Origin of the sequence: Herbaspirillum rubrisubalbicans, from assembly GCF_003719195.1 — a bacterium.
GTDB classification, from domain to species: domain Bacteria; phylum Pseudomonadota; class Gammaproteobacteria; order Burkholderiales; family Burkholderiaceae_D; genus Herbaspirillum; species Herbaspirillum rubrisubalbicans.
In genome coordinates this window covers 5514684-5571673 of the sequence record NZ_CP024996.1, presented here as the reverse complement: position 1 = coordinate 5571673, position 56990 = coordinate 5514684, and the positions used below count along the sequence as shown (strand labels likewise).

Genomic DNA, 56990 nt, shown 5'->3' with positions numbered 1-56990 from the left:
ACCATGATCACCATGACCACGCCCATGACGTCAACCGCCACGACGACCACATCCGCGCCTTCTGCTTTACCTTCGACGAACCCATCGACCCGGTGCTCTTCGATGAATGGCTGAGCCTGCTGGTGGGCTTCAAGGGCCCCAACATCCTGCGCATCAAGGGCATTCTCAACCTCAAGGGAGACGACAAGCCCACCGTCATCCACGGCGTGCAGCACATCTTCCACCCCACCGCCACCCTGCCTGAGTGGCCCTCGGAAGACCGTCGCAGTCGCATCGTCTTCATCACCCGCGACATCGAGCGTGCCACCATCGAGCGCTCCTTCGATGCCTTCATGCAGGCTCAGGCCATCGAACGCGAGGCGCGTGAGCGCCAGCAGGCGGCATATTGAGTCGTACCGGCCTGAGTACAGGCCGGGTATTCCCTCTGGGCAATACGCGCGAGCCGGTTGGCAGGGCCTTGGCGCCGATGGATTAAAAATAAATCCATCCAGGCCGATAACAAGGCTTAGTCCAGATTATGATCGGGCTCACCTAGAGTTCTAGAGACAGATAAATAACGATTCGTTTATGCAGCGTGTGATCAACAAGCTGGGGGCAACGTTGTCGGCATCGCTCACGCTGATGCTGGGCCTGTGCGCCACCGTGACGGTATTCGTCGCCACCAGCCATCTGGAAGAAGATGCCGTGAACCTGGACTTCGAGCGCCGGGCCGGCCTGCGCGCCTTCACCATCCAGCGCGGGCTGGAAGAGGCGGTCCAGGTGCAGTCGGTGGTGAACCATTTCTATGCCACCGTGGGCGATCCCTCGCGCGAACAGTTCGACAACTTCACCCGTCCGCTGCTGGAGCGCTACCCCTACGTGCGCGCCTTCAGCGTGCAGCGCTTCGTCTCCGATGAAGATCGGCCGGTGTTCGAAGCGCTGCGCCAGGGCGTCAAGCCCGACTTCGAGATCACTGCGTTGCAGGATGGCCAGCCGCAACGCGCACCACAGAAGCCGTTCTACCTGGTAGTGGATTACCTGGAGCCGCTGGCCGGCAATGCCGCCGCGCTGGGGCTGGACGTGTCGGGCAATGCGGCCATCATGCAGGCGCTTGATGCCGCCCTGGCCAGCGGCTATCCGGCCTCCACGCCACCGATCCGGCTGGCGCAATTCGGCCCGGAGGAGCGCGGCCTGCTGGTGATCCAGCCAGTCTACCGGGGCGGCGTGCAACCCACCGACCTGGCCGCGCGACGCGCGCTGCTGGTGGGCGACACCACCGCCGTGCTGGAACTGGATGGCCTGGTGCAGAAGATCCTCGATGGCGCCGGTCTGATGTCTGACCACGAGATCGGCCTGCGCATCTACGTAGGCCCGCAAGCCACCGCCGACAAGCTGGTGTACCGCCACGACAGCGTGGCCCAGCAGAGCCAGTGGCTGGACCAGATCATCAAGCCGGGCAGCTTCTTCCGCCATCCCTCCAACACCGTCACCAGCTTCGACATCGCCGGCCAGCGCTGGCACATGGAAATCAGCATCCCGCCGCGTTCGGTCTTTGCCGATCACTATGGCTCGCTGCTGATCCTGCTGGTGGGCGTGATCGCCTCGCTGCTGGGCGCGGCCTACATGCGGGCGCTATCGATGCGCTCGCACCGGGTGCAGCAACTGGTGGAAGAAAAGACCGCCGAGCTGCGCACCACCAATGCCCTGCTGTCGGACGACATCAAGGCCCGTCGCCTGGCCGAGCGCGCGCTGCGGCTGCGCCACCAGGCCATCGAGGCTAGCGCCAATGCCATCCTGATCCTCTCGGCGCGCCAGCCCGACTACACCATCGAATACGTCAACCCGGCCTTCGCCCGCATCACCGGCTACAGCAGCGCCGAGGCGGTGGGCAAGAGCATCCGCTTCCTGGAGGGGCGCGACAGCGACCCGGACGGTTTCGAAACCGTGTGGATCGCCATGCGCGAACAGCGCGAGCACAACGTGGTCCTGCGCAACTACCACAAGGATGGTTCGGAGCTGTGGAACGATTTCTACATCGCCCCGGTGCGTGATGAGAACGGCGAGGTCACCCATTTCGTGGCAGCGCTCTACGACATCACCTCCATGAAGCGTTACGAGGCCGAGCTGGAATTCCAGGCCAGCCGCGACACCCTCACCGGCCTGATCAATCGTCACATGCTGCGCCATCACCTGGAACAGGCCATCGGGGCGGCCGAGCGCCAGAAGCAGGCCCTGTGGGTGGTGTTCGTGGACCTGGACCGCTTCAAGTTCGTCAACGACACGCTGGGCCACAAGGCCGGCGACACCCTGTTGCGCACCGTGGCCGGGCGCCTGCGCGCAGCCGTGCGGGAAGCCGATACGGTGGCGCGCCTGGGCGGCGATGAATTCATCATGATCTTGCCCGAGCAGGATGAACTCACGCTCGACACCCGCAGCCTGCAACGCATCATGGATGCGGTGGCCGCGCCCGTGACGCTGGGCGGCCATACCCTCTTCATGACCTGCAGCATCGGCGTGGCCTGCTACCCCAACGATGGCACCGATGGCGAGACGCTGATCAAGCACGCCGACATCGCCATGTACCGCGGCAAGCAGACCGGTCGCAACAATTTCCAGTTCTATACCCCGGCCATGAACGAACAGGCGCTGGAACGCTTGCGCATCGAAGGTGACCTGCGCAATGCGCTCGACCATGGCGAATTCCTGCTGCATTACCAGCCCAAGGTGGACCTGGCCTCGGGCCGCGTGGTCGGCTGCGAAGCGCTGATCCGCTGGCTGCATCCGCAACTGGGCATGGTCTCGCCGGCACGCTTCATCGGCCTGGCCGAAGAGACCGGCTTGATCCTGCCCATCGGCGCCTGGGTGCTGCGCACCGCCTGCACCCAATGCCGCCAGTGGCAACTGGCCGGGCATGAAGATATCAGCGTCTCGGTCAACCTTTCGGTGGGGCAATTCCTGCAGAAGGACCTGGTCTCCTCCATTGCCGATGTACTGGCCGACACCGGCCTGCCCCCGGCCTCGCTGGAGATCGAATTGACCGAGAGCCTGATGATGACCGATGTCGAGCACGCCATCGGCATCCTGGCTGGCTTGAAGAAGCTGGGCATACGCTTGTCCATCGATGACTTCGGCACCGGTTATTCCTCGCTGGCCTATCTCAAGCGCTTCCCCATCGACGTGCTCAAGATCGACCGCTCCTTCGTGCGCGACATCACCATCGACGCCGACGATGCCGCCATCACCGCCTCCATCATCTCGCTGGCGCGCCACTTGAAGCTGCGCGTGATCGCCGAAGGGGTGGAGACCGATGAGCAGCTCGACTACCTGCGTCACTACGGTTGCGATGAGATCCAGGGTTACCTGTTCAGCCCGCCGGTGGCGCCCGAGAAGTTCGAGCAGATGCTGCGCGAAGAGCGGGCCATGTTGTAGAAAACTTCACCCTATGTCTCTAAACCAGGCCGCACGGCATTGCCGTTGCGGCTTTTCTTCATATCGGCTGTCCTATTGCGCGATCCAGGCAGGGGTACAGCTTGTCACGGCGCAAGGTCGGCGAGGGGCAGCAGCGTAGAATGGCGGCCTTGTCTGATTTATCCACAGGGCTTTCCAAGATGCCTGCTCGTCCCCTTCAACTGGCCGGCCCCGAACTGCTGGCCGCCTGGCACGCCGAGGCCGATCGCCTCATGCCCGCGCTCGATGCCGTACCCGACTGCTTGCGCCAGCAGCACAGCGCCACCGTACTGGACCTGCATTTCGGCCTGGGTCACAGCTTCTTCGCCACCTGGCACGCCTTTGCCCGACAGCGCGAGCAAGGGCAGGGCGGGGCACAGCGCCTGCATTACGTGGCTATCCTGCCGCATCCGCCCGCGCCACAAGCGCTGCACCCGGATTTGACTTATGCACAGGCCTTGCGCGCGGCCTGGCCCTTGCCCTTGCCGGGCACGCACCGCTTGCTGCTGGATGAGGGCCGCCTCACGCTGACCTTGATCTGGGGCGCGCTGGAAGAAGAGCTGGCGCGGCTGGACGCGCCCATCGACCTGTTCTACCTGCACGCCGAGGCAGAGCGCTTCGACCCGGACGCGCCCGGCTGGCACGCCCACGCCTGCAAGCGCCTGGCGCGCCTGGCCTGGACCGGCGCGCAGGCGCTGGTGTTCGGTGCGGCCGGGCAGGCGCCGCTGGCGGCAGCCATGCGCCAGGTCGGCTTCACGGGTCAGGAGCGCGATGGCGCGCTGGCCTTGCGCTACGCCCCGGCCTGGGCGCGGCCTGCTACCCATGTGGCAACTTTGGATACGCCTTTGCAGCGTGATGCGCAGCATCCCCGCCATGCGCTGGTGATCGGCGCCGGCCTGGCCGGCACCGCTGCCGCCGAGCGCCTGAGCGCGCGCGGCTGGCGTATCGAACTCATCGATGCCGGCCCGCAGGTGGCCACCCGCGCCTCCGGCAACCATGGTGGCCTGTTCATGCCGGCCTTGGCACGCGACGACAGCCCGCTGGCCCGCCTCACGCGCGCCGCCTTCCTGTTTGCCGCGCAGCGCTGGCAGGCCTTGGGCGGTGTCGGGCTGGAGGAGGCGGCGGCCATCCGGGGCGAATGTTGCGGCATCCTGCAATTCGGACGCGATGCCAAGCAAGCCTGGTCCTTCGAACAGGGGGCGCGGCAGTGGCAGTATCCAGATCGTTACGCGCGCTGGATGTCGGCTGAGGAAACGGCGGCGGCACTGGGCATGGCGACCATGGGCGGCGGCTATTTCTTCCCGGAAGCGGGCTGGCTCCATCCGCCTTCGGTGTGTCGGCGGATGCTGGCGGTGGCGCGTGAGCAGGGCGAGGTGGCGACCCATTTCGCACGTGCAGTGAGCCGCCTGCAACGTGAAGCCGGGCAATGGCAGGCACGCGATGCTGCAGGCGAGGTGATTGCACAAGCACCGGTGGTGATCTTCGCCGCCGGCGCCCAGGCCAGCGCCTTGGCGCAATTGGCCGAACTGCCTTTGAACGCCGTGCGCGGGCAGGTCACGCACTTGCCGGCCGCGGGTTTTCCCGACCTGCCGTATGCCTTGTGCGGCGATGGCTACCTGACCCGACCCTACGCCGGCCAGATTGCACTGGGCGCCAGCTACGACCGGTTCGATGATCCCAACCTGCGCGCCGACAGTCATGCCGACAACCTGGCCCGGCTACAGCACATGCTGCCGCAGATCGCCAGCCACGTTGCCTTGCCCGAGGCTACCGCCAGCCAGCCGGGCCGGGTCGGCCAGCGCTGCATCGCGCCCGATCGCCTGCCGTTGGTGGGCGCCTTGCCCGAGCAGGAAGGGCTGTACAGTTTGCTTGGCTATGCCTCGCGCGGCCTGATCTGGGCGCCGCTGATGGCCGAGTTGCTGGCGGCCATGCTGGAGCGCGAGCCGCTGCCCTTGCCGCGTGATCTGGTGGCTGCGCTTGATCCGGCGCGCTTCAAAGGGGTGTTCGCGGCTGAGCTCAGCGCACCCAACGACCCGGAATGAAGTGCCAGCCGCCGCCCGGGCCTTGCTGCCAGTGGGCCGGTTCATAGCGCACGTAGTCGCGGCGCATCCGCTCCCAATGGCCGCCGACCCAGACGTGGCGATGGCCGTTCCAGGCCCAGTAGCCCGGCGCCCAGGCATAGCCGTGGCGCGGCGGCGGCACCACTTCATAGCGCGGGGCGGGCGGTGGCACGCCGATGCGCACGTCCACGCCCACCACCTGCGCCTGGGCGGCAGGGGCAGTGGCGACGAGGGCGCCGAGCGAGCCAACGGTAGTGAGAAGGGCAAAGGCGAGGCGGCTTGTTGTGGTTTTCATGGTGGACTCCTGCAAGGTTGGTCTGGCGTGGATGCAGCGCAGATGAACTTGCGCTGTGGAGCCACTGTAGGAGTCCGGCCTCTTTAAGACTGTAATGTTGTGTTTCCAGGTGTGTCAGCGCGGTGCCGTGCGGGGCCGGCGCAAGCACCGAACCAGCGCGGCGGGGCTGGTTCTGGTAACAAGTCCGGGCAGATCGATACTTGCCGCCTACACGTCGCTACTTATGCTTCGGCTTCCTGCGCGCGGCCCGGGTATAACGTTGTTCCACCACGCGGCTACCCCATTGTTCCCCGGACGACTCCTCGGCCAGTTCGAAGCCGGCCGACAGGTACAGGTGGCGCGCCGCATCCAGGCCCCGGAAGGTCCACAGATAGCAATCGAAATGGTGAGCATCGAGGAAGGCCATGGCCTGTTCCAACAGGCGCCGGCCGACCCCGGCCCCGCGCAGGCTGTCGTCGACGATGAACCAGCGCAGGTGCGCCATGCCGCTGGCCAGGTCACCATCGATGACGATCGAGGCCAGGGTGCGTCCCTGTTCTGCGTGGGTCCAGAGTTGCTTGCCGGGCGTGGGCAGCGCTTGGGCAAAGGCGCCCAGTTCGCTGGCCACCTTATGCTCGAAGAACGCGCCGAAGCCGGCGGCCTGGGCATAGTAACGGGCGTGCAGGCTGGCGATGTCGCCGATGCAGCCGGGCTGGTAGCCGCTGCGCAATGGCGTGGCCACGGCCTTGCCCGGAGGCACTACGGCATTGGGATTGTCACGCGACAGCGCTTCCGAATACAGCGCCAGGGCGCGCACCAGGCCCTGCTGGTCTTGCGGCAGGATGCGCCGCAAGGCGCCGGAGACCTGGTCGGTGGCGAACTTGTCGATCTTCTTGCGCAGCGCCTGCCCGGCCTCGGTGAGCGCCAGGCTGAAGGCGCGGCCATCGCCCGGCACCGGGCTGCGGCGCACCAGCCCCAGCGCTTCCAGCTTGACCAGTTGGCGGCTGGTATTGGACTTGTCCAGGTACAGCAGTTCGCCCAGCTCACGCGCCTGCAGCCCGGGCCGCAGCCCGATCTCGATGATGGCGTGCACCGCCGAGGGCGCCAGGTCGCTGCCGGCCAAGGTGCTGCGCATGAAACCCAGCTCGCGCACCAGCTTGCGCGAGAGTTCGCGCAACTGGCCGATGGTCTGGTCGCGCGGGGGAGAGTGCAGGCCATCGTAGTCCATGGCACGTTCCTGTAATGGTTGCGAAGTGCAAGCAATGTAACGCGAGATGATTGCGACGTGCAACTTGTTTGCCATGTCCGGCCAGCATCGCTGTCTCGCCCGCGCAACTGGCCGGCGCCGTGCTGCGGCTGGGAGGCGCGCTCGGGCTGGAGTAGAATGTCGCCTTTCGCGCAGCCCTGCGCCGTGATCCCACCGGCCAGCGTGGCCTGCGCCACCTCCTGCATCCCCAGTCTTGTTGAAAGTCCCCGCACATGTTGCGCATCTCTGAACTGACCCTTCCGTTGAACCATACGGAAGACGAACTGAACGCCGCCATCCTCGACCGCCTGGGCATCCCGGCTGATGAACTGGTGTCCTTCACACTGTTTCGCCGCAGCTACGATGCCCGCAAGAAGACGGCCATCACCCTGAACTACACCATCGACGTCGAGGTGAAGGATGAGCCCGCCGTGCTGGCGCGTCATGCCAAGACCACCAATGTTGGTCCCACCCCCGATACCTCCTACCACTACGTCACCCGTGCCCCGGCCTCGCTGAAGAAGCGCCCGGTGGTGATCGGCTTCGGCCCCTGCGGCCTCTTCGCGGCGCTGATCCTGGCCGAGATGGGTTTCAACCCGCTCATCCTGGAACGCGGCAAGACCGTGCGCGAACGCACCAAGGACACCTGGGGCCTGTGGCGCCAGCGCGAATTGAAACCGGAATCGAATGTGCAATTCGGCGAGGGCGGCGCCGGTACCTTCTCCGACGGCAAGCTCTACAGCCAGGTCAAGGACCCCAAGCATTACGGCCGCAAGGTGCTGGCCGAATTCGTGGCCGCCGATGCGCCGCCCGAGATCATGTATGTCAGCAAGCCCCACATCGGCACCTTCCGCCTGGTCAAGATGATCCAGTTGATGCGCGAGAAGATCGAAAAGCTGGGCGGTGAATTCCGCTTCGAGCAGCGCGTCGAGGATGTGCTGATCGAAGACGGCAAGATCCGTGGCCTGACCCTGGCCAACGGCGAGCAGATCGAGGCCGATCATGTGGTGCTGGCCATCGGCCACAGCGCCCGTGATACCTTCGAGATGCTTTACCAGCGCGGGGTCTACATCGAGGCCAAGCCGTTCTCCATCGGTTTTCGCGCCGAACACCCGCAGTCGCTGATCGACAAGTGCCGCTTCGGCCCTGGCGCCGGCCATCCCATCCTGGGCGCGGCCGATTACAAGCTGGTGCACCACGCCTCCAATGGCCGCTCGGTCTACAGCTTCTGCATGTGCCCTGGTGGCACCGTGGTGGCGGCCACTTCCGAGCCGGGCCGCGTGGTCACCAACGGCATGAGCCAGTATTCACGCAATGAGCGCAATGCCAACAGCGGCATCGTGGTGGGCATCTCGCCGGCCGATTATCCGGGCCATCCGCTGGCCGGCATCGCCTTCCAGCGCGAGTGGGAAAGCCGCGCCTATGAACTGGGCGGCGGCAACTACAATGCGCCCGGACAGTTGGTGGGCGACTTCATCGCCAACCGTCCATCGACCCAGCTGGGCAGTGTGGAGCCGTCCTACAAGCCCGGCGTGACGCTGGGCGACTTGAATCCTTCCCTGCCCAAGTACGCCATCGACGCCATCCGCGAAGCGCTGCCTGCCTTCGACAAGCAGATCCGTGGCTATTCCATGCACGACGCCGTGCTGACCGGCATCGAAACCCGCACCTCTTCGCCCATCCGCATCAAGCGCGATGACCATACCCTGCAAAGCCTCAACACCCAGGGTTTGTATCCGGCCGGCGAGGGCGCCGGTTATGCCGGCGGCATCATGTCGGCCGCCATCGATGGCATCCGCGTGGCCGAGGCCTTGGCGCTGGATATCGTGGCGCAGTCATGAGGTGCTGATCCGAAGTGTGGATCACCCAACGCAAAACGCCGCTCCGGTTACCCGGGGCGGCGTTGTGTTTTTACGGCCTGAAGTGAAGATTACTTCTTGGCGCGGGTCGAAGCGACGGTCTTTTCGGCAGCAGCAGTGAACTGTTTGGTTGCGTTGGCCAGGTTGGCTTCCAGCGTTTCCACGGCTTGCTTGGAGTTCTTGGACAGTTGCTCGTAGGCCGCGTTGGCGTTGGTGAGCGTGGCCTTCAGGATGGAGACGGCTTGTTCCGAACCCGGGGGCGCATTCTTGCTGATTTCATCGATCAGGGCCGACAGCTTGCGGCTGGTGTCGGCGATCTGGGCTTCGGCAGCCTTGGTGAATTCAGCCTGGGTCGAGGACACGATGCCAGCCAGGTGACGGCTGTAGGCGGTGGCCTTTTCGGCGCCCGGCTGGGCTTGGGCGGCGGCCAGCGACAGCAGTTCTTGCGGGTCCTTGGCGCCAGCCAGTTGCTTGGCGGCGGCGGTGGCTTCTTCCAGGGTCGCCTTGGTGGCCGACAGGTTCAGTTCAACGATCTTTTCCACGCCTTCGAAGGCCTTGGCGGTCAGATTGTTGATGAGGTCCAGGTGGGCTTGCAGATTGGCCTTGGTGGCGGCGGAAAACTGATCTTGGTACGAAAACATGTGCATCTCCAGAGTGAATATGACAAATAAGCTTGCCGATGCGCGTGACGGATAAGCATCGGATTTCGAGAGCGGCTTTCTACCAAAATCAATCGAACTTCATGATTTGTGCGCCGCAACAATTCCTATTCTATGCACTTCTTTGGTGAAATCAAGTGTTATTTGTGCGTCGCACAAAAATATTTCTGGTGCCGTGGGAATTATGCGACGGCGCACCAGGCCTGGCTTTGCGGGCGATCAAGACGAACGCTCGGTCGTTTTTGCGGCGCTGATGTGGGTCTGGCCGCTGGGCAGGTCATGCACCACGATGCCGGCCTCGCTCTGGCCGAAGGAGTCTTCCTGGCTCAAGGCGATGCCGCGCAGGGCATCCTGGTAGCCCTGTTCCCAGCGCCACTGCACCGAACCGCGGGCGAAGTTGACATCCTTGGAGGCCATGTTCCAGTCGCGCCCGGCATAGGCCAGCCGCACGATGTGGATGGTGGTATCGGCGTTGAGCTCGGCCATCATCTGCCGGTCTTCCTGGGTCAGCAGTTCGGGCGGCAGGCGCTGGTAGAGGTCGTGGGCGGCGCGGCGCAGGCGGTATTGCTGCAGATAGGCATCGATATGGCGCTGCGAGCGCGAGGCGAAGGTGACATCCTTCTCGCGCGTGACCACCTCTTCCAGGGTGCGCGGTTCCGGGCCATCGGCGTGCCACAGGTCCACCATCAGGCAGACCAGGTTGGTGCGCGGTTCATCGTTGAGCACGGCTTCCAGCGGCGTGTTGGAATACAGGCCGCCATCCCAGTACAGCTCGCCATCGACCCGCACCGGAGCGAAACCCGGCGGCAGCGCGCCGCTGGCCATGACGTGCTCCGGCCCCAGCACGCGTTCGCGGGTATCGAAATTGACCAGCGAGCCACAGGACACTTTCACTGCCGCCACGGTCATGCGGATGCCGGACTGGCCATTGAGGTAATCGAAATCGACCAGCCGCGACAGGGTCTGGCCCAGCTCGGCGGTGCTGTAGAAGCTGGCTTCCTCGGGCGGCACCGGCAGGCCCAGGGTGAAGGCGTTGAGCGGGCGCGGGCGGAAGAAGCCGGGGGTGCCGCGCAGGAAAGTGTCCAGCGTGGTCAGGCGGGTGGCCCAGGGGCGCAGCGTGTCGGGCACCTGGCGCAGGTCGAACAGATCGGGGTGGGCCACCGTCTCCCAGAATTCGCGCAGGCGTTCGATGCGGGTTTCACGCGGATTGCCGGCGATCAATGCGGCATTGATGGCGCCAATGGAGGTGCCGACCACCCAGTCCGGGGTGAAGTCGTGCTCATGCAATGCCTGGTAGACACCGGCCTGATAGGCCCCCAGCGCACCGCCGCCCTGCAGCACCAAGGCCACACGCGGCTTGGTCTCGGGGGCAGCGGCACTGCGCTTGCCGGCGCGGGCTTTGCGCACTGGCGCAGCAGGACCATTGGTGGGCGGCAACTGTTCGGGCTCCTTGCGCATCGTTCATCCTTTCATGGTGTTCCCGGGACGCACCAGAGGCATGGGAACGTTGAGAAGGAGTCTAGGATAACGCGCTTACAGGAAAGTGACCGTCGTCATGGTCAAACCAGGGAAAGCAGAGGCAGGTGCCAGAGGTCAGAGGTCTTAGAGATCAGAGCTCTAGAGGTCAGAGCTCTGATAGGTTCAGCGATTCAACTGGCCAGCCAGGCTTCGATCAACTGGCGCGCCTGGGTATCGATCTGTTCCAGGTCCACTTCGTGGCGGCGATGGAAGATCATCAGCGCATAGAGGCTGGCCAGGGCATTGACTTCGGGGGACAGTGCACACTCCTCTCCGCTGGCCGGGCGCTGGTGGCGCCAGTAATTGATTGCATCTTCGAGTTCGGTGAGGGTGAGCATGGCGGTGTTTCTGATAAAGAGCTAAGGCAAAACGTGGCCGCATTCTAACCCATTTTGCCTCCCGATACTGGCTGAAAACACAGTACTGCCGGGCTTGTCGGGGCATCATGCAGTTTCTGCATCGGTGCCCTGCGCTGCGCCACATGCGAAAACCAAGCAAGCACATGCGCAATGCTTCGTTCGGATCGGCCTTGTGCTTTGCTTTAATGAGACCCCTCATGCGGCGCATTGGCCGCTGCATTCTCAGGAGTGGTCCATGTCTGCGCACATCCTCGCAACCCCTTATCGACCCGGCGCACGCAGTGCCCAGCGCATCACCAGCCAGGCACAGGCGCTACAGGTGGCCGCCGAACTGGCGGCCGAGTTCGCGCAAAGCGCCGCCCAACGCGACCGCGAGCGCATCCTGCCGTTCCAGCAGATCGAACGCTTTTCGCACAGCGGCTTGTGGGCCATCACGGTGCCGCGCAGCCATGGCGGCATTGGCGCCTCATGGCAGACGGTGGCCGAGGTGTTTCGCCTCATCTCCGCCGCCGACCCTTCCATCGGCCAGATCCCGCAGAACCACTTCGGCAACCTCAACCTGATCGCCAACTTCGCTAGCCAAGCACAACAGCGCTTCTTCTTCGGCGAAGTGCTGGACGGCGCGCGCCTGGGCAATGCCGGGCCGGAACGTAACGGCAAGAACGTGCTCGACGTGCGCACCCGCGCTACGCTGGACACCGAGGCCGGTGATGGCAGCTACCGCTTGAATGGCACCCGTTTCTATTCCACCGGCGCGCTCTATGCACACTGGATCCCCACCCGCGCCATCGATGACGATGGCCAGCCGCTGGTGGTCTACAACCGCCACGATGCGGCCGGCCTGCGCGTCATCGACGACTGGTCCAGCTTCGGCCAGCGCACCACCGCCAGCGGCACGGTGGTGTTCGACAACGTGCGGGTGCCGGCCGAGCAGGTGTTGCCGTTGAAGGACACGCTGCAACGGCCCAACAATATCGGCCCGGTCTCGCAACTGCTCCAGGCCGCCATCGATGCCGGCATCGCCCAGGCTGCCGTGCAGGACACCATCGCCTTCGTCACCACGCGCTCGCGCCCCTATGCCGATAGCGGCCTGGAACGCGCCGCCGACGATCCCTACATCCTGCGCGACATCGGCAACCTGAGCCTGCGCCTGCACGCTGCCGAAGCCTTGCTGGAAGACGCCGCCGCGCTGCTCGATGCGCTGCCCGCACAGATCAGCTTCGAACAGATGGCGCAAGCCTCGGTGGCCGTGGCCGAGGCCAAGGTACTTTCCACCGAAGTGGCCTTGCAGGCCTCCGAAAAACTGTTCGAACTCTCCGGTTCGGCGGCCACCCTGGCCACGCACAACCTCGACCGTCACTGGCGCAATGCGCGCGTGCATACGCTGCATGATCCGGTGCGCTGGAAGTATTTCGCGGTCGGCAACTATGCCTTGAATGGCACGCCACCGCCGCGCCATAACTGGAGCTGATCTTCGTCCTGCGCCTTCCTTTCTCTTCGACACCGAATCGTCATGACCCAGACCGCCGCGCTCAGCGCCACCACCCTCGATACCCTGCCGCCGCCTTCCTCCACACCGCCGCGCCTGGTGGCGCGCATCCGCGATGATGCCCAGGCGCTGGCCAGCGCCCGCCAACTGGCCGAGGACTTCCGTGGCGAGGCCGCCTTGCGCGACCGCGAACGCAAGTTGCCCTGGGATGAACTGGAACGCTACGTGCGCTCGGGCCTGTGGGGCATCACCGTGCCCAAGGAATATGGCGGTGCCGGGGTGTCCTACGGCACCCTGGCCGAGGTGATCGCCACTCTGTCCGCTGCCGATGGTTCCATCGGACAGATTCCGCAAAACCATTTCTATGCGGTGGAAGTGATTCGGGTCAATGGCAGCGATGCCCAGAAGCGTTTCTTCTTCGAGCAGGTGTTGCAGGGCCAGCGCTTCGGCAATGCCCTGGCCGAACTGGGCACCAAGACCTCGCATGACCGCAAGACCCGCCTTACCCGCAACGAACACGGCCCCGGCTACCGCATCAATGGCCGCAAGTTCTATGCGACCGGCGCGCTCTTTGCCGACTGGGTACCGACCTCGGTGATCGATGAGGACGGTGTGCAGCAACTGGCCATCGTGCCGCGTCATGCAACGGGCCTGACCATCATCGACGACTGGTCCGGCTTCGGCCAGCGCACCACTGGCAGCGGCAGTGCCGTGTTCGAGAATGTGCATGTCCCTGCTGAGGCCGTGATCGGGTTTGCCAGCGCCTTTACGCGGCCCACCCAGTTGGGGCCCATGGCGCAGCTCCAGCACGCCGCCATCGACCTGGGCATCGCCCGCGCCGCCTATGCCGACCTGCTGGAGTTCGTGCGCACCCGCTCGCGGGCCTGGGTCGACAGCGGCGTGCAGCGCGCCGCTGACGATCCGCTGACCATCCGTGAAGTGGGGGATCTGACCATCCAATTGCACGCCGCCGAAGCCCTGGTACGCCGTGCCGCGCGCAAGGTCGAGGCCGCCGCGGATGCCCCTGACGAGGACAGCGTCGCCGCAGCGTCCATCGCCGTGGCCGAAGCGCGTGTGTTGACTACCGAGGTGTCGCTGGCGGCCGGCAGCAAACTGTTCGAGCTGGCCGGGTCGCAATCGACGCTGTCCGAACACAATCTCGACCGTCACTGGCGCAATGCTCGCACCCATACGCTGCACGACCCGGTGCGCTGGAAATACCACGCCATCGGCAACTACGTCTTGAACGGCAAGAAGCCGCCGCGCCACGGCGCGATCTGAGGAGCTCGCATGGCCAAGAAGGAAATCCGGCTCAACGCATTCAACATGAATTGCGTCAGCCACATCAACCACGGCCTGTGGACGCATCCGCGCGACCGCTCGCAGGATTACACCGACGTCACTTACTGGACCGATCTGGCCCGCCTGCTGGAACGCGGCAAGTTCGATGGATTGTTCCTGGCCGATATCGTGGGGGTCTATGACGTCTACCAGGGTAATACCGACCTGACCCTGCGCGAGACCATCCAGTTGCCCGTCAATGACCCGCTCATGCTGGTCTCGGCCATGGCGGCCGTGACCGAGCACCTGGGTTTTGGCGTCACCGCCAACCTGACCTACGAAGCGCCGTTCCTGTTTGCGCGCCGCATGTCCACGCTGGATCATTTGAGCCGTGGCCGGGTGGGCTGGAACATCGTCACCGGTTATCTCGACAGCGCCGCGCGCGCCATGGGCCTGCACGAACAACTGGAACACGACCAGCGCTACGACCGCGCCGATGAATTCATGGAAGTGGTCTACAAACTGTGGGAGGGTAGCTGGGAAGACGGCGCCGTGCTGCGCGACCGTGCGCGGCGCATCTATGCCGATCCGGCCAAGGTGCATCCGATTAGTCACCACGGTGACTACTATCATGTTGAAGGCATCCATCTGAGCGAACCCTCGCGCCAGCGCACCCCGGTGCTGTACCAGGCCGGCTCCTCCGGGCGTGGGCAAGCCTTTGGTGCGCGTCATGCCGAATGCGTCTTCATCTCCAGCCAGAGCAAGGACGCCACCCGCAAGCTGGTGCAGAGCATCCGCGAGGGCGCCCTGCGCGAGGGGCGCGATGCGCAGGCCATCAAGATCTTCATGGGCCTGACCGTGGTCACCGGGCGCACCGAGCAGGAAGCCCAGGATCGGTATCGCGAATATGCCCGCTATGCCAATCCCGAGGCGGGCCTGGCCCATTTCTCGGCAGGCACCGGCATCGACTTTTCAAAGTACGGACTGGATGAACCGATACGCGCCGCCAAGACCAATGCCATCGAATCGCTGACCAAGGTGGTGACCCAACCGGAACTGAACTGGACCAAGCGCAAGCTGTTGCAGCAGCTGGAACTGGGGGGCCGCTACGCCAGCATCGTAGGTGCGCCCGAGCGCGTCGCCGATGAACTGGAAAGCTGGGTGAACGACACCGGCATCGATGGCTACAACCTGACCCGCACGGTCAGCCCGGAGAGCTTCGAAGACTTCATCGAACTGGTCATTCCGGTGTTGCAGGAGCGTGGTGTCTACAAGCGCGAATATGCCCAGGGAACGCTGCGCGAAAAGCTGTTCCAGCGTGGTGCGACCTTGCCGCCAGAGCATGTGGGGGCGGGGTTCCGGGTGGGGGCGGCGGTGGAGCAGGTCTGAACCAGGGGTGGGTGTTCTTGGTCAGGCCCTAGCATCGTCGGCAGTGCAACGCGCGCGAGCGGTTAAAATGCTGGCTCAATCCATCCGCCAGCGCCTGCGCGGCTGCTGGCCCCGAGACCAACATCACACCCAACATGAGCTACACCCCCAGCCGCCCCCTGGGCTACGGCTGTCTGATCCTGAGCATGTCCTTAGTCGGCGCCTACGTCGCGCTGACCAAGCCGCTGGCGGCGATGCTGCCGGTGTTCCTGCTGGCCTGGCTGCGCTTTGCCATCGGCGCCGTGGCCATGTTGCGCTGGATGAAAAAGCCGGCCGCTGAACAGCCGCTCTCCACCCAGTCGCGCTGGTTGGTCTTCCTGGAATCCTTCCTCGGCAATTTCCTTTTCACGCTGTGCATGATCACCGGCGTGTCGATGACCAATGCGGTCTCGGCCGGGGTGATCATGTCGTCCATCCCGGCCGTGGTGGCGGTGATGAGCTGGGTCTTCCTGAAGGAAAGGATCAGCCTGCGGGTGTGGGGAGCGGTGGCTTGCGGGGCGATCGGCATCGGCCTGCTGTCGCTGGCCAAGGATACGCATGGTGCAGCCGGCAGCAGTGGCGCTGCGCCTGCGCAATACGCCTGGCTGGGCAATGTGCTGGTGTTCTGTGCCGTGCTGTGCGAGGCCGCCTATGCGGTCATCGGCAAGAAGCTTACCGCCGTACTCACACCCAAGCGCATCAGTGCGGTCATCAACCTGTGGGGGCTGTTGCTGATGACGCCCATGGGACTCTACACCGCACTCAAATTCGATTTTTCCACCGTGCCGCTCAACATCTGGTTGCTGCTGGTGTTCTATGGATTGGCGGCCAGCGTGTGGACCGTGTGGCTGTGGATGACCGGATTGAAAGTGGTGCCGGCTGCGCGTGCCGGCGTCTTTACCGTGATGCTGCCGGTGTCGGCCGCCGTGGTCGGGGTGCTGGCGCTGGGAGAACGCCTCTCGGCATTGCAGGCCGGTGCATTTGCCGTGGCGCTGGCCGGGATGTTCCTGGCCACGCTGCCCGGTCGCGCAGCGACCGACAACTGACCGCTGAACTGAGCGAGGAAGAAATGAACCAAGCCAAACGCCCGCAAGCCAAACCACAAGCCAAACAGCAGGCCAATGCCAAGCCCGCGGGCCAGACCAAGCAGGGGCCGGCGCGCGACAAGCCGCGTACCCATGTCTCCACCGAGGCGGCACGCCGCCGCCAGCATCAGGCGCACGCCGCCTCGCAGAGCCTGGATGAAGATGAACTGCGGGTGCAGCAGATGGTGGCGCTGGCCAGTGCGGTGGCCGCCAGTGCGCCGGACCGCCGCGGTCGCCGTATCGGCCAGGATGAGCTGGAGCGCATGGTGCGCAATACCCTGCGCGAGCGCGACGATGACACCCTGTATGAGGCCCTGGAACAGCTACGCTATGACGATCAGCGCGGCCACGCCTTCCTGCGGGACGTGGTGGAAGAGGGTGCCGACATCATCGTGCTGCGGCGGGGCGACAAGGAGCTCGAAATCAACGCCTTCCTGATCCCGCTGCTGGTACGCACCCGCGGCGGCTTGCGCGCAGAACAGGCGTTAGCCGATGGCGATGCCTTCGATGCCTTGCGCGCCAGCCTGCAGGAGGGTGGGCTGGAAAGCCCCCAGGCGCGCGTGGTGCTGGTGCACCATCTCTATCATCCAGAAGAGATCAATGCCCTGAGTTTCAGCGAAGTCGAGGCCATGAATCGCGATGCCTTCGCTTCGCTGACCGACAAGAAGATCCTGAGCGTGCCGGCCATCGAACGCAGTATGCGCGGCTGGCCGGCCAGCAGCTTTGCTGCCGACGATGAGGCACTGGAATTGCGCTTCCTGCTGGGCTTTGCATTGAAGGACGTGGACGATCCCTTCTATGCCATTCCGCCGCAGGAGGAGGCTGCCGACGCCTACTTCGAAGCGCGCGCCGAGCGCTTCCGCCAGTGGAGCGCGCAGGTCACGCCGCTGATGCAGCAATGCCTTACGGGTAGCTCCGGCGAGGCGGCGCAGTGTCAGTTGCACTTCCTCTACCAGGACTTGTTCCATGGCGCCAAGCGCACCGGCAATGGCGAGTACCGCACCTTGCAGACGCTCTCCGAACTGGAAGCAGGACTGGCGCAGGCCGGCGCCACGGCGGCCCAGGCCACGGCCATCCTGGCCATCGTCGAGGATGGCGACGAGGCAGAGGGCAGCCGCCTGCACATCGTCTTGCGCGGCACGCAAGGTGAATTGGCGCGCTCGATCCAGGCGGTCGATGGCGATCTGCAGGAAGCCCTGTTCGATGCCGCCGATGCCGTCACTTCGTTGGGCGTGGCGGCGCTGCGCCTGGCCGATGGTTTCGATGCCGCTGGCCTGCCGCTGCGTGAACGTGACTTCCCTCTTGGCTAGAGCAACGCCTGCAGGCTCAGTCCCATGGGCTTGCAACGGAAATACAGCTCCACCTGCATCGGTCGCCAGCCGCGAATGAGCTGGCGCAGATCGGCCTGCATCTGTTGCTTGCCGCAGAAGGCGCTGGCCTTGTCGCGGGCGGCCGAGGTCAGGGCGGCAATGGACATGGTATAGCTCACGCCGGTGGCCGAGACCATGTAGAGGTCGTCGTGTTCGGCGCTGACTTCGCTGAAGTTGGCACAGCCGCCCAGTGCCGCAGCACCCAGGCAGGCCACGACCAGGCTGCCCGCACGGCGGCGGTGTCGATGATGTTCATTGCGCATGAGTTACCCCTGTTGTCCTCGTTACGCCGCTGCCCGTGTGGCGTCATCAGAATTGCTCTGTGGCATCGACGTGGCAAGGCAAGCCTACCCGCGCAGCCGGCTCTGGTGGGGCGGGCTTACCCGGTTTTACCCGGAGGGTGCGACTGTAAAAAAATCTTCAATGGCGCTCGCATCAGGGCGCAGGCTGTCAATTTTCGTTCAGCCATGTCAGGCGACCGGCTTGCTGCTGGGCTACAATCGACCAAGCCGTCCGGCCATGACCGGGCGCAGACCACCGCCAAAACAGGGAGAATCCAGAATGAGCAATCGTCGCAGTTTCATCACCGGCGTGGCCGGACTTGCCGCCGCCACCGCCATGCCCAAGGTCTTCGCCCAGGCCGCCACTGCGAGCGGTGCCGCCGAGCCCACCTTAGCCCGCGTGCAGCGCACCAAGACCCTGCGCATCGGTGCGGTGCGTGGGGCTGCGCCGTACTACAACAAGGATCTGGCCAGCGGTGAATGGGGCGGCTTCATGATCGATTTCGCCAGGAGCCTGGCGGCCAGCCTCAACGTCAAGCTGGACATCACCGAGACCACCTGGGGCAATTCGGTACTGGACCTGCAGACGCACAAGATCGACCTGTTCTTCGGCATGAACCCGACCCCGGCGCGGCGCGAGGTGATCAATTTTTCCGAGCCGCTGTTCCTCAATGCCTTCACCATCGTCTCCAAGAAGGAATTCAAGACCTGGGCCGACCTCGACAAGCCTGAGGTGAAGATCGGCGTGGATATCGGTTCTTCGCATGACCAGTTGGTCAGCCGTGTCTGTCCCCATGCCACCATCGTGCGCCTGGAAAAGGCCGATGACGCCACCCTGGCGCTGCAGACCGGCCGGGTCGATGCGCAGGTGCTGGTGTGGTTGCTGGCGCTGAACATCCTCAAGAAGAATCCTGCTCTGGGCAAGATGACCGTACCGCAGCCGCTGGAGGCCACCTCCACCAACATCGGCCTGCCCAAGGAAGACGACAAGGCCTGGGCCGAGGCCGTCAACAAGTGGATCGCCGCCGAGCGCGCCGCCGGCAAGATCAAGCCGACCGTGCTGGGCAACCTGCAAAAGCTCTCCGGGGTGAAGCCGGAGGAAGTGCCGGCGCAGATTCCGTTGTAAAGATTGCTGGACCTTCGCCGCTGGACGCCAGAAAGACGAAACCCGCATCGACAACGCGATGCGGGTTTTTTCTTTGGAACAGGCCCTAGTTCAGGCGCTTGAAGTCGTTGGTGCGCACGATCAGCTCCAGCAAGGTCTCCAGCCTGATGACGCGCTCGGTCAGGTTCTCGATGCGCACCTGTTGCTGGCGCAAGGCTTCACTCTGACGGCCTACCTTGTCCTCCAGCTTGATGATGGTGGCCAGGGCGCTCCAGAGACGGCTGGTGAGGCCGAACATCATGGCCTCCTGGCAGGTGGCGCATCAGCTTCCAGCGCGGCGATGCGTGCATTGCTGGCGGCCACGAAGGCCAACGTCTCATCGATGCTGGCCGCGGCCCGTTCGGCGGCTTCCTGGGCCAGCGCCGCCAGTGCCTCCAGTTCTTCTTCCATCTGCCCGGCCTCGTAGGTGACGGCTCCCAGGCGCATCAATTCCGAGACCTGCAGCCCCAGCTTCCTGGCCTTGCTGGCGATGAGCTTCTTTTCATCAGTCGTGGCTTCGACCACGATGGTTTCGATGGCAGCAGTGTTCAAGGCAGACCTCCATGACAAGGGTGGTGAAGAGCCGCAAATTGCCTGATCGCACCAGCAAAGTCGAGGGAACGGCAGTTTTTGCCAGATCACTTCGGCTTTTTGCGGGATTGCCGCGCAGACCACGCGTGAGACAAGCGTCTCACCACCCCGCCATGCTGCGCCGCAGGACAACTCCCTGCGCACGCTGTGCTACAACGTCACCCATCGCGTCACCCATCGCATCACCCTGCTGCATCTCGCCTCACATCGTCTGAACCTGCCTCATCTTCGGTGACGGTGGTAACGGCGGTTACGTATTGTCAGGAGCCATCATGCCCTACGTTGCGAAAGTCAGTCATCTCGAACGCGTGCGCCGCTTGCTGGAAGGCAAGCCCGGCGGCGTCAGCAGCCCCTACCTGCAACGCTTGAGCTCATCCTACCTGCGCTCGCTGGACCAGCATCATCTCGACCCGGCCGACATGAGCGGGCCACGCGTGTTGAGTTCGGGCCAATTGCGTGAGGTGCAGCAGGGCGAGGAAGATTTCCTGCGCGCCTCCGGTCAATGTCTGTCAATGCTGCACCAGACCGTGCGCGAGGCCGACTATTGCGTGATGTTGACCAATGCCGGCGGCACCACCATCGATTACCGCGTGGACCGCGAACGCCGCCAGGATTTCAAGCGCGCCGGGCTCTATCTCGGTTCGTGCTGGTCCGAGAGCGAGGAGGGGACCTGTGGCGTGGCTGCGGTATTGCAGGATGCCTTGCCCATCACGGTCCACAAAAGCGACCATTTTCGCGCGGCCTTCACCACGCTCACTTGCAGCGCCGCACCCATCTTCTCGCCTGCGGGCGAACTGATCGGTGTGCTCGATGCCTCGGCGATCCGTTCGCCCGATGAGCGTGACAGCCAGAACCTGGTCAACCGCATCGTGCAGCAAAGTGCGACCCTGATCGAGGATGGCTACTTCCTCAACGCCATGGCCTGCGCCTGGGTGCTGCTGGTGCATCGCAGCCGCCACTATGTGGAGGCCCAACCGGAAATCCTGATCGCCTTCGATGCGCTGGGCAATATCATCGCCGCCAATCGTCGTGCACGGGAATGCATCGATGGCTTGCATTGCTTGCCGCGTCCCTTGGGCGAGGTGTTTGACCTGCACTTCGAACGCCTGCTCGACCGCCGCGCCCTGCAAGGTCTGCATCTGTTGCGGCTGCATGGCGGTGCCACGCTGTATGGCCGCGTGCGGGCACCGGTACCGCGCGCCGTGCGACCGGCGCGACCGGTGCCGGTGACCACGCCGGCACAGGCGGAGAGTGCCTCGGCCATCGATGCCAGCGCCCGCCAGGAACGCGACCAGATTGTGGCCGCGCTGACCGAATGCAAATGGCGCGCCCAGCACGCCGCCCAGTTGCTGGGCATGTCACGCGCCACGCTGTACCGGCGCATGGCGCGCTACCGCATCCTGCCGCCGCATCGACGTTAGCGGCCCAGGTCTTACCCGCAGACGGTCATAGAGCCGTCATCCCCGTCCCACCCACCATATCTATTGTCGAGATAGAGGAGACTTGTCATGCCCGAAGAAAACCCCAGCCAGCAGATCGCGCACACGCTGGAAGCCCTGCAAGCCGCACTGCGCGAAGGCAACCCGACCAAGGCCGCGGCCCTGTTCGAGGAGCAAGCTTATTGGCGCGACCTGATTGCCTTCACCTGGAACATCAAGACCCTGGAAGGCCGCGCCCAGATCAGTGCCATGCTGCAATCGCAATTGCCCCAGATGCGCGATATCCAGTTGCGCCTGGATCCCGACGAGACGCCGACCCAGGCCGATGGCCTCACCCAGGGTTGGCTGCTGCTGGAGACGGCCGTGGCGCGCGGCAAGGGGTATATCCGCCTGCGCGACGGCAAGATCTGGACGCTGCTCACCACCGCCGCCGAACTGAAGGGTCACGAAGAACCCAAGGGTGAACATCGCCCGCGCGGCGCCCTGCACGGCGTGCACACCGATCGTCGTACCTGGAAGGAAGAACGTGAAGCCGAGGCCCGTGAGCTGGGCTATACCCGGCAGCCATACTGCCTCATCATCGGCGGCGGCCAGGGCGGCATTGCGCTGGGTGCGCGGCTGCGTCAGTTGGGGGTGCCCACCATCATCATTGAGCGTAACGAGCGTGCCGGCGATAGCTGGCGCAAGCGCTACAAGTCGCTGTGCCTGCATGACCCGGTGTGGTACGACCATCTGCCCTACATCCCCTTCCCGGAGAACTGGCCGGTGTTCGCGCCCAAGGACAAGATCGGCGACTGGCTGGAGATGTATGCCAAGGTGATGGAGCTGAACTACTGGGGTTCCACGGTCTGCAAGTCGGCCAGCTTCGATGAGGCCAGCCAGCGTTGGACAGTGGTGGTGGAGCGCGAAGGCAAGCAGGTGGTGCTGCACCCGACTCAGTTGGTGCTGGCCACCGGCATGTCCGGTAAGCCCAATGTGCCGCGCTTTCCCGGTGCGGAAAACTTCCAGGGCGAGCAGCATCACTCGTCCCGTCACCCGGGGCCGGACGGCTATCGTGGCAAGAAGGTGGTGGTGGTCGGCTCCAACAATTCGGCCCACGACATCTGCGCCGCGCTGTGGGAAAACGGCGTGGACGTGACCATGCTGCAACGTTCCTCCACCCACATCGTCAAGTCCGATTCCCTCATGGATCTGGCGCTGGGCGATCTCTATTCCGAGCGCGCCGTGGCCAACGGCCTCACCACCGTCAAGGCCGACCTGCTGTTCGCCTCGATTCCCTACAAGGTCTTGCCGGTGATGCAAAAGCAGATCTTCGACAAGATCCGCGAGCGCGATGCCGACTTCTATCGACGCCTGGAAGAGGCCGGTTTCATGCTCGACTTCGGTGACGATGATTCAGGTCTCTTCATGAAATACCTGCGGCGCGGCTCGGGCTATTACATCGATGTGGGCGCCTCCGAATTGATCGCGCAAGGCAAGATCCACTTGAAGAGCGGAGTCGATGTGAAGGAAATCCGCGCCCATTCCATTGTGCTGTCTGACGGCAGCGAATTGCCGGCCGACGTCATCGTCTATGCCACCGGCTATGGCTCGATGAATGGCTGGGCCGCCGACCTGATCTCACGCGAGGTGGCTGACAAGGTGGGCAAGTGCTGGGGGTTGGGATCGGCCACCACCAAGGATCCGGGCCCGTGGGAAGGCGAGCAGCGCAACATGTGGAAGCCCACGCAGCAGCCGGCGCTCTGGTTCCATGGCGGCAACCTGCACCAGTCGCGGCATTATTCGCTGTACCTGGCGCTGCAATTGAAGGCGCGCATGGAGGGCATCGCCACGCCGGTCTATGGCTTGCAGCAGGTGCATCACCTGCAGTGACGAGGCAGCCTTGAAGCGGTAATGGCGCGCAGGAGGTCTGCGCGCCATTTTTTTGCAATGCTGGGTGAGCTCGCGTCAGCTCACTGGTCATCAGGCATTGAAGCGGGACAGGAAAGCCTGGGTTGCCGCTTCCCGCGGATGGTCAATCACCTGCGACGGCGGTCCGGCCTCGACCACCACGCCATCGCGCATGAACACCACCTGGTCCGCCACTTCGCGGGCGAAGGCGATTTCATGGGTGACCAGGATCATGGTCATGCCATCGGCGGCCAATCCACGGATCACGTTGAGCACTTCACCGACCAGCTCCGGGTCCAGCGCCGAGGTGGCTTCATCGAACAACATCACGTCCGGTTGCATGGCCAGCGCACGGGCGATGGCGATGCGCTGCTTCTGGCCCCCCGAGAGCTTTTGCGGATACATGTCGGCACGCTCGATGAGCCCCACCTTCTGCAGCAGCGCCATGGCCTGGGCGCGCGCCTCGGCCTTGGGCGTGCGCAGCACGGTGACCATGCCTTCCATCACGTTCTCCAGCGCCGTCATGTGCGGGAACAGGTTGAAGTGCTGGAACACCATGCCGGTGCGGGCGCGGAAGGCCGCCAGTTCGCGTTCCTTGGGCAAGTGCGACTTGCGGCCATTGAACTCGAAGTGGCGTGTGCCGATGCGCACCGAGCCGCGGTCGGGCACGGTCAACAGGTTCAGGCAACGCAGCAGGGTGGACTTGCCCGAACCGGAGGGCCCGATCATGGCGACCACGCTGCCGCGCGCGATCTCGATGGAAATGTCCTTCAACACCACATGCTCACCGAAGGACTTCTGGAGATGGCGGATCTGGATCATGGACTGGTTGTGTTCCTGGTTCATCGTGCTCTGCTCAATCATGCTGTGCCGCCAGACGGTTTTCCAGGCGCTTGGCCCAGATGGTGGCTGGCAGCAGGATCACGAAGTAGATCACCGCCACCAGGGTGTAGACCTCCAGCGGACGATAGGTTTCGTGGGCGATGATCTGGCCCTGGTAGAGCAGGTCGGGCACCGCCAGCACCGATAGCAGTGAAGTATTCTTCAACTGCATGATGGATTGGTTGACCAGCGGCGGCGTCATGCGCTTGAAGGCTTGCGGCAGGATCACGCGCTTCATCAACTGCCAGCGCGTCATCCCCAGCGCCCAACCGGCTTCGCTCTGCCCGATGTCGATGGAGACGATGCCGCCACGGATGATCTCGGAATAGAAGGCGCCGCCATACAAGGCCAGCGACAACATGGCGGCCATGCCGGCCGACATCTGGATATCCAGCAGCACCGGTAGCGCATAGTAGAACCACACCAGTTGCACCAGCACCGGCGTACAGCGGAACACTTCGACGAAGGCGCGCAGGGGAGCGGAGATGAAGCCATGGGAAGAGAGCCGACCCAGGCCCACCAGCAGGCCGACCAGCAGGCCCAGCGCGATACAGGCCACGGTGTAGCTCAGGGTATAGAAGAAGCCGATGCCGATGATGTTTCTGAATTGCCAGAGCGAGCCGAAGTCCCAGTGATACATCTACGTTTTTCCTTGGTTAGCAATTTCAGGTGCCCGCCACCAGGCGCAGCGATATCACAGGAACTGTGGTTGCGGCGCGCTGCGGACCCGGCCATTGTAATGGAGAACGGAGATGGTACCCACTGCGCAAATGCCTGGGGTGATGGCCCCGCAAATCCCTGTGGGAGCTGGCTTTGGCTAGAATGATGAGTTCGCGCTGGCGTGCCGTCGCGCCAATTCCCGACAGCCGGGAACATGTTTCTTCTGGCAGCGATACGATTCGTTCCATCGCCATCGGTAATTATTTATAAGATTTATATCATTTATTTTCTTCAGGGAAGTTGAGCCCAGACCATGCGCATCATCGTGCTGGGCGCCGGTATCGTCGGCGTCACCACTGCTTATTTCCTGCGCGAACGCGGCCATGAGGTGGTCGTGGTCGAGCGTCGTGCCGAGGTGGCCGCCGAGACCAGCGTCGGCAATGCCGGCCATGTCTGTCCGTCCTATGCCACCCCCTGGGCGGCGCCGGGGATGCCGGCCAAATCGCTGAAGTGGTCGCTGCAAAGCTGGCTGGGGATCGAGGCGGCGCTGCGGTTCACGCCGCGCCTGGATGCGCATCAATGGAAGTGGCTCAAGGCGTTCCTGGCGCAATGCACGAGCGAGCGCTATGCCATCAACAAGGCGCGCATGGGCCGTCTGGCGCGTTACAGCCACACCCAGTTAAAGCAGATCCGCGAGCGCCTGGACATCCGTTATGAACAGACCACCGTGGGCAACCTGCAACTGTTTCGCACCCAGGAAGGGCTGGACAATGCCGGCTTGTCCACCAGCGTCTTGCAAGAAGCCGGCGTGCCCTTCGAATTGCTCGATGCCGATGGCTGCGTGGCCTTCGACCCCGGCCTTCATGCGGCGCGCCACGAGATCAAGGGTGGGCTCTTGCTGCCGCGCGATGAGACCGGCAATTGCCCCTTGTTTGCGCGCGCGCTGGCAAGCTGGCTGCAGGCGCATGGGATGGAGTTCCACTTGTCCACAGAGGTGCAGGCCATCGAGGTGGCCGGTGACCAGGTCAGTGGTTTGCGTACCAAAAATGGCACGCTGCGCGCCGATGCCTACGTGGTGGCCTGCGCCAGCGCCTCGGTGCCGATGCTCAGGCCGCTGGGGCTGGAGCTGCCCATCTATCCGGTCAAAGGCTATGCCATCACGGTGCCGGTGGCCGACCCCGAGAGGGCGCCGCGCAGCGGGGTCATGGATGAGTACTACAAGGTCGCCATCACCCGCATGGGCCAGCACATTCGCGCTGCTGGCACCGCCGAGATCGGTAGTTGGGATACGCGCGTGCGTCCGCGCGACTGCGCTACGGCATTGAAGTCGCTCAACAATCTTTATCCACAGGGGGCCGACCTGAGCCGGATCGAATACTGGGCCGGCCTGCGTCCGATGACGCCGGATGGTGCGCCCCTCATCGGCGCCACCCGCTACCCCAATCTCTGGCTCAATGCCGGCCATGGTTCCAACGGCTGGACCACGGCTTGCGGTGCCTCGCGCATCATCGCCGACCGGATTTCCGGCGTGACCAGTGAGATCGAGAGTGCCGACCTGGAGCCGCAGCGGGTGATCTGATATCAGAGATCAGAGCACTGACCTCAGCGACTATTCAGCGACTATTCAGCGATCAAACAGCGCATCCACGTCGGCGCCATTGCTGAAGGTGCTCATCGCCCAACCGGTGGGCGCCTTGTAGAAGATGAACATCCAGGGGATGGCCTGGCGCTCGGTCTTTTCGATGTAGGTCAGCTTGATGAGCGAGTCGCCCACTTTTTCCGAGCGGATGAATTCGTAGCCGACCGAATTGCCCACCAGCGCCTCGATGGCCATGCGCGCGCTGCGGGCATGGGTGCGGGCGGTCTCGAAGGCACGGATATCGACCAGGGCATAGGGCGACAGCAGGCCGTAGGCATCATCGGTGTGGCCGGCGCCGGCCTGGGCCATGACCTTGTCGGTCAGGGCGCGCACTTCGCTTTCGGACTTGAGGGTGTCGGCCTGGGCGGCCTGCAATACGCCACCCAGGGCCAGCGTGGCCAGCAGGGTGCGAACGGTCAGAGCGGGCATGGAAGTCTCCTTGGAACAACGGTACAGGCGGCTATTGTGCCAGCACTGCGCGTCCTTGCGCTTTGCGCCTGGTGAGGTGCTGTTAAGTGCGCGCACGTTCAGCGTAAATGAAGGTAAAACGATCCTGGCGCGGCAATACGCGCCGCTATGATGGGCAGCCTGTAATCCGCGCCACCCGCGCCAGGCGGGCAGAGCAGGCGGATTGCGCACGGGGAGAGCATCATGCGCACCATCATTACTGCCAGCTTGCTGGTGTCATCGCTGTCGGGCTGCGTCGTCACCTCAGGCAATGCCCTGGTCGACGCGGTGGGGTTAGTCGGATCGACCGCCTCCACCGTGCGGGCGATGGCGCCCAGTTCGGTCCAGAATCCCATCGTCTACAGCAAGGATCCCATCCACGATGTCTGCATCGAGTGGAATGGGTCGGTGGCCTTGAGCGACTTCGTCCCCGGCCTGCAGGGCGAGCTGCAGAAGCACGGTGTGCAAAGCCGGGTCTATGACGCCGGCACGCAGTCGCTGGATTGTCCGGTGACGCTGAGTTACGTGGGCTATGTCAAATGGGATACCAAGGTCTTCACCGATGCCTATTCCCCCTATCTGACCTATGCCGCCCTGACTCTGCGTCGTGATGGGCGCGTGCTGGGCACGGCGCAGTACCGGCTGGGCAACTTCGGCCAGGACAAGTGGGCTTCGGCGGGTGACAAGCTGGCGCCGCTGGTCGATGCGCTGTTCCCGGGTAACCCCGTGGTGGCCGACAATGGGGCTGCCAGCGTGCGCGGCGGGACTAATGGTTTTTGAACCATCTATCCTCTAGATCAGTACAGAAAACCTTAAGAAAATGCGAAAAAAAAACGGCAAGCGATCTGCTTGCCGTTGGCGTTTCTGGATCGGCAGATTTACCAGATGGTCAGCAGCCGACGGAAGAAATTGTTGTCGCTGCTGGCGTCGGCAATGGAGCCGCCGCCCACCTGTTCCAGGCGCGCATCGGCCACGTTGGAAGACGCCACGATGCCGCCGCGGATATCACGCGTGCGCACCACGCCCGAGAAGCGCAGTGTATTGATGTTGCCGTTCACGCCAATGCGTTTTTCGCCCGCCACCACCAGGTTGCGGTTGGGCAGGACTTCGACGATGGACACCATCAGGGTGCCGGTCATGGTATTGCTGTTGCTGCTGTCGCCGGAACCCTTGAAGGTATTGTTGCCAGTGGCCGTATAGTTGGCGTTGTAGAGTTGCGTGAACAAGCCGCCCAGCGGAGCATCCGAGCCCGGACCCTTTTGCGTGAGTGAACTGTCGCGGCTGTTGTTGGTGGCGGCTTTGTTGCTGCTGCTGATGGATTCGGAAATGTCGATCTTGATGATGTCGCCCACGTTGTAGGTGGTCGGTTCTTCGAACAACTGGGCGCTGGAGACGCGGAAGATGGCGCCGTTGTTTTCCACGTTGGCGACCTGGTAGGCCGGGCGCACGCTGGTGGGGCCGGTGACCATCGGCGCCGGGCTGGAGCAGGCCGAGAGCAAAACAGCCAGCGCAGCCACGCTGGCAAGACGATACTGGAATGACATGGTGATCCCCCGATGGCAACCGGGCTGGATGCCCGGCCGATACAGCCGTCCACGCCAGAAGACGCAAGATGCGCGTGGCGGCGCGTGCAGGGATGATGCTGGCTTGGCGTGTAAGCAGCGGTTAGGTCGGTGTAAAGTGCGGCAAACAATAATCAACCCCTCTTAACCACAGCAAGGACCATGTATAGGCCACCACAGGCGGGGTGTTGTGGTGGCCTTGACTCGGGCTTGACGCGGCTTTGGCTCCGATGCGTCCTCACATTTCCGGGCATAATGACGCCACTCCCAACTCCGCGGTCTCGCCTGGCGTGATCGCAATCCATCATGGCAACAGAAAACAAACCGGCCGCGAACGCTTCCGAGGCAGCTGCCCCTAGCGTGCACGACCAGTTGGTGTCGACCCGCATCCGCCAGCGCATCAAGGCCGCCGGCGTGCGTTTCCACGCCAACGACAATATCGCTGCCTTCATCGAGGAAGGCGAACTGGCGCAATTGCAGGCCGAGGTGCAGTCCAAGCTGGCGGCTGTGCTGGAGAGCCTGGTGATCGACGTCGAGAGCGACCACAATACCCAGGACACCGCCAAGCGCGTGGCCAAGATGTATTTGAACGAAGTCTTCAAGGGTCGCTACCAGGCCGCCCCGCCGGTGACCGAGTTCCCCAACATTGAACGCCTGAATGAGCTGATGATTGTCGGCCCCATCACGGTACGCAGCGCTTGCTCGCACCACCTGTGCCCGATCATGGGCAAGGTGTGGGTGGGGGTGATGCCCAATGAACATTCCAACCTGATCGGCTTGTCCAAGTATGCCCGCCTGCTGGAATGGGTGATGAGCCGTCCGCAGATCCAGGAAGAAGCAGTCTCCCAGGCGGCCGACCTGCTGATGCAGAAACTGCAGCCGGACGGCCTGGCCATCGTCATGGAAGCCGACCACTTCTGTATGCACTGGCGCGGCGTGAAGGACATGGATTCGAAGATGATCAACAGCGTCATGCGCGGCTCCTTCCTGCGTGACGCCAACCTGCGCCGCGAATTCCTGGCGCTGATTTCCCACCGTCAACGAGGTTAATCATGCTGGTTCGTCTGATCTATGCAAGCCGTGCCCGCCAGGCCATCACCCATGACAGCATCGAGGCCATTCTGGCCGCCTCGCGCCAGCGCAATCCGCAGCAGGGCATCACCGGTGTGCTGTGCTACAGCGATACCATCTTCGTGCAGGTGCTCGAAGGTGGGCGTGATCAGGTCAACCGCCTCTATGGCCGCTTGCTGCGCGATGAGCGCCACCAGGACGTGATCCTGCTGGCCTATGAATCGATCGACGAACGCCTGTATTCCTCGTGGACCATGGGCAAGATCCGCCTGGACAAGATCAACCGTTCGCTGTTGCTGAAGTACTCGGTCACGGGCGAACTCAATCCATATGAAGTTTCGAGCTGCTCCACCGTGGCATTGTTGAATGAGCTGGCCTCGACGGCAGCCTTTGCCCAGCGGGACTGAAGTATTCTTCCAAGACCGGTATTGCGACCGGTGCAGATGAAGACGGCGCCCAAGATGGCGCCGTTTTTTTTATGCCTTCGGAATGATCAGAGCAATCAGAGCAGGTCGATGCTGGGCAGGCTGCGGATGCCCCATTTGGCAGGATCGGCGTAGGCCACGATGCGGTCGCTGGCGTGGGTCAGGTCGATGATCTCCGGCTTGAGGGGCATACGGTTGGTGGTGGAGTAGAACAGCTTGACGCGGGGCGTGAGCAGATGATCCGGGCGCTGGTCCACCACCACACCGAGGCGGCCCGATTGCAGGATCACGCAGGAGCCGGTCGGGTAGATGCCGATGGCCTTGACGAAGGCTTCCATGGTGACCGGATCGAAATGCCCGGCGCTGGCGGCCATGTGGCGAATTGAGCGGGCCGGATCCCAACCGGCCTTGTAGGGACGGTTGGAGGTGATGGCGTCGTAGACGTCGCATACCGCGCCCATCTTGGCCATGACCGAGATGGCATTGGCCTTGAGATTGAAGGGGTAGCCGCTGCCATCGATCTTTTCGTGATGGTGCAGCGATACGTCCAGCGCGGCTTCGCCGATGCCTTCGATCTGCTGCAGGATGCCGTGGCCGTGTACGGTGTGGGCGCGCACCGAGGCGAATTCTTCCTCGGTCAGCTTGGCAGGTTTGTTGAGGATTTCCAGCGGTACGGCCATCTTGCCTACGTCATGCAGCAGCCCGGCCATGCCGGCCTGCTTGGTCTGTTCTGGCGTCATGCCCAACTGGTTGGCCAGCGAGATCATCATCGCGCACACTGCCACCGAGTGCATATAGGTGTAGTCGTCGGTGGTCTTCAGGCGCGCCAGGCTGATAAGCGCATCGGCATTGCGCGCCACGGAAGAGGTGATTTCGGTGACCAGTTCGGCAGCATCCTTGACGTCCACCGCCTTGCCCATGCGTGCTTCGGAAAACATGTTGAGCACGGTGGACTTGGAGGCGGAAATGATGCGCGCCGCGCGTTCGCGTTCGATGGTGGTTTCGGTGCGCGTGGCCGGCTTGGGCACTGCGACCGTGGTGGGCGCACCGTGGTGGTCCAGGCTGAGTTCGACTGCGGGCTCTTCGTCATCTTCCGTCAGGTTTTCGGGGGCGATATCACGACCCTTGGCGGTGTCGATGGTGACTTCTTCCACGGGACATTCCCGCAGGGTCTGCAAGTCTTCCAGGGTTTCGATCTTGAAGGACTTGCGCCAGAAAGGATGCTTGATCCATCCGCCGGGGATGGAATGGACATACATGCCCAAACGTAATTGTTCTAAGGCGATGGATTTCAACATATCGAATTCAGGTCTTGCCTGTCGCTGGTTGCTTTACTTCTTGAAAGCGGTTCGATTTCCTTGATGAAATAGACGCCCGTATTGTTGTCTCTGACTTCAGAGAGCCTGCCATTGATGAGCTGGCCGACTCTTTTTTATCGTAACAGAATGCGTTTTCCTTTAGGCCTAATGAGGCCTGATTGGAAAGGAAATTTACGAATGTTTTCCTTAATATTTATGAGGGGAAAATGTTTGGTGCATTTGTCTGAGAAATACTGACAAATCGCTGGGGCAGGCAGCCACCGCCTGAGAATTTGTGCTGCGATGGCTGTGAGCAATGGTGAGGAAAACTTATTTTTTCAGCGGCGGGGCATAAGGATTTCTGGTTAGCAAACGCAGGAAGCTGGCAATGCACGCCACCCCGGCAAATGCAGCACCGAATCCGAGGGCCAGACGCGATCCATGCGTCTCTGAGAGATTGAAGCACAAGGCCACCAGGGCGGCGCCCACGCTTTGTCCCAGCAGGCGCGCGGTGGCCACGATGCCGGAGGCACCACCGCTGCGATGGGGTGGTGCACTGGTCATGAGTGCCTTGAGATTGGGTGACTGGAAGAAGCCGAAGCCCATGCCACAGAGCAGCATCCGCCAACTGATTTCCCATACGCTGGGGGCGGCCGGCATGAAGGTCATCCACAACAGGCCGGCGCACAGGATGGCCAGCCCGACGCCACCCAGGATGCCGACCGGATAGTGATCCGACAGGCGTCCGGCAATCGGCGCCATGATGGCCACGGCCACCGGCCAGGGTGTCATCAGCAGGCCGATCTCGACCTGGCTGCGACCGAGGTCATGATGGAAGAAGAAGGGCAGCGAGACGAAGGCCAAGCCTTGTGCTGCAAAGGAACATACAGCGGTAATGGCCGAGAGCGTAAACATGGGATGGCGGAACAGGTCTACCGGCAGCATCGGTGCCGGATGCGACAGTTCACGCTTGAGCAGCAACAGGCCGCAGACGATGGCCGCGGCCAATTCCAGTCCCACCACCTTGAGTTCTGCCTGGTGCGCGCCTTCGCCGATGGCCAGAATCAGCAGGCCAAAGGCGGCGGCATTGAGGACCGCGCTGCGCAGGTCGAAGGCGTGGCTGGACAGTTTGGTGTGTGGCAAGGAGGGCAGGGCCAGGATCACGGCGGCCACGCCCAGCGGTACGTTGACCGCGAACAGCCAGGGCCAGGGCGCGATGGCCAGGATGCCGGAAGCCACCGAGGGGCCGACGGTGAAGGCGATGGCCACGATCAGGGTATTCAAGCCCACGCCGCGGCCCAGTGAGCGGGTCGGGTAGATGAAGCGGATCAGCGCGGTGTTGACGCTCATGATGCCGGCCCCGCCCAGTCCCTGCAGGAAGCGTGCGATGACCAGCGTGGGCAGTGACCAGGCCACCGCACACAGCAGCGAGGCCGCCGTGAAGAGCACCAGTCCCCAGATATAGATGCGGCGATAGCCGACGATTTCGCCCAATGCCGCCAAGGGCAGCAGGGCGACCATCATCGCCAGCTGGTAAGCGGTGACGATCCATACCGAAGCCGCTGGCGTGGTCTTGAGGTCCAGTGCCATGGCCGGCAGGGCGGTGTTGGCGATGGCGGTGTCGAGCGTGGCCAGGCCCACCGCGATGCCCAGCGCCAGGATCGCGCGGCCGCGTCGTTCGGGCGGCAGGCCTTCGCCGGCAATGACAATGTGGGGTTGGGGGGCGGGAGCGCCGGAGGAAGAGGGCTGCGAGGACATGGATGGGTCGGGTTCTGGCGTAGCAAGGCGTGCTGGCCTGCTGCAGAGATGGGCAGGCCGCCGCATGTTGTGGTGAATGTGAAGGAAACTGCGCCACCCGGCAGGGCAGCCGCACCATGATAGCGGGGAACGCCTCGGCGCGCTGGCAGCGGCCAGGTGGCGAGCGGCTGCGCTATGATGGCGGTTTGCGCCGGCGTGGCCGGTGCCTTTTGATCACGGAGTCCTCAGCATGTCCAAACAGCAGTTCTCGGAGCGCCTGTGCGCGTGGATCGATGAGCATTTCGAGGAAGAGGTCGATGTTCTGCAGCAGTTGATCCGCATCCCCACCGATACGCCCCCCGGCAACAATGCCCCGCACGCCGATGCAGTGGCCGAGCTGGTGCAGTCCTGGGGCTGGAATGCCGAGAAGCATCCGGTGCCGGCCGAGCAGGTGCGGGACTATGGGATGCAGAGCATTACTAACCTGATCGTGCGGCGTCCCTATGCCGAGGGCGGTCCGACCCTGGCCTTGAACGCCCACGGTGACGTGGTGCCGCCGGGGGAGGGCTGGACCCATGACCCGTATGGCGGCGAGGTGGTCGATGGCCGTATCTATGGGCGGGCGGCGGCGGTCTCCAAGAGCGACTTTGCCAGCTACCTGTTTGCCACGCGCGCGCTGGAAGCCCTGGGCGCGCCGCTGCGTGGGGCGGTGGAGCTGCACTTTACCTACGATGAGGAATTTGGTGGCCTGCTCGGTCCGGGCTGGCTGCTGGAACAGAAGCTGACGCGCCCGGATTACGTCCTGGCGGCCGGTTTCAGCTACAACGTGGTCACCGCCCACAATGCCTGCCTGCAGTTCGAGGTGACCGTGCATGGTCGCGCTACCCACGGGTCCATGCCCGAGACCGGCCACGATGCGCTGCAGGCGGCCAACGCCATCCTCAACGCCATCTATGGTGCGCTGCCGGGCTTGAAGGAAATCCGTTCGGCCATTGATGGCATCAGCCACCCGACCATGATCGTCGGCCGCATCGATGGCGGCACCAATACCAATGTGGTGCCGGGCAAGGTGGTGCTGAAGATGGACCGCCGCATGATTCCCGAGGAAGATCCGGCGCAGGTCGAGGCTGGTGTGCGCAAGTTGATCGAGGATGCGGTCGCAGGATGGCCGGGCATTCGGGTGGAGATCCGCCGCCTGCTGCTGGCGCGAGCACTGCGTCCGCTGCCGGGCCATGAGAAGCTGGTGCAAAGCCTGCTGCGCAATGCCCAGCAGGTCATGGGCGAGACGCTCACCACCCAGGGCTCGGCGCTCTATACCGATGCCCGTCTGTATGGCGAACAAGGGATTCCGGTGGTGCTGTTCGGCGCCGGTCCACGCACCCTCATGGAATCCAATGCCAAGCAGGCCGATGAAAACCTGACCCTGGATGACCTGAAGAAGGCCACCAAGGTGGTGGCGCTGATGCTGCTGGACTTCCTGGGACCGCAGCACTGAGTCTGCTGCATCCAGGCTGGATGCAACATTGTTTCTTGTTGGAAACGATGTTGCATCGCAGACGGCGCGACAAATGATTACAATGTGTGCCCGCGACATGGAGGCCGACGTTTCCTGTTGGCATGTCACGGGCCGGATGGCGCTGTGCGGCCAGTCCGGATAATGAAGCCAGTCTTGAGGGACCGAGATCAATCGCATGTCCAACGCCATCGAGCACACTCATCCGCCCCATTCGCCGCACTTGCCGTCGATACGCAAGCCCGGTTATCTCGGCTTGTCGTTCCGGCAGTTGCTGCTGGCCGCCTTCCTGCTCATTGCCGCACTCTTGAGCGGCACCTCCATCCATGCCCTGTTCACGCTGGACCGCATGTCGAGCAACAGTCGCGAGACTGCGCGCCAGGCGGTGCAGCTCACCGAATCGGCGCAACGCCTGGCCGAGCGTACCGTGGCCATGGAGCGCAGCGCGCGCCAGTACCTGGTGCTGGACGATCCGGCCTTCCATGCCCGCTTCAACGAGGCGCGCGAGCAGGCACGCCAGGCGCTGGGGGAGTTGTCCGATTCGCTGCCGATGGCGCCGCGCGAGCTGTTCAGTCAGTGGAGTTTGTATGGGGATGAGGCGGCCAGTGTGCTGGAGGCCGAGTCGCGCAAGGACAAGGGTGAACAGGCCAAGCTGTTCCAGGACTTCGCCCGTCTGCCTGCCTTGAATGAGCGCATTGCCCTGGAGAGCCGGCGCGAGGTGGATCGTCGCAACAATGCCCTGTCTGCCGCGCTGGACCAGCAGCGCCAGTTGCTGACTGCCCAGGTGCTGGGGGCCATCGTGCTGGCGGTGTTGCTGGCGTTCTGCTTCGGCTTGTGGCTGTCGCGTCCGATGGCGCGGCTGGAACAGGCCATCGGGCGCCTGGGCGACAATCGTTTCGACCAGCCCATCGAGGTGCGCGGCCCGGCTGATATCCGTCGCCTGGGCCAGCAACTGGATTGGCTGCGCCAGCGCCTGGCCGACCTGGAGGCCGAGAAGTCGCGCTTCCTGCGTCATGTTTCCCATGAATTGAAAACGCCGCTGGCCGCCTTGTGTGAAGGCGCGGCCCTGCTCGACGATGGCGTGGCCGGTCAGCTCAACGACAATCAGCGCGAGATCGCCCGCATCCTGCGCCAGAATACGCAATCGTTGCAGACCCAGATCGAGGATTTGCTGCGCTATAACGAAGTCTCCTTCGATGCCCAGCGCATCCATCCGGTGCCGGTGGATCTGCGCGCGCTGCTGCACAAGGTGATCGACGACCAGCGCCTGCAATGGCTGGCGCGCACGCTGACGGTGGAAATCGAGGGCGCGGCCCGCACCGTGGTGGTGGATCCCGAGAAGATGGCCATCGTGTTGTCCAACCTGCTCTCGAACGCCGTGCGTTTCAGCCCCGAGGGTGGCTGCATCCGCTTCCTGCTGGCCGAAGGGCCGGGCGTGGTGCGGGTCGAGTGCATCGATCAGGGGCCCGGCGTGGCGCCCACTGACGCCGCGCGCATCTTCGAACCCTTCTACCAGGGCTTGCACCAGCCCACGGGCGCGCGCCGTGGCAATGGCATCGGACTGTCGGTGGTGCGCGAGTACGTACTGGCCCATAGCGGCAAGGTCTATCTGGTCCCGCGCGAAGGCGGGGCGCATTTCCGAATCGAGTTGCCTGATGAAAAATAAGCTCCTGATCCTGGCCTGCACGGTGCTGCTGGCTGCCTGCGCGGCGCAAGCGCCGGCGCCGACTTCCACCGTGCAATTGATCCAGGCCAGCAGTAACGTGGATGAACTGCTGGCCTACAACGCCCAGTTGCGCAAGATGACCCCGGCCGAGCTGGGGCGTGAGTTGCAGCGGATCAATACCTATCCAGCAGGCCCGGCCACCAATATACGCCGCGCCATGGCCCTGTCGCTGACCCGCGATGCCATCGATCTGGCCAAGGCCGAAGCGCAGCTATGGAACGTCATGGCCGATCGCAGCGTCGAAGCGGAGAAACTCAAGCCGCTGGTGCAGTTGCTGGTTGGTCATTATTCCGACCTGCGCCGCGTTGCCGACAGTGCCGAGAAGTCTTCGGTGCAACTGAAGGAAGCGCAGCGCAAGGTGGATCAGCTCAACGACAAGCTCGAAGCGCTCAAGAACATCGAACGGACCCTGCCGGCCAGCGGCAAATGACCTGAGGTCATCCTGCCTGCCCATCGGGGCCGTTCCCTTTACCGGAACTGGAGTCCTGATGGGAAAGACTACCCCCCTGCTGCTGGTCGATGATGATCCCGACCTGCTGCGCCTGCTGACCCTGCGCCTGAACGCCAGCGGTTACCGCATCCTGGCCGTGGAAAGCGCCGAAGCCGCACTGGCGCAGTTGGCCATCTCGCTGCCGGCGCTGGTGATCACCGATGTGCGCCTGCCGGGCATGGATGGCCTGGCGCTCTTTGCCGAGATCCGCAGCCGCTATCCGGCCTTGCCGGTGATCCTTCTGACCGCCCACGGCACCATCCCCGATGCAGTCGATGCCACCACTCAGGGCGCTTTTGCCTACCTGACCAAGCCCTTCGATGGCCACGTGCTGCTGGACAAGGTGGCCCAGGCCCTGAGCCTGTCCGCCCCGGCCCAGGAGGCGCCCGATGCCGCCTGGCGCGCCGACATCATCAGCCGCAGCCAGCGTATCGACGAATTGCTGGCCGAGGCGCGCCTGGTGGCGGCATCCGACGCCAGCCTGCTCATCCGTGGCGAGAGCGGCACCGGCAAGGAGTTGCTGGCGCGTGCCATCCATCGCGCCAGCCCGCGGGCCGACAAGCCCTTCATTGCCGTCAATTGCGGCGCCATTCCCGAGCAGTTGCTGGAGTCCGAGCTGTTCGGCCACGTCAAGGGTGCTTTCACCGGGGCTGTCGAACATCGCGAAGGCCTGTTCCAGGCGGCCGATGGTGGCACGCTGTTCCTCGATGAGATCGGCGACATGCCGCCGGCCTTGCAGGTCAAGCTCTTGCGCGTGCTGCAGGAGAAGACCGTGCGCCAGGTCGGCGCCAATGAGTCGGGGGAGGTCAACGTCAGGGTGATCTCGGCCACCCATCGTGACCTGGAGATTGCCATGATGCAGGGCCAATTCCGCCAGGATCTGTATTACCGGCTCAATGTGGTGGCGCTCAATCTGCCTTCGCTGGAGGAGCGGCGCGAGGATATCGCCTTGCTGGCCAATCACTTCCTCAAGACCATCGCCGCCAAGTATCCCAAGCGCCTGACCGGGTTTGCACCGGATGCGCTGGAGGTGTTGAGTCTGGCGCACTGGCCCGGCAATGTGCGCCAGCTCTATAACGTGGTGGAACAGGTGTGCGCTTTGTCGACCGCGCCGCTGATCCCGGCGTCCCTGGTCCAGCGTGCGCTGCGGGTACCGACGCTGGACCTGCTGCGTTATGCGGAAGCCAAGCAGAAGTTCGAGCGTGATTACCTGGTGCGGCTGCTGAAGTTGACCGACGGCAATGTGTCGGACGCGGCCCGGCTGGCTGATCGCAACCGCACCGAGTTCTACCGGCTGCTACAGAAGAACGGGCTGGACCCGAGGCGTTTCCGGGGCGGGGAAGAGCCCGTCGCGCTGGAGCGACAGAGTGGAATCGTTTGAAATCAAGGGTTTGCAGGAAGGTAGAGGCAGCAGCGTCGTGGCAAACCGACGGAAATGGTCAGTTTTTTAGCTGATCAGGTGAAGGATTATTACACCGATATTTAATAAACCATTGATTTTATTGTGGATTTTTCTGGCTGGCACGCGCCTTGCCAATAACCGGGCAAGAATTGCTCTTCATATAAGCAGCGTTCGGAGCATTGTCCAGATCATCCATTGCCAAGGAGAACACCATGAAGAAGACCCCATTCGTTGCCCACCTGCTGGCCGCCAGCTTCTTGATCGCCGCCACCGTCCCGACCGTGCAGGCCGCCGACGCGCCAAGCGCACAGAAGGCGGGCGCTTATATAGATGACTCGGTCATCACCGCCAAGGTCAAGGCGGCGCTGCTGGAGGACAAGCAAGTCTCGGCCATGAAGATCAAGGTCACTACCAAGGATGGCGTGGTCACCTTGAAGGGATCGGTGCCCACCACGGAACTGGGTCAGCACGCATTGCAGCTGGTGGCCGGGGTCGAGGGGGTGCGCGATGTGAAAAGTGAGCTGACGGTAAGGGCTGGATAAGCCTGCCTGGAAAAGAAACCGGGCTATCCCGTTAGGGATGGCCCGGTTTCTTTTTGTTTTTGCAGTTTCCCTGGATCCGATGAAAGTCTTGTCTGCCAAGGCTTTGCGAGAGATTGAAGAGGAGTGCTGTGGCTATCGTTCTAAATTATTTTCAATTATTTTTGAAAAAGGGCTTGCGCGGTGTGGGGAGGGTTGCTATAGTTCGCCCCCTGCTGACGCGACACACGAAGCGAAGTTGAAAGACAGAGCGACGGAGGTGGGCGAAGCAAAGAGGTGTGAAGTGGTTTGTAGGGCGTTTTAAATGGAAGTAGTCGAAGCGATCAGTTAAGCGAGACGAAAAAATTTAAAACGAATCGCAAAAAAGTAGTTGACGCGATAAACAAACTGCTACATAATCTCGTTTCTCTGCTGCTGACGAACAAAACGATTCGCAGCGATGCAAGCAGCGCCAAGCGCGTTTGCGGCAGACAAGATCTTTAAAAATTAACAGTCGATAAGCGTGGGCGTTTAATGAAGTGCGACAGAACTTCGGTTCTGGAAACTTTAAACATTAAATGCTCACAAGAAATATAGGTAAGATCGCAAGAAATTACCTGTCAGTATTTTGAGAGAGCGATGCCCTTCGGGGTAGCCAGAAATGGCACAAAACAGAGATTAAACTAAAGAGTTTGATCCTGGCTCAGATTGAACGCTGGCGGCATGCCTTACACATGCAAGTCGAACGGCAGCATAGGAGCTTGCTCCTGATGGCGAGTGGCGAACGGGTGAGTAATATATCGGAACGTGCCCTAGAGTGGGGGATAACTAGTCGAAAGACTAGCTAATACCGCATACGATCTAAGGATGAAAGTGGGGGATCGCAAGACCTCATGCTCCTGGAGCGGCCGATATCTGATTAGCTAGTTGGTGGGGTAAAAGCCTACCAAGGCGACGATCAGTAGCTGGTCTGAGAGGACGACCAGCCACACTGGGACTGAGACACGGCCCAGACTCCTACGGGAGGCAGCAGTGGGGAATTTTGGACAATGGGGGCAACCCTGATCCAGCAATGCCGCGTGAGTGAAGAAGGCCTTCGGGTTGTAAAGCTCTTTTGTCAGGGAAGAAACGGTGGTAGCTAATATCTACTACTAATGACGGTACCTGAAGAATAAGCACCGGCTAACTACGTGCCAGCAGCCGCGGTAATACGTAGGGTGCAAGCGTTAATCGGAATTACTGGGCGTAAAGCGTGCGCAGGCGGTTGTGTAAGTCAGATGTGAAATCCCCGGGCTCAACCTGGGAATTGCATTTGAGACTGCACGGCTAGAGTGTGTCAGAGGGGGGTAGAATTCCACGTGTAGCAGTGAAATGCGTAGATATGTGGAGGAATACCGATGGCGAAGGCAGCCCCCTGGGATAACACTGACGCTCATGCACGAAAGCGTGGGGAGCAAACAGGATTAGATACCCTGGTAGTCCACGCCCTAAACGATGTCTACTAGTTGTCGGGTCTTAATTGACTTGGTAACGCAGCTAACGCGTGAAGTAGACCGCCTGGGGAGTACGGTCGCAAGATTAAAACTCAAAGGAATTGACGGGGACCCGCACAAGCGGTGGATGATGTGGATTAATTCGATGCAACGCGAAAAACCTTACCTACCCTTGACATGGTCGGAATCCTGAAGAGATTTGGGAGTGCTCGAAAGAGAACCGGCGCACAGGTGCTGCATGGCTGTCGTCAGCTCGTGTCGTGAGATGTTGGGTTAAGTCCCGCAACGAGCGCAACCCTTGTCATTAGTTGCTACGAAAGGGCACTCTAATGAGACTGCCGGTGACAAACCGGAGGAAGGTGGGGATGACGTCAAGTCCTCATGGCCCTTATGGGTAGGGCTTCACACGTCATACAATGGTACATACAGAGGGCCGCCAACCCGCGAGGGGGAGCTAATCCCAGAAAGTGTATCGTAGTCCGGATTGTAGTCTGCAACTCGACTACATGAAGTTGGAATCGCTAGTAATCGCGGATCAGCATGTCGCGGTGAATACGTTCCCGGGTCTTGTACACACCGCCCGTCACACCATGGGAGCGGGTTTTACCAGAAGTGGGTAGCCTAACCGCAAGGAGGGCGCTCACCACGGTAGGATTCGTGACTGGGGTGAAGTCGTAACAAGGTAGCCGTATCGGAAGGTGCGGCTGGATCACCTCCTTTCTAGAGTGCGCACGAAGTTAAGCGTCCACACTTATCGGCTGTAATTCAAAGAACAGTTATTTGGTGAAGCGCGGTCTGTGACACAAGGTCACTGACTGGCTACTGATACTGATCCAAGCGGGTCTGTAGCTCAGCTGGTTAGAGCACCGTGTTGATAACGCGGGGGTCGTTGGTTCGAGCCCAACCAGACCCACCAAGGTTTCGGGGGTTTAGCTCAGCTGGGAGAGCACCTGCTTTGCAAGCAGGGGGTCGTCGGTTCGATCCCGTCAACCTCCACCAAGAAATGTCAAACCTAAGTCAGCGTCACAAAACGCAAGACGTAGTGATTTAGGTTTGATCTTTTACGATCAATGGCTGTTTTTGTTCTTTAACAATCTGGAAGAAGTAAAGATTCATTTAAACGATCGCCAGGACTACGGTTCTTGCGAAAGTAAAAATGGGTGTGATTGTATCAATCAAAGTATTACGAAGTGATCTTAGCAATTAGAAGACTTACTTTGGAATACGGCAAACGCTAAAACTCAACGCTTTTTATAACGCTCTTGCAAAAGAGGCTAACGTTATAGGAACAAGCGAATAAGTGCACATGGTGGATGCCTTGGCGATTACAGGCGATGAAGGACGTAGTAGCTTGCGATAAGCTGCGGGGAGCTGGCAAACGAGCTTTGATCCGCAGATTTCCGAATGGGGAAACCCGGCCGTAAGGTCATCGTTATCTGAATACATAGGGTAACGAAGCGAACGTGGCGAACTGAAACATCTAAGTAGCTACAGGAAAAGAAATCAACCGAGATTCCCAAAGTAGTGGCGAGCGAAATGGGATCAGCCTGCAAGATTTAGCATCAACGATAGTAGAACGGAATGGAAAGTCCGGCCATAGTGGGTGATAGCCCCGTATGCGAAATCGATGGTGTGGAACTAGGCTTGCGACAAGTAGGGCGGGACACGTGAAATCCTGTCTGAAGATGGGGGGACCATCCTCCAAGGCTAAATACTCGTAATCGACCGATAGTGAACCAGTACCGTGAGGGAAAGGCGAAAAGAACCCCGGAAGGGGAGTGAAATAGATCCTGAAACCGTGTGCATACAAACAGTAGGAGCCCTGTAAGGGGTGACTGCGTACCTTTTGTATAATGGGTCAGCGACTTACATTCAGTGGCAAGCTTAACCGAATAGGGAAGGCGTAGAGAAATCGAGTCCGAATAGGGCGTTCAGTCGCTGGGTGTAGACCCGAAACCAGATGATCTATCCATGGCCAGGTTGAAGGTGCGGTAACACGCACTGGAGGACCGAACCCACTAATGTTGAAAAATTAGGGGATGAGCTGTGGATAGGGGTGAAAGGCTAAACAAATCTGGAAATAGCTGGTTCTCTCCGAAAACTATTTAGGTAGTGCCTCAAGTATCACCATCGGGGGTAGAGCACTGTTATGGCTAGGGGGTCATCGCGACTTACCAAACCATTGCAAACTCCGAATACCGATGAGTGCGAGCTTGGGAGACAGACGCCGGGTGCTAACGTCCGACGTCAAGAGGGAAACAACCCAGACCGCCAGCTAAGGTCCCAAAGATTGGCTAAGTGGAAAACGAAGTGGGAAGGCTAAAACAGTCAGGAGGTTGGCTTAGAAGCAGCCATCCTTTAAAGAAAGCGTAATAGCTCACTGATCGAGTCGTCCTGCGCGGAAGATGTAACGGGGCTAAGCCAGTCACCGAAGCTGCGGATATCCGTAAGGATATGGTAGGAGAGCGTTCTGTAAGCCTGTGAAGGTGTCTTGTAAAGGATGCTGGAGGTATCAGAAGTGCGAATGCTGACATGAGTAGCGATAATGCGGGTGAAAAGCCCGCACGCCGTAAGCCCAAGGTTTCCTGTTCAACGTTCATCGGAGCAGGGTGAGTCGGCCCCTAAGGCGAGGCAGAGATGCGTAGCTGATGGGAAGCAGGTTAATATTCCTGCACCGTCGTTAGATGCGATGGGGGGACGGATCGCGGAAGGTTGTCCGACTGTTGGAATAGTCGGTTTTTGCATCGAAGAAGGCTGTTAGGCAAATCCGGCAGCGTAATTCAAGGGTGTGAGACGAGCGAACTTGTTCGCGAAGCAATCGGAAGTGGTTCCAAGAAAAGCCTCTAAGCTTCAGTCTAACGAGACCGTACCGCAAACCGACACAGGTGGGCGAGATGAGTATTCTAAGGCGCTTGAGAGAACTCGGGAGAAGGAACTCGGCAAATTGGTACCGTAACTTCGGGATAAGGTACGCCCAAGTAGTTTGACTGGCCTGCGCCAGAAGGACAAAAGGGTTGCAATAAAATGGTGGCTGCGACTGTTTAATAAAAACACAGCACTCTGCAAACACGAAAGTGGACGTATAGGGTGTGACGCCTGCCCGGTGCTGGAAGATTAAATGATGGGGTGCAAGCTCTTGATTGAAGTCCCAGTAAACGGCGGCCGTAACTATAACGGTCCTAAGGTAGCGAAATTCCTTGTCGGGTAAGTTCCGACCTGCACGAATGGCGTAACGATGGCCACACTGTCTCCTCCCGAGACTCAGCGAAGTTGAAATGTTTGTGATGATGCAATCTACCCGCGGCTAGACGGAAAGACCCCATGAACCTTTACTGTAGCTTTGCATTGGACTTTGAACCAATCTGTGTAGGATAGGTGGGAGGCTTTGAAGCAGGAACGCTAGTTTCTGTGGAGCCGACCTTGAAATACCACCCTGGTTTGTTTGAGGTTCTAACCTTGGTCCGTTATCCGGATCGGGGACAGTGCATGGTAGGCAGTTTGACTGGGGCGGTCTCCTCCCAAAGTGTAACGGAGGAGTTCGAAGGTACGCTAGGTACGGTCGGACATCGTGCTAATAGTGCAATGGCATAAGCGTGCTTAACTGCGAGACTGACAAGTCGAGCAGGTACGAAAGTAGGACATAGTGATCCGGTGGTTCTGTATGGAAGGGCCATCGCTCAACGGATAAAAGGTACTCTGGGGATAACAGGCTGATTCCTCCCAAGAGTTCATATCGACGGGGGAGTTTGGCACCTCGATGTCGGCTCATCACATCCTGGGGCTGTAGCCGGTCCCAAGGGTATGGCTGTTCGCCATTTAAAGTGGTACGTGAGCTGGGTTTAAAACGTCGTGAGACAGTTTGGTCCCTATCTGCCGTGGGCGTTGGAAGTTTGAAGGGGGCTGCTCCTAGTACGAGAGGACCGGAGTGGACGAACCTCTGGTGTATCGGTTGTCACGCCAGTGGCATTGCCGAGTAGCTAAGTTCGGAAGAGATAACCGCTGAAAGCATCTAAGCGGGAAACTCGCCTTGAGATGAGACTTCCCGGGAACTAGATTCCCCTAAAGGGTCGTTCGAGACCAGGACGTTGATAGGTCAGGTGTGGAAGCGCAGTAATGCGTTAAGCTAACTGATACTAATTGCCCGTGCGGCTTGTTCCTATAACATTAGCTCTGTTATAGACAAGTTGAGCATATATTGTGTTTGCCCTAGTGCATCACACCCTAGAATCTAAATACTTCTTCCAGTTTGGGTTAGTTGCTGCTCCATCGAGAGCAACTGGCTTTACAAGTTATGCCTGATGACTATAGCAAGTTGGTACCACCCCTTCCCATCCCGAACAGGACCGTGAAACGACTTCGCGCCGATGATAGTGCTGCAACCAGTGTGAAAGTAGGTCATCGTCAGGCTTGTTACTCCGCAGAACCCTCGTTACGAAAGTAACGAGGGTTTTTGCTTTTGCGCGATCGCTTTGTGTTTGAGGGCATGACTCACGTTCGGATCATGCTTGCGCTACCCTCCTGCCTTCCCCAGAGCAGTCCTTCCTGCTCTCGTGCATGATGCACGATTCCCTACCTAATACTTCATTTCCCATCGCCCTCCTTTCTCCTACTGCCTGGACTTTCATCTTGTCCACAGCACTTCCTTTCATATCACCCAATTACCAGCCCCTATCTTGTCCACAGCGCAAATTCCTCCGGGACGCATTTGATTTATCCACAGGGAAATCCACTAAGAACACCGGAAGACCAACAAAACTGATACACAAGCACGCCGCACACGGCGCAGCAACCGCAGGCGCCAGGCACGGAGAAACATGAAGCAATGAGGAAGATGAGCAGAGAAGGGAGTCAGGCTGGCCGCACGCAGCGACCAGCCATCACAGCAGGAACAACTAGAACAGCAAGAACGAACAGACCAGCAGAACTACAAGCAATATAGCAAGAGCATCAAACCGCCAGCAGATAGGCACCGACAGCAGCAATCCCTACTCCGCCGATGCGCACCACACGGTCAGCCACCTTCTGCCCAGCGACCAGGCCAATACCCAGGCCGGCTGCGTGCAGCAGAGCCGTTGCCACGATGAAGCCGGTGCCATACAGCGCCGCCGAGCTGCCATGCGGCAGTTCAACGCCGTGTGCATAACCATGAAACATCGCAAACAGCGACACCACCAGCGTGCTACCCCACAGCGGCATCCGCACGGCAAAAGCAATCAGCAGCCCTAGCACCGCCACCGAGGCAGCGATACCAGTTTCCACGCCGGGCACCTGAACGCCAGAAAAGGCCAGCAACGCTCCCGCCACCATCATCAGCGGAAAGGCCAGCGGTAGCACCCACAGCGCGCGCTGCTTGTTCTGCGCCGCCCACACACCCACGGCCAGCATCGCCAGCAAGTGGTCGATGCCCGAGAACGGGTGGGCGAAGCCGGCGGCCATGCTGGCCGAGCCATTCATGGTGGAATCGGGATGTCCGGGGTGTGCCAGTGCGACACCGGTCGCCAGCACGGTGATGGCCAGAACGCCCAGGCGGGCGCGGGTCTTGGTCGAGAGCGTCAACATGATTTCTCCTTGGGCAGATACGAAAGTTTCCAGGTGCTTCAACAGGGTAGCTTCAGTGGCCGGGCTTTTCATCCAGCAAGCCTTGCTTGCGGATGTAGTCGATCACCTTTTCCACACCCTCGCCGCTGCGCAGATTGGTGAACACGAAGGGGCGCTCGCCGCGCATACGCTTGGCATCGGCCGCCATGATATCCAGATTCGCCCCCACATAGGGCGCCAGGTCGGTCTTGTTGATGATGAGCAGGTCCGAACGGGTGATGCCGGGGCCGCCCTTGCGCGGGATCTTCTCGCCACCGGCGACATCGATCACATAGATAGTCAGGTCCGACAGTTCCGGGCTGAAGGTCGCCGCCAGGTTGTCGCCACCGGACTCCACCAGGATCAGGTCCAGGTCCGGGAAATCGGCGCTCATGCGGGCAATCGCCTCCAGGTTGATCGAGGCATCCTCGCGAATCGCAGTGTGCGGGCAGCCACCGGTCTCCACCCCCATCAGCCGCTCGGCCGGCAAGGCATCAGCGCGCAGCAGGATCTCCATGTCTTCCTTGGTGTAGATGTCATTGGTGATGACGGCCATGTCGTAATGGTCGCGCATACGCTTGCACAGCATTTCGCACAGCGCCGTCTTGCCGGAACCGACCGGCCCGCCGATGCCCACGCGCAGCGGATTGGAAGTGGAATTGCTCATGATGATCTCTTGGTCGTATTGAAACGTAAATGATATAAATAATTAAGAACGATAGATGCGGCTGTATTGCACCTCATGCTGCATCGACAGCAGTGAAAGCCCCGGTGCCCAGTTGCACAAGTCGTCGTCCGGCAGCGCCAGGGCCGTGGCAGCCGCCTGCTCCAGCTCCGGCTGCAGCGACAGCAAGATGCGTTGTCCCGCCACCTGTCCCAGCGGTACCGTCTTCACGCAGGCCAGCACCTGATTTTCGGCCCAGGCGAACAACATGCCCAGCACCGCCGCCTCACGCGGCACTTTCAGCGCCACGGTGGCAAAAGCCAGTGCGGTGGGCAGCGGTACCTCGGCCTGCGCCTGCAGCAGCGCCAGCAATGCGGGATCGCCCAGCTTCAGGTCGCTGGCCAGTTTGCCCAGCGAATAACCCATCTGGATGGTCTCGGCGCGAAACTCGGAAGTATCACGCGCGGCCACGAAGCGCTCGGTCCACAGGCTGACCGCAGCTGCATCACGCGCTTCGAAGGCCGCCACCAGCCGTGCAAAAATGGGTGCCTCGAAACGTGCGACCACCTCATGCAAGGCCTGGCCGATCCAGGCACGTGCGCTGGCTTCGCTGCTGACCAGCCCGTTTTCGATGGCCGCCTCCAGCCCTTGCGAATAGCTATAGGCGCCAATGGGCAGGGAAGGACTGCTCAATTGCAGCAGATGCAGCAAGGCGCTGGCCTGCATGGATCAGCCCTCTTCCTTCTTGTCGCTGGGGCGATGAATCTTCTGCCGCAGCGGGATCGGTGCCAGCGGATGGTGGTGGTGATCATCGCCATGATGATGATGCCCGCCACCATAGGCGCCGGCTTCCGGCTCGAACGCAGCCTGTTCCTCGCTCACGCGCGCGCCTAGTCCTTCCAGCATTTCCTTCAACACCGGATCCTTGCGGATGCGCAGGAAACCCACCCCGGCCTCATGCCCGATATGCGCCTGGGTATGACGATTGCCGAGGTGGAAGGCACAGCGCAACAGCAGGTGCGCATCGCTCGCGTCGACCCGATAAGTGGCTTCAGCCTTGGCGATGATCTTCACCACGCGACCATCATCGCCGCGCAGCAGGTCCCCATCGCGCAGCACGGTGCCGCGCACGGTAAAGACGGCCACATCCTCGCCCGAGCGTAGCGTGGCACGCAGGCGGCTCTTCTCGCGCTGGTCGTAGGGCAGTTCCAGTTCGCCATCAATCTGGTCGGCCTGGGCTATCTTGGTATTGAGAGTCAGCATGAAAAAATCTAATGAAAATCAGAACAGGAAATAACGTTGTGCCAGCGGCAGCGAACGCGCCGGTTCGCACACCAGCAATTCACCATCGGCGCGCACTTCATAGGTCTCGGAATCCACTTCCATCTTCGGCGTGGCGCCGTTGTGGATCATGTCGCGCTTGCGCAGATGGCGCATGTTCTTCACCGCCACCACCGGCTTGTTGAGCTTCAACTGTTCACCGATGCCGGCATCGAAGGCCGCCTGTGACACGAAGGTCATCGAGGTCTTCAGACCGCCGCCATAGGCCCCGAACATCATGCGGTAATGCACCGGCTGTGGCGTCGGAATCGAGGCATTCGGGTCGCCCATCTGGGCTGCTGCGATCATGCCGCTCTTCAAGATCATCGACGGCTTGGCGCCGAAGAAGGCCGGCTTCCACAACACGATGTCGGCGATCTTGCCCACCTCCAGCGAACCCACCACGTGCGAGATGCCGTGGGTGATGGCCGGATTGATGGTGTACTTGGCGATGTAGCGCTTGATGCGGAAGTTGTCGTTGCGCGAGCTATCTTCCTTGAGCGAACCGCGCTGCACCTTCATCTTGTGCGCGGTCTGCCAGGTGCGCATGATCACCTCGCCCACGCGGCCCATGGCCTGCGAGTCGGATGACATCATCGAGATCGCGCCGATGTCATGCAGGATATCTTCGGCGGCAATGGTCTCACGGCGAATGCGCGATTCGGCAAAGGCGATGTCTTCGGCGATGGCCGGGTCCAGGTGATGGCAGACCATCAGCATGTCCAGGTGTTCGTCCAGCGTGTTGACCGTGAAGGGGCGCGTCGGGTTGGTGGAGGAAGGCAGCACGTTGCCTTCACCCACGGCGGCGATGATGTCGGGTGCGTGACCACCGCCCGCGCCTTCGGTGTGGAAGGTGTGGATGGTGCGATCCTTGAAGGCGGCCAGCGTATGCTCCAGGAAGCCACCTTCGTTCAAGGTGTCAGTGTGGATGGCCACCTGAATGTCCATGCGATCGGCCACCGTCAGGCAATTGTCGATGGCCGCCGGCGTGGAGCCCCAGTCCTCGTGCAGCTTCAGACCAATGGCGCCGGCACGGATCTGTTCTTCCAGCGGCAGCGGCAGGCTGACATTGCCCTTGCCCAGGAAACCGAGATTCATCGGGAAGGCATCGGCTGCGGCCAGCATGGAATGGATGTGCCAGGGGCCGGGCGTGCAGGTGGTGGCCGCCGTGCCGACCGCCGGACCGGTGCCGCCGCCGAGCATGGTGGTTACGCCACTCATGAGCGCTTCCTCGATCTGCTGTGGGCAGATGAAGTGGATGTGGCTATCGATGCCGCCCGCGGTGACGATCATGCCTTCACCGGCAATGATCTCGGTGGCACCGCCAATGGCCATGGTCACGCCGGGCTGGATATCCGGGTTGCCGGCTTTGCCGATGCCGGCGATCTTGCCGGACTTGATGCCGATGTCGGCCTTGACGATGCCCCAGTGATCTACGATCAGGGCATTGGTGATGACGGTATCCATCACGTCGGCGTGGGCGCGCTGCGACTGGCCCATGCCGTCGCGGATCACCTTGCCGCCGCCGAACTTCACTTCCTCGCCATAGATCGTATAGTCCTTCTCCACCTCCAGGAACAGCTCGGTATCGGCCAGGCGCACACGGTCGCCCACGGTGGGGCCGAACATCTCGGCATAGGCCGAACGGGAAATCTTGCTCATTTGGTCTGCCCCTTCTTGTCGTTGCTGTGCTGTGCCTTGAGCCTGCCCATCACCAGGGCATTGAAACCATAGACGCGCCGGTCACCGGCCAGCGCCACCAGTTCCACCGTGCGTTCCTGGCCCGGCTCGAAGCGCACCGCGGTGCCGGCTGCGATATTGAGGCGCATCCCGTAGCCCGCTTCGCGTTCGAACAGCAGCGCCGGATTGGTCTCGTAGAAATGGAAGTGGGAGCCGACCTGGATCGGTCGGTCGCCGCTATTGGCCACCGTCACCGTCACGGTGGGGCGGCCGGTGTTGAGTTCGATGTCGCCGGGTTCGACCAGCATTTCGCCTGGAATCATGACGCGCTCCTCAAGGAATCGGATGGTGGACGGTGACCAGCTTGCTGCCATCGGGGAAGGTGGCTTCGACCTGGATATCGGGGATCATCTCCGGCACGCCTTCCATCACGTCGTTACGCGTGAGGATGGTGGTGCCCTCGGACATCAGCTCGGCCACCGTCTTGCCATCGCGTGCCCCTTCCATGATGGCCGCCGTGATCAGCGCCACCGCTTCCGGGTAGTTGAGCTTCAGGCCACGGGCCTTGCGGCGCTCGGCCAGCAGCGCGGCGGTGAAGATCAACAGCTTGTCTTTCTCTCTTGGTGTCAGTTCCATGTGAGCTCCCGGCCGACTGGCGGCCTTCAGGTTCTATAAAGTTCAACGTCGCTTGATGCAGTTTTTCTGATGCAGCTTCTTGATGTATTTTCTTCAGGTCTTCAGCTCTTCAGGTATTCCAGATACGCGGAATCGCCGCTTCCCGGCCCGTCACCGCAGGTCGCAACACATGCCAGGCCGCGTGCAGCCATTGCCGCGCCACCAGGCTGGATTGGCCCATATAGCGCGCAATGAAGACCTGCTTCATCAGCGTGGCGCCGCTGCGCCCCTCCAATTGCAAGCCGCCGATGTGCTCGCGCAAGCGCCCCAGCAAGGCCGCATCCATGCCATCGCCCACCGCGATCAGGGTGGCGCAGATGGTCTGCCCATCCAGCGCCAGCGGCCCTTGCATGGCGCCCGCTTGCGCTTGCAGGCGGCCTTGTTCGAACCACAGCAGCTTGCCGCCACGGCGGATGCTGGTGCGTTGGCTGATCGCGCCGGTCGTGAAGCTTTCGCCCGACGCGGTGCGACCGAAGCAGAGGATTTCCGCGCCCAGGTAGGCGGCGTCGGCGGCCAGCGTCACCTCATGTTCCATGCGCACGTCGGCGCCATCGAAGAAGATGGTTTCCTGCGGCAGCCACTCCAGCGTCGCTCCCGCCGCGGCATCGAGCCGCACCGCCTGGCGCGAGGACTGGCCATTGGCACGGTACCACTTACCCGCACCGGGCGTGGTCAGCAAGGCATGGGCGCGCTCGCCCACCTCGGCCGTGATGGAAAGCTGGTCGCCACCGACGATGCCCCCCGGGGGATGGACGATGATGGCGTGGCAGATGGAGGGGTCTTCGGGATAGAGCGGTTTTTGTACCCGCAGCGGGCCGAAGTGCTGGCGCCGCAGCAGGCGCGTGGTGCCTTGGTCATCGGCAAAACCCAGTGCCAGGCGTGCCTGGTCCGGCGCATGTCGCACGGGTGCGCCGGGCGTTGCCTGGTCCGGCATGGGGGCGGGTTCCGGATGGCCGGGGAGTCGTTTCATACCTGGTTCTTCATTGCATGGAAGGCGGCGCCTGCACCGGGCAGGCCGGCGAACATGCGCCTTTATAGCAGACCCGCTGCAAAAGCGCAGCCTTCCTTTGCGCGTGGGCTAGACCGCCAGATGCTTCTTCACGTCCTCGCCATCCATCTGGTCTTGCGTACCCGCTGCCACCACCTCGCCACGCGACATGACCACGAAGGTATCGGCCAGCTCGCGGGCAAAGTCGAAATACTGCTCGCACAGCAGGATGCCGATGTCGCCGCGCTGGCGTAACAGGCTGATGACACGACCGATATCCTTGATGATGGAAGGCTGGATGCCCTCGGTCGGTTCATCCAGGATGATGAGCTTGGGTTCAGCCAGCAGCGCACGGGCGATGGCCAGCTGCTGCTGTTGACCGCCGGAAAGATCGCCGCCGCGACGATGCAGCATTTCCTTCAACACCGGGAAGAGCTCATAGACCTCGCCCTTGATGGTGGACGCACGGCGGCCCGAGAGCGTAGCCATGCCCATGAGCATGTTTTCCTCCACGGTCAGGCGCGCAAAGATCTCGCGTCCCTGCGGCACGTAGGCGATGCCCAGTTTGGCGCGCTGGTGCGGTTTGAGCTTGGTGATGTCCTGGCCTTCGAACATGACATTGCCACGGGCCACCGGCAGCACGCCCATCAGGCATTTCAACAACGTGGTCTTGCCCACGCCATTGCGGCCCAGCAGGGACAAGACTTTGCCCTTCTGCACATCGAGCGAGACACCGCGCAGTGTATGGGCCGCGCCGTAATACTGGTTCAGTTCATTGACTTGCAGCATGGATGAGGGTCTCCGTTCTTATCGTCCCAGGTAGACTTCGATGACGCGTTCATTGGATTGGACCTGGCGCATATTGCCCTCGGCCAGCACCGATCCTTCGTGCAGCACGGTCACCTTGCCACCTTGGGCAATCTCTTCGACGAAGCCCATGTCGTGTTCCACCACCATGATGGAATGCTTGCCGCGCAGCTCATTCAACAACTCGGCGGTGCGCGCGGTTTCGGCGTCGGACATGCCGGCCACCGGTTCATCGAGCAACAGCAATTGCGGCTCCTGCATCAACAACATACCGATCTCCAGCCATTGCTTCTGGCCGTGCGAGAGCAGGCCGGCCATGCGCTGTTCCTGTCCGCTCAAACGGATCAGCTTGAGGATTTCCTCGATCTTGCCGATCTGCTCCGAGGACAGCCGTGCAAAGAGCGTGGTCTTGACGCGCTTGTCCATCTTCATCGCCAGTTCCAGATTCTCGAACACGGTGTGCTGCTCGAACACCGTCGGGCGCTGGAACTTGCGACCGATGCCGGCGTGGGCGATCTCGTATTCGGTCATCTTGGTCAGGTCGATGGTCTGGCCGAAGAAGGCGGTGCCGGAGGTGGGCCGGGTCTTGCCGGTGATGACGTCCATCATCGTGGTCTTGCCCGCGCCATTGGGGCCGATGATGCAGCGCAGTTCACCCACCGAGATATCCAGGTTCAGATTGTTGATGGCCTTGAAGCCATCGAAGGACACCGTGATGTTTTCCAGATAGAGGATGGCGCCGTGGGTGGTATCGACGCCCTCGGGTTTGATGCGCTCGTAGGACGTGCCGTGATCGGCGCGTGGTGTATCGACGTTGCCGCCCAGGCCGCCGATGCCGGTGGCATTCTTGCCAGGTTCGACTGCACTCATGCTGCCTCCTTGGATGCATTGCCTTCGGCGGGCGCTGCATCGCGTTTCTTGAATTTCTGCACCAGTCCCAGGATGCCCTGCGGCAGGAACAGCGTGACCAGGATGAAGATCAGTCCCAGCGCATACAGCCACAGGTCGGGGAAGGCCGCAGTGAACCAGCTCTTCAGACCATTGACGGTGAAGGCGCCGATGATGGGGCCGATCAGCGTGCCACGGCCACCGACGGCGGCCCAGATCACCATCTCGATGGAATTGGCCGGCGACATTTCGGAGGGATTGATGATGCCCACCTGCGGCACGTACAGCGCACCTGCGATACCGCAGATCACGGCCGAGAGTGTCCACACGAAAAGCTTGAACCACAGCGGGTTGTAGCCGATGAACATGAGCCGCGATTCGGAATCGCGCACGCCTTGCAGCACGCGGCCCAGCTTGGAAGTGACGATCATGCGACACAGCACCAGCGCACCGAACAGAAGCGCCAGCGTCACCAGGTACAGCACCGCCTTGGTGGTCGGCGCGGTGATGGTGAAGCCGAGGATGCGCTTGAAGTCGGTGAAGCCGTTGTTGCCGCCAAAGCCGGTGTCGTTACGGAAGAACAGCAGCATGAAGGCGAAGGTCATGGCCTGCGTGATGATGGAGAAATACACGCCCTTGATGCGCGAACGGAAGGCAAAGTAACCGAACACGAAGGCCAACAGACCCGGCACCAGCACCACCAGCAGCATGGAGAACCAGAAGTGATCCGTCATCCACCAGTACCAGGGATAGGCCTTCCAGTTCAGGAACACCATGAAGTCCGGCAGGTCGCTCTGGTACACGCCCTCACGGCCGATGGCGCGCATCAGGTACATGCCATGGGCGTATCCGCCCAATGCGAAGAAAACGCCATGTCCCAGCGACAGGATGCCCGTGTAGCCCCATACCAGGTCCAGGGCCAGGGCCGCCATGGCATAGCACATGAACTTTCCGACCAGAGCGACGGTGTAGGACGACACGTGCAGCGCGCTGCCTGCCGGGAACAGCAGATTGCAGATCGGCAGCAGCGCCAGGACGATGGTGCAGACGACGATGCCGGTCCAGGCCGGACGATTGAACAGCGAGGGGCGCATGATCATGGTGCTCATTCCACGCTCCTTCCCTTGAGTGCGAAGAGGCCTTGCGGACGCTTCTGGATGAATACGATGATGAAGACCAGGATGGCGATCTTGGCCAGCACGGCGCCGGCCATCGGCTCCAGGAATTTGTTGACTTCGCCCAGGCCGAAGGCAGCGATGACGGTACCGGCCAACTGACCCACGCCGCCCAGCACCACCACCATGAACGAATCCACGATGTAACCCTGTCCCAGGTCTGGACCGACGTTGCCCAACTGCGAGAGCGCCACGCCACCCAGACCGGCGATGCCGCAACCGAGACCGAAGGTCATCATGTCGATCTTGCCGGTGGACACGCCCACGCAGTCGGCCATGCGGCGATTCTGCGTGACGGCCCGCACGAACAGACCCAGGCGGGTCTTGTTCAAGATCAGCCACACCGCGAATACCACGAACAGCGCGAAGAACACGATCACGATGCGGTTATAGGACAGCACCAGCGAACCCAGCACCGTGACGCCGCCCGACATCCAGCTCGGGTTGGCCACTTCCACGTTCTGGGCGCCGAAGATGGAGCGCACGCATTGCATGAGCATGAGGCTGATGCCCCAGGTGCACAGCAGGGTTTCCAGCGGACGGCCATAGAGCCAACGGATTACCAGGCGTTCCAGCGCAATGCCTACCGCAGCGGCGACGATGAAGGCCGCGGGCAAGGCCACGACCAGGTAGGCATCGATGGCGCCGGGGAAGAACTTGCGGAATACCAACTGGCACACATAGGTGGTATAGGCGCCGATCATCAGCAATTCACCATGGGCCATGTTGATGATGCCCATCAGACCGAAGGTGATAGCCAGGCCCAGGGCCGCCAGCAGCAGCACACTGCCCAGCGAGATGCCATAGAACAGCTTGCCGGCAAAATCGACGATGGCCAGGTGGCGGTCCAGCGCAGCCAGGGTGCGCACGGCTTCCACCCGCACGCCTTCATCCGGTTCGACATAGGAGCCATCGGGATTCTTGGCCAGCATGTTTTCCAGGGCCGGCTTCAACGAGGCATTGGTGGTGTCGGCCAGCGTCTTGACGGCGGCGCGGCGCGCGGCCGGGTCGGGCGAATGCAGGTTGGCGGTGGCCTGCACCTGTTGCAGCACGTCCTTGATCTGCGGATCGCTTTCCTTGGCCAGTGCCTTGACGATCAGCGGGATCTGGGCCGGGTCGGCATTCTTGAGCAGATCATTGGCCGCCGCCAGGCGCTCATCGCGTTGCGGCGAGAGCAGCTTCAGACCCGAGAGCGCGCCCTCGACGGCGCCGCGCAGGCGGTTGTTGACGGTGATGCCTTCGGCATCATCGGGGGCCGGACCGCTCTGGTCGGTGGCCGGGTTGAAGGCCTTGCCGGAATCGTCGACGATGAGCACCTCGCCGGCGGGTGTGACGTAGAGCGCGTCGCTGTTCAAGGCATTGAGGATCTTGAGCGCGTCTTCATTGGCCAGCGCGGCAATCTGGTTGACGGCGTCGATGCGCGCGTCGGGGTCGTCTCCGCCAAGGGGCTTGAGCAGGGCCGGATCGATGGCTGCGAATGCTCCCAAGGCATGGGCGCAGAGCCAGGTCGCGAGCAGCCCGCGTAGGAACTGGATGGCTGGTTTCATGGTCGGTGTGCGCCTCGAAGCGCGGGCCGGGCAGACTGCGGTCGCCGGTGCGAATCGTCGGGCGTTCTTCTTGTGGAGGGAAATGCGTGGGGCGGACGGAGCGTCTTCACGCGGCCGCGCGGGCCGGGCGAAGGCGCTCCGAAGAACGCCTTACAACAACGGCAAGCTTAGTTCTTTTGCTTGCTTTCGTTACCCGGGATGTACGGGCTCCACGGTTGCGCGCGGATGGTGGTCTTGGTCTTGTAGACCACGTTGAACTGACCATCGGCCTTGATTTCGCCGATCATCACCGGCTTATGCAGGTGGTGGTTGGTCTTGTCCATTTCCAGCGTGTAGCCCGACGGCGCCTTGAAGGTCTGGCCAGCCATGGCGGCGATCACCTTGTCGGTGTCGGTGGACTTGGCCTTTTCCACGGCCTGTGCCCACATGTGGATGCCGACGTAGGTGGCTTCCATCGGGTCGTTGGTCACGACGGTATCGGCGTTGGGCAGGTTCTTGGCCTTGGCGTAGGCCTTCCACTTCTTGATGAAGGCGGCGTTGACCGGATTCTTCACCGATTCGAAGTAGTTCCAGGCCGCCAGGTGGCCCACCAGCGGCTTGGTATCGACACCGCGCAATTCTTCTTCACCCACCGAGAATGCCACCACCGGCACGTCGGTTGCCTTCAGGCCGGCGTTGCCCAGTTCCTTGTAGAAGGGCACGTTGGAGTCGCCATTGATGGTCGAGATCACAGCGGTCTTGCCACCGGCGGAGAACTTCTTGATGTTGGCCACGATGGTCTGGTAGTCGGAATGGCCGAACGGGGTGTAGACCTCGTCGATGTCGGAATCCTTCACGCCCTTGCTGTGCAGGAAGGCGCGCAGGATCTTGTTGGTGGTACGCGGATAGACGTAGTCGGTACCCAAGAGCACGAAGCGCTTGGCGCCGCCGCCTTCCTTGGACATCAGGTATTCCACGGCCGGAATGGCTTGCTGGTTGGGCGCCGCACCGGTATAGAAGACGTTCTTCTCCAGTTCTTCACCTTCGTACTGTACCGGGTAGAACAGCAGGCTGTTCAATTCCTTGAAGACCGGCAGCACCGACTTGCGCGACACTGAAGTCCAGCAGCCGAACACCACCGAGACCTTGTCCTGCGAGATCAGCTGGCGGGCCTTTTCGGCGAACAGCGGCCAGTTCGAGGCGGGGTCGACCACCACCGGTTCGAGCTTCTTGCCCATCACGCCGCCGGCGGCGTTGATCTCATCGATGGTCATCAGAGCCACGTCCTTCAGGGACGTTTCGGAGATGGCCATGGTGCCCGACAGCGAATGCAGGATACCGACCTTGATGGTGTCGGCAGCGAAGGCCGACGGCAGCCAGGAGGATGCGGCCAGTGCGAATGCGCCCAGAGCGGTGGCTTTCAGTACGGTACGACGTGACATGTAGTGC

Annotated in this window: 48 protein-coding genes, 2 tRNA genes and 3 rRNA genes (1 of these 53 only partly in view); 26 read left to right on the top strand and 27 right to left on the bottom strand. The window is 61.9% G+C overall.

Features of this window, described 5'->3' with window-relative positions; translation table 11 throughout:
- The 3 genes from RC54_RS24755 to mnmC1 all read left to right on the top strand — a co-directional run.
- Positions 1 to 389: the final stretch of a CobW family GTP-binding protein gene (locus tag RC54_RS24755; protein ID WP_061790024.1), read on the top strand. It extends 784 nt beyond the left edge of the window; only the last 389 of its 1173 coding nucleotides appear in the window; its start codon lies off the left edge, out of view; the stop codon is at positions 387 to 389.
- A 178-nt stretch (positions 390 to 567) separates the two neighbouring features.
- Complete coding sequence (locus RC54_RS24750) at positions 568 to 3408, top strand: bifunctional diguanylate cyclase/phosphodiesterase (protein WP_058897409.1); 2841 nt, start codon at positions 568 to 570, stop codon at positions 3406 to 3408.
- A gap of 179 nt (positions 3409 to 3587) precedes the next feature.
- Positions 3588 to 5468 carry an FAD-dependent 5-carboxymethylaminomethyl-2-thiouridine(34) oxidoreductase MnmC1 gene (gene mnmC1, locus RC54_RS24745; protein ID WP_061790025.1) on the top strand — a complete coding sequence of 627 codons (1881 nt, stop codon included), beginning with the start codon at positions 3588 to 3590 and terminating at the stop codon, positions 5466 to 5468.
- Here the strand turns inward: mnmC1 and RC54_RS24740 are convergent.
- A complete protein-coding gene (locus tag RC54_RS24740; RefSeq protein WP_061790026.1) occupies positions 5443 to 5781 on the bottom strand; it encodes a YXWGXW repeat-containing protein in 339 nt (112 codons plus the stop codon). The genes mnmC1 and RC54_RS24740 overlap by 26 nt on opposite strands.
- Before the next feature lie 217 nt (positions 5782 to 5998).
- Positions 5999 to 6988 carry a bifunctional helix-turn-helix transcriptional regulator/GNAT family N-acetyltransferase gene (locus RC54_RS24735; RefSeq protein WP_061790027.1) on the bottom strand — a complete coding sequence of 330 codons (990 nt, stop codon included), beginning with the start codon at positions 6986 to 6988 and terminating at the stop codon, positions 5999 to 6001.
- A 251-nt stretch (positions 6989 to 7239) separates the two neighbouring features.
- Between RC54_RS24735 and RC54_RS24730 the strand changes: the two genes are divergently transcribed.
- Positions 7240 to 8847, top strand: coding sequence for an NAD(P)/FAD-dependent oxidoreductase (locus tag RC54_RS24730; protein ID WP_061790028.1), 1608 nt, complete (start codon positions 7240 to 7242; stop codon positions 8845 to 8847).
- Between the two features lie 89 nt (positions 8848 to 8936).
- Here RC54_RS24730 and phaP read toward each other — a convergent pair whose 3' ends face one another.
- From phaP to RC54_RS24715, 3 genes are all read right to left on the bottom strand, one after another.
- Positions 8937 to 9506, bottom strand: coding sequence for a TIGR01841 family phasin (gene phaP / locus RC54_RS24725; protein ID WP_058897404.1), 570 nt, complete (start codon positions 9504 to 9506; stop codon positions 8937 to 8939).
- Between the two features lie 237 nt (positions 9507 to 9743).
- The gene (locus RC54_RS24720) at positions 9744 to 10982 is read right to left on the bottom strand and encodes a patatin-like phospholipase family protein (RefSeq protein ID WP_058897403.1); all 1239 of its coding nucleotides are present in this window, start codon (positions 10980 to 10982) and stop codon (positions 9744 to 9746) included.
- Between the two features lie 191 nt (positions 10983 to 11173).
- Entirely contained in the window at positions 11174 to 11380 is a 207-nt protein-coding gene (locus RC54_RS24715; RefSeq protein ID WP_017452772.1) for a DUF3717 domain-containing protein, read from the bottom strand.
- 256 nt (positions 11381 to 11636) lie between these two features.
- Between RC54_RS24715 and RC54_RS24710 the strand changes: the two genes are divergently transcribed.
- The 5 genes from RC54_RS24710 (at position 11637) to RC54_RS24690 (ending at position 17973) form a co-directional block, all read left to right on the top strand.
- Entirely contained in the window at positions 11637 to 12872 is a 1236-nt protein-coding gene (locus tag RC54_RS24710; protein ID WP_058897402.1) for an SfnB family sulfur acquisition oxidoreductase, read from the top strand.
- Positions 12873 to 12914: 42 nt separating this feature from the next.
- Positions 12915 to 14171 (top strand): SfnB family sulfur acquisition oxidoreductase, encoded by a 1257-nt coding sequence (locus tag RC54_RS24705; RefSeq protein WP_061790029.1) that lies wholly within the window; start codon positions 12915 to 12917, stop codon positions 14169 to 14171.
- Positions 14172 to 14180: 9 nt separating this feature from the next.
- Positions 14181 to 15560 carry an LLM class flavin-dependent oxidoreductase gene (locus RC54_RS24700; RefSeq protein WP_061790030.1) on the top strand — a complete coding sequence of 460 codons (1380 nt, stop codon included), beginning with the start codon at positions 14181 to 14183 and terminating at the stop codon, positions 15558 to 15560.
- 134 nt (positions 15561 to 15694) lie between these two features.
- Positions 15695 to 16624 (top strand): DMT family transporter, encoded by a 930-nt coding sequence (locus tag RC54_RS24695; protein WP_061790031.1) that lies wholly within the window; start codon positions 15695 to 15697, stop codon positions 16622 to 16624.
- A 23-nt stretch (positions 16625 to 16647) separates the two neighbouring features.
- Complete coding sequence (locus RC54_RS24690) at positions 16648 to 17973, top strand: DUF2863 family protein (RefSeq protein ID WP_061790032.1); 1326 nt, start codon at positions 16648 to 16650, stop codon at positions 17971 to 17973.
- Here the strand turns inward: RC54_RS24690 and RC54_RS24685 are convergent.
- Positions 17970 to 18296: a hypothetical protein gene (locus RC54_RS24685; RefSeq protein WP_058897397.1), complete on the bottom strand. Its 327-nt coding sequence runs from the start codon at positions 18294 to 18296 to the stop codon at positions 17970 to 17972. The two genes, RC54_RS24690 and RC54_RS24685, sit on opposite strands and share 4 nt — an antisense overlap.
- Positions 18297 to 18594: 298 nt before the next feature.
- Here RC54_RS24685 and RC54_RS24680 point away from each other — a divergent pair, with 298 nt between their 5' ends.
- Complete coding sequence (locus RC54_RS24680; protein ID WP_017452778.1) at positions 18595 to 19440, top strand: transporter substrate-binding domain-containing protein; 846 nt, start codon at positions 18595 to 18597, stop codon at positions 19438 to 19440.
- An 85-nt stretch (positions 19441 to 19525) separates the two neighbouring features.
- On the opposite strand, the gene RC54_RS24675 is transcribed toward RC54_RS24680, so the two are convergent.
- Entirely contained in the window at positions 19526 to 19720 is a 195-nt protein-coding gene (locus RC54_RS24675; protein WP_244216417.1) for a hypothetical protein, read from the bottom strand.
- A complete protein-coding gene (locus tag RC54_RS24670; protein WP_061790034.1) occupies positions 19717 to 20010 on the bottom strand; it encodes a hypothetical protein in 294 nt (97 codons plus the stop codon). Before RC54_RS24670 ends, RC54_RS24675 begins: the two co-directional genes overlap by 4 nt.
- Positions 20011 to 20321: 311 nt before the next feature.
- Here RC54_RS24670 and RC54_RS24665 point away from each other — a divergent pair, with 311 nt between their 5' ends.
- Together RC54_RS24665 and RC54_RS24660 are read left to right on the top strand one after the other, a co-directional pair.
- Entirely contained in the window at positions 20322 to 21470 is a 1149-nt protein-coding gene (locus RC54_RS24665; protein ID WP_061790035.1) for a sigma-54-dependent Fis family transcriptional regulator, read from the top strand.
- 87 nt (positions 21471 to 21557) lie between these two features.
- Positions 21558 to 23360 (top strand): NAD(P)/FAD-dependent oxidoreductase, encoded by a 1803-nt coding sequence (locus RC54_RS24660; RefSeq protein WP_061790036.1) that lies wholly within the window; start codon positions 21558 to 21560, stop codon positions 23358 to 23360.
- A 90-nt stretch (positions 23361 to 23450) separates the two neighbouring features.
- Here RC54_RS24660 and RC54_RS24655 read toward each other — a convergent pair whose 3' ends face one another.
- Together RC54_RS24655 and RC54_RS24650 are read right to left on the bottom strand one after the other, a co-directional pair.
- Positions 23451 to 24224 (bottom strand): amino acid ABC transporter ATP-binding protein, encoded by a 774-nt coding sequence (locus RC54_RS24655; RefSeq protein ID WP_058897392.1) that lies wholly within the window; start codon positions 24222 to 24224, stop codon positions 23451 to 23453.
- A gap of 10 nt (positions 24225 to 24234) precedes the next feature.
- Positions 24235 to 24900 (bottom strand): amino acid ABC transporter permease, encoded by a 666-nt coding sequence (locus tag RC54_RS24650; RefSeq protein WP_044529174.1) that lies wholly within the window; start codon positions 24898 to 24900, stop codon positions 24235 to 24237.
- A 333-nt stretch (positions 24901 to 25233) separates the two neighbouring features.
- Here RC54_RS24650 and RC54_RS24645 point away from each other — a divergent pair, with 333 nt between their 5' ends.
- The gene (locus RC54_RS24645) at positions 25234 to 26499 is read left to right on the top strand and encodes a D-amino acid dehydrogenase (RefSeq protein WP_061790037.1); all 1266 of its coding nucleotides are present in this window, start codon (positions 25234 to 25236) and stop codon (positions 26497 to 26499) included.
- A gap of 45 nt (positions 26500 to 26544) precedes the next feature.
- Here RC54_RS24645 and RC54_RS24640 read toward each other — a convergent pair whose 3' ends face one another.
- Positions 26545 to 26988, bottom strand: coding sequence for a hypothetical protein (locus RC54_RS24640; protein WP_061790038.1), 444 nt, complete (start codon positions 26986 to 26988; stop codon positions 26545 to 26547).
- A 222-nt stretch (positions 26989 to 27210) separates the two neighbouring features.
- Between RC54_RS24640 and RC54_RS24635 the strand changes: the two genes are divergently transcribed.
- Complete coding sequence (locus RC54_RS24635; protein ID WP_058897389.1) at positions 27211 to 27786, top strand: hypothetical protein; 576 nt, start codon at positions 27211 to 27213, stop codon at positions 27784 to 27786.
- A 98-nt stretch (positions 27787 to 27884) separates the two neighbouring features.
- Here RC54_RS24635 and RC54_RS24630 read toward each other — a convergent pair whose 3' ends face one another.
- Positions 27885 to 28550: a flagellar basal body L-ring protein FlgH gene (locus tag RC54_RS24630; RefSeq protein ID WP_044529170.1), complete on the bottom strand. Its 666-nt coding sequence runs from the start codon at positions 28548 to 28550 to the stop codon at positions 27885 to 27887.
- A 324-nt stretch (positions 28551 to 28874) separates the two neighbouring features.
- On the opposite strand from RC54_RS24630, the gene folE reads away from it, so the two are divergent.
- Both folE and RC54_RS24620 read left to right on the top strand, forming a co-directional pair.
- Positions 28875 to 29618, top strand: coding sequence for a GTP cyclohydrolase I (folE, locus tag RC54_RS24625; RefSeq protein WP_058897388.1), 744 nt, complete (start codon positions 28875 to 28877; stop codon positions 29616 to 29618).
- A 2-nt stretch (positions 29619 to 29620) separates the two neighbouring features.
- Positions 29621 to 30046: a BLUF domain-containing protein gene (locus RC54_RS24620; RefSeq protein WP_061790039.1), complete on the top strand. Its 426-nt coding sequence runs from the start codon at positions 29621 to 29623 to the stop codon at positions 30044 to 30046.
- A 95-nt stretch (positions 30047 to 30141) separates the two neighbouring features.
- Here RC54_RS24620 and RC54_RS24615 read toward each other — a convergent pair whose 3' ends face one another.
- Both RC54_RS24615 and RC54_RS24610 read right to left on the bottom strand, forming a co-directional pair.
- A complete protein-coding gene (locus RC54_RS24615; RefSeq protein ID WP_061790040.1) occupies positions 30142 to 31362 on the bottom strand; it encodes a cyclic di-GMP phosphodiesterase in 1221 nt (406 codons plus the stop codon).
- Between the two features lie 330 nt (positions 31363 to 31692).
- On the bottom strand, positions 31693 to 33120 hold the full coding sequence (locus tag RC54_RS24610) for an MFS transporter (protein WP_061790041.1): 1428 nt from the start codon (positions 33118 to 33120) through the stop codon (positions 31693 to 31695).
- 229 nt (positions 33121 to 33349) lie between these two features.
- Between RC54_RS24610 and RC54_RS24605 the strand changes: the two genes are divergently transcribed.
- From RC54_RS24605 to rrf, 10 genes are all read left to right on the top strand, one after another.
- The gene (locus RC54_RS24605) at positions 33350 to 34594 is read left to right on the top strand and encodes an ArgE/DapE family deacylase (RefSeq protein WP_058897384.1); all 1245 of its coding nucleotides are present in this window, start codon (positions 33350 to 33352) and stop codon (positions 34592 to 34594) included.
- Between the two features lie 196 nt (positions 34595 to 34790).
- Positions 34791 to 36278 carry a HAMP domain-containing sensor histidine kinase gene (locus RC54_RS24600; protein ID WP_058897383.1) on the top strand — a complete coding sequence of 496 codons (1488 nt, stop codon included), beginning with the start codon at positions 34791 to 34793 and terminating at the stop codon, positions 36276 to 36278.
- Complete coding sequence (locus tag RC54_RS24595; protein WP_058897382.1) at positions 36268 to 36768, top strand: hypothetical protein; 501 nt, start codon at positions 36268 to 36270, stop codon at positions 36766 to 36768. Before RC54_RS24600 ends, RC54_RS24595 begins: the two co-directional genes overlap by 11 nt.
- Before the next feature lie 58 nt (positions 36769 to 36826).
- Positions 36827 to 38209: a sigma 54-interacting transcriptional regulator gene (locus RC54_RS24590; protein ID WP_058897381.1), complete on the top strand. Its 1383-nt coding sequence runs from the start codon at positions 36827 to 36829 to the stop codon at positions 38207 to 38209.
- 233 nt (positions 38210 to 38442) lie between these two features.
- On the top strand, positions 38443 to 38772 hold the full coding sequence (locus tag RC54_RS24585; RefSeq protein WP_061790042.1) for a BON domain-containing protein: 330 nt from the start codon (positions 38443 to 38445) through the stop codon (positions 38770 to 38772).
- A gap of 656 nt (positions 38773 to 39428) precedes the next feature.
- Positions 39429 to 40961, top strand: a 16S ribosomal RNA gene (locus RC54_RS24580).
- A 119-nt stretch (positions 40962 to 41080) separates the two neighbouring features.
- Positions 41081 to 41157, top strand: a tRNA-Ile gene (locus RC54_RS24575).
- 7 nt (positions 41158 to 41164) lie between these two features.
- Positions 41165 to 41240 (top strand) — tRNA-Ala (locus tag RC54_RS24570).
- Positions 41241 to 41527: 287 nt separating this feature from the next.
- Positions 41528 to 44399, top strand: a 23S ribosomal RNA gene (locus RC54_RS24565).
- A gap of 136 nt (positions 44400 to 44535) precedes the next feature.
- Positions 44536 to 44648, top strand: a 5S ribosomal RNA gene (gene rrf, locus RC54_RS24560).
- Together the 16S, 23S and 5S rRNA genes with 2 tRNA genes alongside form the textbook arrangement of a ribosomal RNA operon.
- 540 nt (positions 44649 to 45188) lie before the next feature.
- Here the strand turns inward: rrf and RC54_RS24555 are convergent.
- The 13 genes from RC54_RS24555 to urtA all read right to left on the bottom strand — a co-directional run bounded on the left by RC54_RS24555 (position 45189) and on the right by urtA (position 56983).
- Positions 45189 to 45800 carry a HupE/UreJ family protein gene (locus RC54_RS24555; protein ID WP_061788623.1) on the bottom strand — a complete coding sequence of 204 codons (612 nt, stop codon included), beginning with the start codon at positions 45798 to 45800 and terminating at the stop codon, positions 45189 to 45191.
- A 52-nt stretch (positions 45801 to 45852) separates the two neighbouring features.
- On the bottom strand, positions 45853 to 46485 hold the full coding sequence (gene ureG, locus RC54_RS24550) for an urease accessory protein UreG (protein WP_017452798.1): 633 nt from the start codon (positions 46483 to 46485) through the stop codon (positions 45853 to 45855).
- A 42-nt stretch (positions 46486 to 46527) separates the two neighbouring features.
- A complete protein-coding gene (locus tag RC54_RS24545; RefSeq protein WP_061788615.1) occupies positions 46528 to 47208 on the bottom strand; it encodes an urease accessory protein UreF in 681 nt (226 codons plus the stop codon).
- A 3-nt stretch (positions 47209 to 47211) separates the two neighbouring features.
- Positions 47212 to 47745 carry an urease accessory protein UreE gene (gene ureE, locus RC54_RS24540; protein WP_061788614.1) on the bottom strand — a complete coding sequence of 178 codons (534 nt, stop codon included), beginning with the start codon at positions 47743 to 47745 and terminating at the stop codon, positions 47212 to 47214.
- 18 nt (positions 47746 to 47763) lie between these two features.
- Positions 47764 to 49464, bottom strand: a complete 1701-nt coding sequence (gene ureC / locus RC54_RS24535) for an urease subunit alpha (RefSeq protein WP_058897377.1) — start codon at positions 49462 to 49464, stop codon at positions 47764 to 47766.
- Positions 49461 to 49805, bottom strand: a complete 345-nt coding sequence (locus tag RC54_RS24530) for an urease subunit beta (protein WP_061788613.1) — start codon at positions 49803 to 49805, stop codon at positions 49461 to 49463. Before RC54_RS24530 ends, ureC begins: the two co-directional genes overlap by 4 nt.
- Positions 49806 to 49815: 10 nt before the next feature.
- Positions 49816 to 50118, bottom strand: a complete 303-nt coding sequence (locus tag RC54_RS24525) for an urease subunit gamma (protein ID WP_017452803.1) — start codon at positions 50116 to 50118, stop codon at positions 49816 to 49818.
- Positions 50119 to 50227: 109 nt separating this feature from the next.
- Positions 50228 to 51127 (bottom strand): urease accessory protein UreD, encoded by a 900-nt coding sequence (locus RC54_RS24520; RefSeq protein ID WP_373281429.1) that lies wholly within the window; start codon positions 51125 to 51127, stop codon positions 50228 to 50230.
- Positions 51128 to 51235: 108 nt separating this feature from the next.
- Positions 51236 to 51934, bottom strand: a complete 699-nt coding sequence (gene urtE / locus RC54_RS24515; protein ID WP_017452805.1) for an urea ABC transporter ATP-binding subunit UrtE — start codon at positions 51932 to 51934, stop codon at positions 51236 to 51238.
- An 18-nt stretch (positions 51935 to 51952) separates the two neighbouring features.
- Entirely contained in the window at positions 51953 to 52822 is an 870-nt protein-coding gene (gene urtD / locus RC54_RS24510) for an urea ABC transporter ATP-binding protein UrtD (RefSeq protein ID WP_058897375.1), read from the bottom strand.
- On the bottom strand, positions 52819 to 53949 hold the full coding sequence (gene urtC, locus RC54_RS24505) for an urea ABC transporter permease subunit UrtC (RefSeq protein ID WP_061788611.1): 1131 nt from the start codon (positions 53947 to 53949) through the stop codon (positions 52819 to 52821). The genes urtD and urtC overlap by 4 nt, the downstream gene beginning before the upstream one ends.
- The gene (gene urtB, locus RC54_RS24500) at positions 53946 to 55562 is read right to left on the bottom strand and encodes an urea ABC transporter permease subunit UrtB (RefSeq protein ID WP_058897373.1); all 1617 of its coding nucleotides are present in this window, start codon (positions 55560 to 55562) and stop codon (positions 53946 to 53948) included. The genes urtC and urtB overlap by 4 nt, the downstream gene beginning before the upstream one ends.
- Positions 55563 to 55729: 167 nt before the next feature.
- On the bottom strand, positions 55730 to 56983 hold the full coding sequence (gene urtA, locus RC54_RS24495; protein ID WP_058897372.1) for an urea ABC transporter substrate-binding protein: 1254 nt from the start codon (positions 56981 to 56983) through the stop codon (positions 55730 to 55732).
- Positions 56984 to 56990: the final 7 nt, after the last annotated feature.

What these genes read in the sequence shown, in the direction of transcription:
- RC54_RS24660 (WP_061790036.1), top strand. Translation starts at nt 21,558, where the DNA reads ATGCCCGAAGAAAACCCCAGCCAGCAGATCGCGCACACGCTGGAAGCC.
- RC54_RS24695 (WP_061790031.1), top strand. Translation starts at nt 15,695, where the DNA reads ATGAGCTACACCCCCAGCCGCCCCCTGGGCTACGGCTGTCTGATCCTG.
- RC54_RS24700 (WP_061790030.1), top strand. Translation starts at nt 14,181, where the DNA reads ATGGCCAAGAAGGAAATCCGGCTCAACGCATTCAACATGAATTGCGTC.
- RC54_RS24620 (WP_061790039.1), top strand. Translation starts at nt 29,621, where the DNA reads ATGCTGGTTCGTCTGATCTATGCAAGCCGTGCCCGCCAGGCCATCACC.
- RC54_RS24730 (WP_061790028.1), top strand. Translation starts at nt 7,240, where the DNA reads ATGTTGCGCATCTCTGAACTGACCCTTCCGTTGAACCATACGGAAGAC.
- RC54_RS24545 (WP_061788615.1), bottom strand. Translation starts at nt 47,208, where the DNA reads ATGCAGGCCAGCGCCTTGCTGCATCTGCTGCAATTGAGCAGTCCTTCC.
- RC54_RS24750 (WP_058897409.1), top strand. Translation starts at nt 568, where the DNA reads ATGCAGCGTGTGATCAACAAGCTGGGGGCAACGTTGTCGGCATCGCTC.
- urtC (WP_061788611.1), bottom strand. Translation starts at nt 53,949, where the DNA reads ATGAGCACCATGATCATGCGCCCCTCGCTGTTCAATCGTCCGGCCTGG.
- RC54_RS24740 (WP_061790026.1), bottom strand. Translation starts at nt 5,781, where the DNA reads ATGAAAACCACAACAAGCCGCCTCGCCTTTGCCCTTCTCACTACCGTT.
- urtB (WP_058897373.1), bottom strand. Translation starts at nt 55,562, where the DNA reads ATGAAACCAGCCATCCAGTTCCTACGCGGGCTGCTCGCGACCTGGCTC.
- RC54_RS24635 (WP_058897389.1), top strand. Translation starts at nt 27,211, where the DNA reads ATGCGCACCATCATTACTGCCAGCTTGCTGGTGTCATCGCTGTCGGGC.
- ureE (WP_061788614.1), bottom strand. Translation starts at nt 47,745, where the DNA reads ATGCTGACTCTCAATACCAAGATAGCCCAGGCCGACCAGATTGATGGC.
- RC54_RS24520 (WP_373281429.1), bottom strand. Translation starts at nt 51,127, where the DNA reads ATGAAACGACTCCCCGGCCATCCGGAACCCGCCCCCATGCCGGACCAG.
- RC54_RS24665 (WP_061790035.1), top strand. Translation starts at nt 20,322, where the DNA reads ATGCCCTACGTTGCGAAAGTCAGTCATCTCGAACGCGTGCGCCGCTTG.
- mnmC1 (WP_061790025.1), top strand. Translation starts at nt 3,588, where the DNA reads ATGCCTGCTCGTCCCCTTCAACTGGCCGGCCCCGAACTGCTGGCCGCC.
- RC54_RS24585 (WP_061790042.1), top strand. Translation starts at nt 38,443, where the DNA reads ATGAAGAAGACCCCATTCGTTGCCCACCTGCTGGCCGCCAGCTTCTTG.
- ureG (WP_017452798.1), bottom strand. Translation starts at nt 46,485, where the DNA reads ATGAGCAATTCCACTTCCAATCCGCTGCGCGTGGGCATCGGCGGGCCG.
- RC54_RS24690 (WP_061790032.1), top strand. Translation starts at nt 16,648, where the DNA reads ATGAACCAAGCCAAACGCCCGCAAGCCAAACCACAAGCCAAACAGCAG.
- RC54_RS24715 (WP_017452772.1), bottom strand. Translation starts at nt 11,380, where the DNA reads ATGCTCACCCTCACCGAACTCGAAGATGCAATCAATTACTGGCGCCAC.
- RC54_RS24640 (WP_061790038.1), bottom strand. Translation starts at nt 26,988, where the DNA reads ATGCCCGCTCTGACCGTTCGCACCCTGCTGGCCACGCTGGCCCTGGGT.
- RC54_RS24650 (WP_044529174.1), bottom strand. Translation starts at nt 24,900, where the DNA reads ATGTATCACTGGGACTTCGGCTCGCTCTGGCAATTCAGAAACATCATC.
- RC54_RS24720 (WP_058897403.1), bottom strand. Translation starts at nt 10,982, where the DNA reads ATGCGCAAGGAGCCCGAACAGTTGCCGCCCACCAATGGTCCTGCTGCG.
- RC54_RS24600 (WP_058897383.1), top strand. Translation starts at nt 34,791, where the DNA reads ATGTCCAACGCCATCGAGCACACTCATCCGCCCCATTCGCCGCACTTG.
- RC54_RS24735 (WP_061790027.1), bottom strand. Translation starts at nt 6,988, where the DNA reads ATGGACTACGATGGCCTGCACTCTCCCCCGCGCGACCAGACCATCGGC.
- RC54_RS24525 (WP_017452803.1), bottom strand. Translation starts at nt 50,118, where the DNA reads ATGGAACTGACACCAAGAGAGAAAGACAAGCTGTTGATCTTCACCGCC.
- RC54_RS24680 (WP_017452778.1), top strand. Translation starts at nt 18,595, where the DNA reads ATGAGCAATCGTCGCAGTTTCATCACCGGCGTGGCCGGACTTGCCGCC.
- RC54_RS24645 (WP_061790037.1), top strand. Translation starts at nt 25,234, where the DNA reads ATGCGCATCATCGTGCTGGGCGCCGGTATCGTCGGCGTCACCACTGCT.
- RC54_RS24685 (WP_058897397.1), bottom strand. Translation starts at nt 18,296, where the DNA reads ATGCGCAATGAACATCATCGACACCGCCGCCGTGCGGGCAGCCTGGTC.
- RC54_RS24530 (WP_061788613.1), bottom strand. Translation starts at nt 49,805, where the DNA reads ATGATTCCAGGCGAAATGCTGGTCGAACCCGGCGACATCGAACTCAAC.
- RC54_RS24630 (WP_044529170.1), bottom strand. Translation starts at nt 28,550, where the DNA reads ATGTCATTCCAGTATCGTCTTGCCAGCGTGGCTGCGCTGGCTGTTTTG.
- ureC (WP_058897377.1), bottom strand. Translation starts at nt 49,464, where the DNA reads ATGAGCAAGATTTCCCGTTCGGCCTATGCCGAGATGTTCGGCCCCACC.
- phaP (WP_058897404.1), bottom strand. Translation starts at nt 9,506, where the DNA reads ATGTTTTCGTACCAAGATCAGTTTTCCGCCGCCACCAAGGCCAATCTG.
- RC54_RS24655 (WP_058897392.1), bottom strand. Translation starts at nt 24,224, where the DNA reads ATGAACCAGGAACACAACCAGTCCATGATCCAGATCCGCCATCTCCAG.
- RC54_RS24605 (WP_058897384.1), top strand. Translation starts at nt 33,350, where the DNA reads ATGTCCAAACAGCAGTTCTCGGAGCGCCTGTGCGCGTGGATCGATGAG.
- RC54_RS24595 (WP_058897382.1), top strand. Translation starts at nt 36,268, where the DNA reads ATGAAAAATAAGCTCCTGATCCTGGCCTGCACGGTGCTGCTGGCTGCC.
- RC54_RS24590 (WP_058897381.1), top strand. Translation starts at nt 36,827, where the DNA reads ATGGGAAAGACTACCCCCCTGCTGCTGGTCGATGATGATCCCGACCTG.
- urtD (WP_058897375.1), bottom strand. Translation starts at nt 52,822, where the DNA reads ATGAGTGCAGTCGAACCTGGCAAGAATGCCACCGGCATCGGCGGCCTG.
- RC54_RS24705 (WP_061790029.1), top strand. Translation starts at nt 12,915, where the DNA reads ATGACCCAGACCGCCGCGCTCAGCGCCACCACCCTCGATACCCTGCCG.
- urtA (WP_058897372.1), bottom strand. Translation starts at nt 56,983, where the DNA reads ATGTCACGTCGTACCGTACTGAAAGCCACCGCTCTGGGCGCATTCGCA.
- folE (WP_058897388.1), top strand. Translation starts at nt 28,875, where the DNA reads ATGGCAACAGAAAACAAACCGGCCGCGAACGCTTCCGAGGCAGCTGCC.
- RC54_RS24555 (WP_061788623.1), bottom strand. Translation starts at nt 45,800, where the DNA reads ATGTTGACGCTCTCGACCAAGACCCGCGCCCGCCTGGGCGTTCTGGCC.
- RC54_RS24615 (WP_061790040.1), bottom strand. Translation starts at nt 31,362, where the DNA reads ATGTTGAAATCCATCGCCTTAGAACAATTACGTTTGGGCATGTATGTC.
- urtE (WP_017452805.1), bottom strand. Translation starts at nt 51,934, where the DNA reads ATGCTGCAAGTCAATGAACTGAACCAGTATTACGGCGCGGCCCATACA.
- RC54_RS24710 (WP_058897402.1), top strand. Translation starts at nt 11,637, where the DNA reads ATGTCTGCGCACATCCTCGCAACCCCTTATCGACCCGGCGCACGCAGT.
- RC54_RS24610 (WP_061790041.1), bottom strand. Translation starts at nt 33,120, where the DNA reads ATGTCCTCGCAGCCCTCTTCCTCCGGCGCTCCCGCCCCCCAACCCCAC.
- RC54_RS24675 (WP_244216417.1), bottom strand. Translation starts at nt 19,720, where the DNA reads ATGATGTTCGGCCTCACCAGCCGTCTCTGGAGCGCCCTGGCCACCATC.